The following is a 57,671-nucleotide window of genomic DNA, read 5'->3' as shown; positions in this document are numbered from 1 at the left end:
GGAACACCATGAACGAACTCGCCCCCGAGGCACGGGCGATGGCCCGCAGCCGGTCGGCCGCATCCGCGGGCAGCATCGCTTCGACGGTGCCGCCGCGGTACGTGGCCAGCGTCGGCCGCGGGCGGTCCGTCGGCAGCGGCACTTCCTGTGGCATGCCCGCGAGTTCCTCGCGCCAGTAGGCGAGTTGCCGGGCGTGCAAGCTGTCCGCGTCGTCCGGGTCGCCGAGCAGGTCACGCTGCCAGAGGGTGAAGTCCGCGTACTGGACCGGAAGGTCGTCCCAGTCGGGCGGGCTGCCCGCGTGGCGAGCGGCGTACGCGGCCGCCAAGTCGTGGGCGAAGGGCCGCAACGACCACTCGTCGACCGCGATGTGGTGGAACACCGCAAGGAGCACGTGCTCGTCCGGGGCCGTCGTGAACACCGAGACGCGCAAGGGCGGATCGGCGGCCAGGTCGAACGGTCGGCGCACGGCTTCGGCGACGAGGGCGGTGACGCGCGTCTCGGTGTCGACGCCGCTGCCGCATGCGCCGCGGGTGTTCTCGCTACCGGAGTCCTGCGCCGACACGAACTCGACGTCGAACGCCGGGTGATCCGCGGACACCAGGTGCTGAGCGAGATGGTCGCCCGGGTCCCCGCCGGCCCCGGGAGCCTCCACACAGACCGTGCGCAGCGCTTCGTGCCGCGCCGCGACGTCGCGGACCGCGGCCCGCAACGCCTCGGTGTCCAACGCGCCGCGCAGCCGCACCGCGACCGGCTCGTGGTAGGCGGTGCCCGCGTCCGCGAACTGGCCGAGCAGCCACAGGCGGCGCTGCGCGTACGAGAGCGGCACGTGCTCGGGCCGCGGACGCGGCGCCGGCACGGGACGCGCGTCCGACGCGTCGCGGTCGCCGAGCGGCCCCATGCGCTCGGCGAGCGCGGCCGGGTTCGGGGCGCCGAACACGTCCCGGATGCTCAGCTCCACGCCCAGTACCGAACGGGCCTTGGCGGTCAGCCGCGCGGCGAGCAGCGAGTGGCCGCCGAGATCGAAGAAGTCGTCGTCGGCGCCGACGTCCGCGACGCCGAGCACCTCGGCGAACAGCGCGCACACCGCCTTCTCCTCGGCGGTCTCCGGAGCCCGCCCGGCGGGGCGTACCGCCGCCTCGGGAGCGGGCAGCGCGCGCAGGTCCAGCTTGCCGTTGACGGTCAGCGGCAGCCGGTCGAGCACCACGAAGGCGCTCGGCACCATGTAGTCCGGCAGGCGCTCGCGCAGGTACTCGCGCAGGCGCGGTACAAGCGTCCCGGCTTCGCGCGTCGCGGCCGGATTGTTGGTGTACGCGGCCAGCGTGGGCCTGAGCACGCCGGGGGTGTACGGCGCGACCGCGCGGGCGGCCACCCGGTCGGGGGTGAACACCGCCTCGCAAGTGCCGTCCGGATGCGCGGACCACGTGACCGCCACGTGGTGGCCGTGCCGCGCGCCGAGCACGTACAGGTCCTCCGGCTCGACCGCCTCCGGACGCCGCCGGTCCCGGGCCTCGCGTGCCTCGGCGACGGTGCCGCCGCCCGCGAGCACCCCGGCGGCCGCGGCCTCCCCGACGAGACGGGCGTTGGGGATGCCGGTCACCCGCAGTGACACCGGCGCGCTGCCGCGTCCTCCGGCGACTTGCGGGCTTTCGGACGCGGCGCCGGTCGCCAGGCGGTCGGCGAGGTCCGCCAGTCCGGTGTCGGACCAGGGGACTTCGGTGGCCTCCGGGACGGCCGCCCCGGTGTCGTCGGCCGGGCCCGAGGCGCGGCGCAGGACCGCGTCGTACCGGTGGCGCGACAACTCGTTGTGCTCGGTGCCCCGCTTGACCAGGACGTCCACTCCCGCCAGCCCGGGCACATGTTCCGGCAGGGCCGCGAAGTAGCCGGGGTCGACCAGGAGTTCCTTCTCCCAGACCAGGGACCGTTCGATGGCGGCGCGTACTTCGGTGTCGTCCGCGGCCGCGTCGGCGCGTTCCAGCTGGATCGCGGTGTGGAAGATCCGGGCGAGGCGCAGGTCCCGCACGTCGCCGAGGAACACCGCGCCGCCGGGCGCGAGCAGTTCCACGGCCCCGCGCAGGACGTCGGTCAGGTAGTCGGCGCTCGGGAAGTACTGCGCCACCGAGTTGACCACGATGGTGTCGAAGAAGCCCTGGGGCAGACCCGACAGGTCGTGCGCGGGGCGCACCCGCAGCTCCACCCGCGCCGCGAGCACGGGGTCGCGCTCCAGATCGGCACGCAGCTTGGCGATCACCGGGGCCGCGAAGTCGGTCGCCCAGTACGCCTCGCAGTCCGCCGCCAGACGGCCCATCAGGAGGCCCGTGCCGACGCCGATCTCCAGGATGCGGCGCGGCCGGTCCACAGGGGCCAGCGCGGCGATGCGGGCCACGGTGGCGTCCCGCCATTCGCGCATGTGGTGGAGCGGGATCGGGCGGCCGTCGTAGCTGCTGTCCCAGCCGGCGAAGTCCTCGCGGAACAGCGCGGTGCCGATCTCGGCGTACTCCGCGTCGTAGATCTGCTGCCACTCGGCGAGTTGCTCGGCCTCGCCGGCCGCGCCGCGCCCGGCCTCCGGGTCGGGCACGACGTACCCGACCAGCCGCGCGGCGCCGTCCGGTCCGGGCAGCGGTACGACCGCCGCGTGGGTGATGTGGGGGTGGGTGGTGAGGGTGGTTTCGATTTCGGTGGGTTCGATGCGGTGGCCGCGGATTTTGGTTTGGTGGTCGGTGCGGCCGAGGTAGTCGAGGGTGCCGTCGGGGCGGTGTCGGGTGAGGTCGCCGGTGCGGTAGAGGCGGGTGCCGGGTGGTCCGTAGGGGTTGGGGACGAAGCGGGCGGCGGTCTGGCCCGCGTTGTCGTGGTAGGCGCGGGCGAGCCCGGCTCCCGCGATGTAGAGCTCGCCGGGCGTGCCCTGGGGCACCGGCCGCAGGTGGTGGTCGAGCAGGTAGACCTGCGTGTTGTGGATCGGGCGGCCGAGTGCGGGGGTCGGTGATTCGTCGGTGCCGGCGCCGAGGGTGTTGATGGTGTACTCGGTGGGGCCGTAGAGGTTGTAGCCCAGCACGCCCGGGGTCTCCCGCAACGCCGACCACACCGTGTCGGAGACCGCCTCACCGCCGAGCAGCACCAGGCACGGCCGGTGCTCGCCGGTCAACAGTCCTTCGTCCAAGAGGTGTTGCGCGTACGTGGGGGTGATGTTGATGACGTCGATGTGGTGGTGGTTGAGGTAGTGGGTGAGGGCGTGGGCGTCGCGGCGGAGTTGTTCGTCGCAGATGTGGACTTCGTGGCCTTCGACGAGCCAGAGGAGTTCTTCCCAGCTCATGTCGAAGGCGAAGGAGACGGTGTGGGCGATGCGTAGGCGTCGTCCGGCTTGGGCGACGACGGGGTCGAAGATGTGGCGGCGGTGGTTGTACTGCATGTTGGTCAGGCCGCGGTAGGGGGTGACCACGCCCTTGGGGCGACCGGTGGTGCCGGAGGTGTAGATGACGTACGCGGGGTGGTCCAGGCGATGCGCATCGGCCCGGGTGAAGCCCGGACGCTCCGCATCCGAGAGGTCTTCCCCTGACAGCGCGAGCAGTTCGGCGGCGGTGTCCGGCGCGTCGATCACGACCCGTGCGGCGGCGGGGTGTTCGGGGACCTGCCGCTCCACCGCCTGCGCGGTCAGTACGCAGACGGGGTCGCCGTCGTCGAGGAGCAGCGCGAGGCGCTGTGCGGGCAGGTCGAGTTCGAGGGGCAGGTACGCGGCGCCGGTCTTGAGCACCGCGAACAACGCCGCCACCATGTCCGGGGTGCGGGCGAGGCCCAGGCCGACCAGCCGCTCGGGGCCGGCGCCGTGCTTCTGCAGCAGCCGGGCGATGCGGTTGGCGCGTTCGTTGAGTTCGCGGTAGGTCCAGGTGACCGCGTCCGGGGTGTCGGGTCGGAACACCAGGGCCACCGCGTCCGGTTCGGCGGCAGCCTGCTCCTCCAGCATCTCCGCGATCGTCACGTCCGGGAGATCGTGCGCGCTGTCGTTCCAGGCCTCGAACGCCTGCCGGGACTCCGCCTCCGAGAGGAGGTCGATGCGGGCGCAGGCGGCGTCCGGGGCCTCGGCGAAACCGGCCAGCACGCGTTCGAACCGGTCGGCCAGGCGTTCGGCCTCGTCGCGGTCGAACGCCCCGGTGTGGAACATCACGCGGACGGTGGTCTCCCGGCCCGGTGTCACCACGAACGACACCGGGTAGTGGGTGGCGTCGCGTACCTCGTGGTCGAGCACGCGGAGCGCGCCGTCGGGGCCGTATCGGGTCGCCCTGTCCGGCAGCGGGAGGTTCTGCACCACGAAGAAGGTGTCGAACAGCGGTCCGGCGCCGACGCGGGCCTGGATCTCGGCGAGGCCCAGCTCCGGGTGGTCGAAAAGCTCGGACTTCTCCTCGTGGAGGCGGTGCCACAACGTCCGCGGCGCCTCGTCGGGGCGTACCCGCACCCGCACCGGGACCGTGTTGAAGAGCAGGCCGACGGTGGTCTCCACGCCCGCGACCCCGGGGTGCCGGCCGGAGACCAGGGCCCCGAAGACGCAGTCGTCGCGCCCGGTCAGGCGGGCCAGCAGCAGGCCCCACGCGGACTCGTACACCGTGCCCAGCGTCACGCCGGCGGCCCGGGCGCGGGCGGCCAGCCGGTCGGTCAGCGCGGTCGGCAGCGTGCGGACGAACTCCTCGGCGGATTCCGCGGTCGCGCCGTCCGCGTCGTGCCCCGCCGGGGCCAGGCGCGTCGGCTCGGCGACGCCTTCGAGGTAGGCCGACCACACCGCCCGCGAACGATCCGCGTCACGATCCGCCAGCCAGTCCAGATACCGTCCGAACGGAGCTGTGGGACGCGCGAGTTCGGCCTCCGCGTCGGTGTAGGCGGCGAGGAGCGAGGTCAGCACCAGGCCGCTCGACCAGCCGTCGAGCAGCAGCACCTGCGAGGTCATCACCAGCCGGTACGCCTCCGGCCCGACCCGGACCAGGCCGAACCGGATCAGGGGCGGGCGCAGCGGGTCCCACGGGCGGTCCCGCTCGGTGCCCGCGAACTCCTCGAACCCGGCGGCCGGATCAGCGGCCTCCGAGGCGTCGGTGAAGTGGAACGGCGGCTCCCAGCGGCGCGGCACGACCGCGACCGAGGCATCGCCGAAGGGCACGAACCCGGCACGCAGGTTCGGGTACTTCTCCAACACGGCACGCACCGCATCGGCCATGCGGTCCGGATCCACCGTCCCGGACAGGTCCAGAACGACCTGCTGGGTATAGATGGCACGCGAGGCCGCGTCCGTCTTCAGGAGGTACAGCAGGCCTTCCTGAAGCGCCGACAGCGGCAGGATGTCGGCGACGCCGACACCGCCCAATGCGCGGTCCAGTGCCCGGCGTTGCTCCGGGGACACCTCGACCGCGCGCCGCGTGGCCTCCGCGGGCACCGTCGCCGCGCCGGCCGGCGGCCGATTGGCGAGCGCCGTCCGTGCGAGTGCCGCCACCGTCGGATTCCGGAACACGTCGCGCACCGTGAACGGCAGGCCCGCCGCCCTGGCCCGCGACGCCAGGAGCGTGGCCCCGATGCTGTCGCCGCCGAGGGCGAAGAACCCGTCGTCGACACCGACGCCCGGCAGGCCCAGTGCCGTGGCGAACACCTCGGCGAGGACGGCCTCTTCCGGAGTGCGGGGTTCGGCGGACGGGGTCGCGGCGTCGAACGCCGGCTCGGCCAGCGCGCCGCGATCCGTCTTGCCGCTCGGCAGCAGCGGCAGCGCGTCGAGTACGACGACCGCCGTCGGGACCATGTGCTCGGGAAGCACGCTGCCGAGGTGGGCGCGCAGTTCGTCCGCACCCGGGGCGTCGCGGCCCGGTTCGGGCACGACGTACGCCACCAGGCGCGGCGCACCCGACGCGGTCCGCCGGGCCGCGACCACCGCCGCCGACAGGTCCGGACGGGCCGTCAGGCGGGCCTCGATCTCGGCGGGTTCGATCCGCACGCCGCGGATCTTCACCTGGTCGTCGGTGCGGCCGAGGAACTCCAGCGCCCCGTCGGGGCGGCGGCGCACGAGGTCGCCGGTGCGGTACATGCGGGCGCCGGGCGGCCCGTACGGTGCCGGGATGAAGCGCGTGGCGGTCAGCCCCGGCCGTCCCAGGTAGCCGTCCGCGAGTTGGTCGCCGGTGAGGTACAGCTCGCCCGGTACCCCGGTCGGAACGGGCGCCAGACGCCGGTCCAGGACCAGTGCGCCGGTGTTCCACACGGGACGCCCGATGGGCACACTGCGCCCGTCTTCGCCAGGCGAGGACCACGAGGTGGCGGTGATCGCGGCCTCGGTCGGGCCGTAGGTGTTGTGGGGGCGGAGGCCCAGCACTCGCGCGGCCCGGTCGGCGGTCGAGGGAGGCAGGCTCTCCCCGCCGCACAGCAGCAGTCGGAGTCCGTTCGGCGTGGCGTCGGACGTGCGGACGTTCCCGGGGGGCCCGGACTGGCTGTCGGTGTCAGGGGTGGCGTCCGGGGTGGCGGTCGGGGCGCTGCCCGTGGACCACGACTCCAGGAACGCGTCGAGCATCGGCGGCACGAAGTGCGCTGCGGTAACGCCTTGTTCGCGGACCAGGCGGGCGAGGTAGCCACCGTCGCGCTGGCCGCCCGGCTCGGCGAGGACGACGGCCGCCCCGGCCGTCAGGGGCCAGAAGGTTTCCCAGATCGCCACGTCGAACCCGGCCGGGGCCTTGTGCAGGAAGCGGTCGTCGGGAGAGAGCGGGAACTCGTCCTGAACCCAGGCAAGTTGGTTGCCCAGCGCGCGGTGCGGGACCACCACGCCCTTGGGACGGCCGGTCGAGCCCGAGGTGAACAGCACGTACGCCGCATCCCCAAGGACCGCCGCAGTCGGCGGCGTCTCGGTGCCGGGCGCCGCTGCGGCCAGAGCGGCCGTCACCTCCGGGGAGTCCAGCGCGACTACCGGTACACCCGTCCCGTCGAACCGTCCGGCGTTCGCGCTGCTGGTCAGCACGCACACCGCGGCGGCGTCGGAGAGCATCTCCAGCAAGCGGGCGTCGGGGTGCTCGGGATCCAGCGGCAGATAGGCCGCGCCCACGCGCAGTACCGCCAGGAGCCCTGCGACCAGGTCGGCGGACCGTGGCAGCGCGACCGCGGCAACCGCGCCCGGGCGGACTCCAAAGCCGCGCAGCACGCAGGCCAGGCGGTCGGCGCGGTCCAGGAGTTCGCGGTAGGTGACCGCGTGGCCGTCGGGTTCGACGAGCGCCACCGCATCGGGCGTGGCCCGGGCCTGCGCGGCGATGCGTTCGTCCACCCGGGTGGCGGGGACCGTCCGGGCGGTGGGAGGCGCGGTGAGGGCCGTGCGTTCCGCCGCCGTGAGCACGTTCAAGTCCGCGACACGGGTGTGGGCGGCGTCGGCGGCGTGCGTGAGCAGGCGCGTCAAGCCGTCGAGGAGCGCCGCGACGGTCGCATGGTCGAACAGGTCGGCGGCGTAGCCGGCCTGGACCCGCACGCCGTCCTCCGCGGTCTCGACGAACCGCAGGTCCAGGTCGAACATGGCGGCGCCGGTCGGCGGCAGGTAGGCCTCCGCCGCGATGCCGGGCGGCGCGAAGGCGATCTCCTCGGCGCGGTGGTGCGCGACGGAGACCTGGAACACCGGATGGCGGCCCAGCACGCGCGCCGGAGCGAGCCGGTCCACGACCCAGGCGAAAGGCACGTCGGCGTGTGCGAAGGCGGTCCGTGAACGGTCCCGGATCTGGTCGAGCAGCACACCGAAGGAAGGCTCGCCGGCCAGATCCGCGCGCAGGACCACGGTGTTGACGAACAGGCCGACCACGTCGTGCAGGTCCTCGTCGGTCCGGCCGGCCACGGGGACGCCCACGGCGATGTCGTCACCGCCGCCGACCCGGTGCAGCAGGGCCGCGACGCCGGCGTGCAGAACGGTGGCCAGGCCGGTGTCGTGGGTGCGGGCGAGCGTCCGCAAGGCCGCGGTCAGCTCCGCGGGCAGCAATGCGTCGGCCGTACCGCCGTGCAGCGAAGGCTCGGCGGGCCTGGGCCGGTCGGTCGGCAGCGCGGCTTCCTCGGGAAGCCCGGCCAACTCCCGTGTCCAGTGGTCGAGCTGACGCGATGCCAGGCCGGTAGGCGCCGAGCTGCGGGCGCCCAGGAGATCGCGCTGCCAGACGGAGTAGGCCGAGTAGGTGACGGGCGCCGCGGCGTGCGGCTGTTCCGCTGGACGCGCGGTGCCGGTGCGTGCCGCGTACGCGGCGGCGAGGTCCGCCAGAAGCGGACCGTACGACCAGCGGTCGGCCGCGGTGTGATGAAGCGTCAGCACCAGATGCGTGGCTTCACGGGTGGTGAACACCGCCGCCCGGAAGGGTAGGTCGGCGGCCAGGTCGAAGGGGCGCGCGACCGAAGCGGCGACGTCGGCTGCCACCCGCCCGGCCGGGGCGTCGCCGAGGTCGACGACGTCGCAGCGCAGCCGCACGGCGGCCTGGGCGGGCGTGAGCACGCGTTGCGCGGGCCAGTCCGCGTGGTCGGCGGCGGACAACAGCGTACGCAACGCCTCGTGACGGGCCACGACATCGCCGACGGCGGTACGCAGCGCCGCGACGTCCACCTGCCCGGTCAGCTCCAGTGCCAGTGGCAGGTGGTACGCCGCCGACGGGCCGCGCAACTGCTCCTCCAGCCAGAGCCCGGCCTGCGCGAACGACGCCGGGACGTCCTCGGGCACACGGGTGCCGCGTACGCGTGGACGTGCGGTCTCGGCCAGGGCCGCGGCGGCGGCCAGGGCCTGCGGCGTCGGAGTACGGAAAACGTCGGCGAGCGAGATCTCCACGCCCAGGGCGGCCCGCAGCCGGTTGGCCAGGCGTGCGGCCAGGAGCGAGTGGCCGCCCAGGGCGAAGAAGTCCTCGTCGGCGCCGACGTCCGGGACACCCAGCAGCTCGGCGAACAAGGCGCAGACGGCGGCTTCGCGGGCGTCCGCCGCGGCGCGCCCGGCGGGCCGGTCGTCGGCGGGCCGCGGGCGGGGGAGTGCGGCGCGGTCGACCTTGCCGCTGGGGTTGAGCGGCAGTTCGTCCAGGAGGGTGAAGGAGGCCGGGACCAATGCGGACGGCAGGACCGCGGACAGGGCCGAGCGTACGGCCGCGGTGTCCAGGCCTGCGGCGTCCGCGGCGTCGGCGGGGACCAGATACGCGGCGAGTGCCCGGGCACCGTCGCCGCCCGCCACCGGGATCACGACCGCGCGTGCCACGCCCGGGAGTTCGAGCAGCCGCGCCTCGACCTCGCCGGGCTCGACGCGCACGCCGCGGATCTTCACCTGGTGGTCCGCACGGCCCAGGAACCGCAAGTCGCCTGCCGCGTCCCGGCGCACGCGGTCGCCGGTGCGGTACATGCGGTCGCCGGGAGCGCCGAACGGGTCGGGTACGAACCGCTCGGCGGTCGCGCCGGGCCGTCCCAGGTAGCCGCGGGCCAGCCCGGTGCCGGCCAGATAGAGGTCGCCCGGAACGCCGTCGGGAACCGGTCGCAGGGTGGAATCGAGAACGTAGGCACGGGTGTTGGCGATGGGTCGCCCGATCGCCACCGGCCCGGGGGCGGTTCGGGTGTGGGCGAGGCTGTCGCCCGCCGCCTCGGCGCAGCCGTACAGGTTGACGATGCGGGCCTGCGGCCACCGTACGGCGACCGCGTCGGCCAGGGCGGCCGGGAGCGCCTCGCCGGAGGAGATCCACGTGGTCACCGAGTCCAGGGACCCGGGCGCGGCGGTGTCGAGCAGCGTCGCGAGCAGGCTCGGGACGACGGTGACGACCTGCACGCCGTGCGCGTCGACGAGGGCGCCCAGGCGGCGCGGATCGGCGGCGGTCGCGTCGTCGGCGAGGACGACGGTGTCCCCGGAGGCCAGGCCGCCGAGGAGTTCGGTGGTGCCGTCGATGAACGTCAGCGCGCTCTTGGCGACGCGGATGCGCGGGCCGTCCGCGTCCCGGCCCCACGCGAGGCGGTTGGTGAGTGCCGCCTGCGTGCCGACCACGGCCTTGGGGTGCCCGGTCGAGCCGGACGTGAAGATCACGTACGCGGCGGCGCCGGGGGCCACGGCGGTCGTCGCCGGGACCCCGGACGGAGCTTCCCCGGGTGCGGGCAGGTCGATCCGGACCTGCCGGGTGCCGGGCGGCACCGGCAGGTCGCCGGGTGTCGCCGCGTCGCACAGGACCAGTTCGGGCCGTGCGTCGGCGAGCATCAGCGCGACGCGTTCGCGCGGCTGGTTGAGGTCGAGGGGAAGGTACGCGGCCCCCGCCCGCAGGACGGCCAGCAGTGCCGCCGGAAGGTCCGCGGAGCGGGTGAGAGCCAGGGCGACCACGGGTTCCCGGGCTGGACGGGCGCCGGGCGCGGGAGCCGCAGGAGCCGCGGCGGCGGCGGGAGCGGCGGGCGCCGGGTCGGTGGTGCCGGGGGCACCGGCCCCCGGGGCGTTGTCGCCCGACCCGGCGGCGAGGGCGTCCCGCACGATCCGGTCGATCTCGGCGGCGCGGTCGCCCAACTGGGCGTACGTGAGAGTCCGTTCCGCGACAACGGCGGTGGCGTCCGGGGTGTGGGATATCTGACGGTCGATCAAGGCCGCTACGCCGCCCGGGGGAACCGGGGTGGCGGCGGGTTGCGGCGGCAGGACCGCGTCGCCCAGCAGCGTCAGAGGCGTGTCGGGGGAGTCGAGGGCGGCGGCGAGGGTGGCCTCGAAGTGCGCCAGGAGATTGTCGACGCTCTCCGCGGTCAGCAGGTCCGCGCGATAGGTGGCCTCGACGACCAGCGACCCCGGTCGCAGGAAGCACTCGAGCGCGAGGTCGAACTGCGTGGTGTCGTTGTGGATGTGCCGCCAAGAGGCGGTCAGCCCGGGCAGGTCCAGTTCGGCCAGTTCATGCGCGAGCAGGCCGAACATCACGTCGAACAGGGGGGTGCGGCCGGGACTGCGCCGGGGGCGTACCGCGTCCAGGACCTCGTCGAAGGGGACGTCCTGGTGGGCGAACGAGGCCTGGCACGTCTCGGCGGTCCGCCCGACGAGCTGACGGAAGGTCAGGGCGGCGCGGCGGCCCGGCGGTTCGGACACGTCGCAGCGCAGGACCACGGTGTTGCCGAAATTGCCGATCAGGCGGGCGGCCTCGGGGCGGCCGCGGTCCATGGTGAGGGTGCCGACCGGCAGGTCGTCCGACCCGGTGTGGCGGCGCAGCACCGCGGCGAACCCGGCGAGCGCCGTGGTGAACGCGGTCGTTCCCTCGGCGGCGGAGAACGCCGCGAGCCGGTCGGCGAGTTCCGGCGCCAGGCTGCGGACCCGGCGGCCGCCACGCTCGTCGCCCACCGCGGGGCGCGGGCCGTCCGCGGGCAGTTCTGCCGGTTCGGGCAGGGACTTGAGCCGGTCGCGCCAAAACGCCGTGCCTTCCGGGTCCGCGGCCGGACGGCCGCGCTCCCAGGCGGCGAAGTCCGCGTACTGGACCTCGGGTACGCCGGGGGCTGGGGTGCCGTCCGTCGCCGCCCGGTAGAGCACGGCGAGGTCGCGGGACAACACGCCCCAGGTGCCGCCGTCCCACGCGATGTGGTGCACGACCTGGACCAAGGCGTGCGCGTCCGGGGCGAACCGCAGCAGTTCCCAACGCACCGGATGGTCGTGCGCGAGGTCGAACGGCAGCGACGCCAGTCCCACGGCCGCGGCGTCGGCCGCGTGCCGCCGCTCGGCCGCGGGGACCGCGGTGAGGTCGCGCACCGGGATGTCCGGACGCGGAGCTTCCGCCACGATCTGGTGGGGCGTACCGTCGTCGTCGATCCGATAGACGGTGCGCAGCAGTTCGTGGCGCACGACCAGGCCGTGCAGGGCGACCCGCAGGGCCGCGACGTCCAACGGTCCGGTCAGTTCGATGACGAGGCAGCCGTTGTAGGAGGTGCTGCGCGGGTGCGCCTGGTGGTGCAGCCACAGACTGTGTTGCGCGTGGGACAGCGGCGCGGGGACGGACCGGTCGCGGACCGGGACCCCTCCGCCCGAACTGCCGGCGAGACCTGCCCCGGCGAGCAGACGCTTCATCAATTCCCGGCGGCGGTCGGCTGGATCGCCGCCCGGCGTGGAGGGTCCCTGTCGCAACGTGCCGCCTCCTGGGCGCGCCCGGCCCGCCGCGTGAATCGCGACGAGAACAGTATGGAAGCTTGCCTTAGTTAGGTTTGCCTACCCTATATTTGTGACGCCCGTCGGGGGTGTCAACCCACGCCCACGGGGCGGACGTACGCCGGGCGGAAGGGGAACAACGTGCACTGGAGCGTCGAGGACGTGCGTCGCGAGGTAGGGCAACTCCTCGAATGCGAACCGGATTCGGTACCCGTCGACGGCAACCTGATTCAGCACGGGCTCGACTCGCTCAGACTGATGAGGCTGGCGGGCGGCTGGCGACGGCGCGGCGCGGAGATCACGTTCGCCGAGCTCGCCGAGCGGCCTACCGTCGCGGCCTGGGCCGCGCTGCTGGCCGCGGGCGTCGGAGCGACGGAGCAGCCGACGGACCCGACGGACCCGACGGAGACGGCCGAACCGGCTGAATCGGCCGGACCCGACGCGTCCTCGGCGCCCTTCCCGCTCGCCGCCATGCAGCACGCCTACTGGGTGGGCCGCGGCGACGACCAGGTCCTCGGCGGCGTGGCGGCCCATCTCTACACCGAGTTCGACCGGCCTGCCGGCAGCGCGACCCCCCTGGACCCCGCGCGCCTGGAGGCCGCGGTCCGCACGCTGACCGCCCGGCATCCCGCGCTGCGCACCCGCATCACGCCCGACGGCCGCCAGCAGGTGATGCCCGAGGCCACCGGCCCCCTGCTCACCGTCGAGGACCTGCGCGACCTGCCGACGGACCGCGTCGCACGGCGCCTGGACGCCATCCGCGACGCCTGCTCGCACCAGATGCTCGACATCGAGGCGGGCCGCGTCTTCGACATACGGCTCACGCTCCTGCCCGGCGGAACCACCCGCCTGCACGTCGACGTCGACATGGTGGCCGCCGACGCCCTCAGCTTCCGCATCCTGCTGGCCGACCTCGCCCGCATCTACCGCGCGCCCGACCACGAACTCCCGCCGCTCGCCTACGACCACCGCGCCTACCTCGCCGACCGGCCGCCACTACGGGCCGCCGCGGCCGAACGCGCCCGCGCGCACTGGGAATCGCGCCTCGCGGATCTGCCGGGCGCCCCCGACCTGCCGCTGCGTGCCGAGGCCGAGCGCGGCGACCCCTCCCGCGTGACCCGGCGGCACCTGTGGCTGAGCCCCGAGGACAAGCGCCGTTGGCTGGAGCGCGCCCACGAACGCGCGGTCACCCCGGCGATGGCCCTCGCGGCGGCCTTCGCGCACGTGTTGGCCGCGTGGAGTGCCGAGCCGCATTTCCTGCTGAACCTCCCGCTGTTCGACCGCGAGGAGATCCACCCCGACGTCCCGTTCCTGGTCGGCGACTTCACCGGATCCGTGCTTCTGGACACCGACCTCGGCGCACCCGCGTCGTTCCTCGACACCGCGCGCGGCATCCAGGCCCGCCTGCACGACGACGCCGCACACGCCGACCGGTCCGGCCTCGACGTCCTGCGCGATCTCTCCCGTGCCCGCGGCGGCCAGGTGGTCGCCCCGATCGTCTACACCAGCGCGCTGAACCTCGGCGAGCTCTTCGCCGAGGACGTGCGCGACCTGTTCGGCGAACCCGAGTGGATCATCTCCCAGGGCCCCCAGGTCCTGCTGGACGCCCAGGTCACCGAAGTGCGCGGCGGCCTGCTCGTCAACTGGGACATCCGCGAGGAACTGTTCGCCCACGGCGTCGCCGACGCGATGTTCGAGGCCTACCGCGGCCTGGTCACCCGCCTCGGCACCGAGGAGGCCGACTGGGACCAGCCGGTCGGCGAACTGCTGCCGGCCGCGCAGCGCCGGGTCCGCGACCGCGCCAACGCCACGGACACGCCGCGCGGTACGCACCGGTTGCACGACCGCTTCTTCACCCTGGCGCGCACCCGTCCGGACGCCGTCGCGGTGGTCGCCGGAACGGAGTTGCGCTGGACGTACGGCGAACTCGCCGACCGGGCCCTGCGCGTCGCCGCTGCCCTCGGCGAACAGGGCGTACGCGCCGGTGACACGGTCGCGGTGACCCTCCCCAAGGGGCCGGACCAGATCCTCGCGGTGCTCGGGGTGTTGGCGGCAGGCGCCGCGTACGTCCCGGTCGGCGTCGAGCAGCCCGCGTCCCGCCGCGCCCGGATCCACGCGACCGCGGGCGCCCGCCTGGTGCTCGACGGCGACGGGGCAACAGGGGCCTCCCCGCACGCCCGTTCGCTCTCCTTGGCCGAAGCTGCCGGGCATGCTCTGGCGTTGCCGGGGCCGGTGCCCGGCGACGCACACGCGGCGGCGTACGTGCTGTTCACCTCCGGCTCGACGGGCGAGCCCAAAGGCGTCGAAGTCCCGCACAGCGCCGCCGTCAACACCATCGACGACCTCATCGGCCGCTACGCGCTCGGCCCGGCGGACCGTACGCTCGCCCTGTCGGCGCTCGACTTCGACCTCTCGGTCTTCGACATATTCGCCCCCCTCGCGGTCGGCGGCGCCGTCGTCGTGCCCGATGCCGACGACCGGCACGAACCCTCCGAATGGCTCCGGCAGTTGCGCGAGCACCGCATCAGCGTGCTCAACTGCGTCCCGGCACTGCTCGCCATGCTGCTCACCGCGGTGGAACAGGGCACGGAACCCGGCACGGGACAGGGCACGGAACCCGGCACGGACCAAGGCGCCGAGCACGGCTCCGGCCGCCTCCCCGACACCCTGCGAGTGGTGCTGCTCGGCGGCGACTGGGTCACCGCCGACCTCCCGGTCCGCCTGCACGCCCAGGTGCCCGCCTGCCGCTTCGTCGGCCTCGGCGGCACCACCGAGACCGCCATCCACTCCACCGTGTACGAGGTCCCGCCGGGCGCCGAACTGCCCTCGTGGTGGCGGGCCGTCCCGTACGGCCGCCCCCTGGCGAACGTGCGCTGCCGCGTCGTCGACGTCCTCGGCCGCGACCGGCCCGACCACGTGCCGGGCGAACTGTGGATCGGCGGCGAGGGGGTGGCCCTCGGATACCGCGGCGATCCGGTGCGCACCGCGGACCGGTTCGTCGAGTACGACGGGCAACGTTGGTACCGCACCGGCGACCTCGCGCGCTATCTCCCCGACGGCACGCTGGAGTTCCTCGGCCGCCGCGACCACCAGGTCAAGCTGCGCGGCTACCGCATCGAACTCGGCGAGATCGAGGCCGCGCTCGCGGACGTGCCGGGCGTCCGGCAGGCCGTCGCGGGGGTCGTCGGCGCACCGGGCCGCGCGTTGGCCGCGGCGGTGGTCGGGCCGGCCGAACTGACGGAGGAACAGATCCTGTCCGCCGTCCGGGATACGCTCCCGCCGCACATGATCCCCGAGCAGGTGCTCGTGCTCACCGAACTGCCGCTGACCCGCAACGGCAAGACCGACCGGGCACGCCTGGCCGCGTTGTGGGAGCAGGGACGCGGAAGCACCGCGCACGCGGCGCCGCGCGGGCCGGTCGAGGAAGCCGTCGCCGCGGTGTGGCGCGACGTCCTCACCGGTGCCGGCACCGCCCCGGCCCGTATCGGGCGCGACGACGACTTCTTCGCACTCGGCGGGGACTCCGTGTTGGCCACCGCCGCGGTGGGACGCCTTCGGGAAGCCCTCGACACCGACGGGCTGTCGGTCCGGGCCCTGCTCGGCAACCGCACCGTCGCGGCGCTCTCCGCACGGGTGGTCGCGGACGAGGACACACCCGGGCGCACCGCCGCGGTCGCCGAGCTGTACCTCCAGGTGGCCGCACTCACCGACGAAGAGGTCGACGCGATGCTCGCGTCGGACAGCCCGGCGTAGATCCCGTCCACGTCCGTCGATTTCCCGCACGTCCCACGCCAGCAAAGGACGAAACCGTGCCCACGAGCACCGGCGAAACACACGAAAAAGCCGACACCGCAGGCCAGTTCGCCGGCACGACCGGCACCGGTTCCCTGGACGGGTTCGTCCCCTGGCCGGACGATGCCGCGGCCCGGTACCGGGCCGCCGGGTACTGGCGCGGCGACACGCTCGGCGCGCTGCTGCGAACCTGGGCCGGCGCGTGGCCGGAACGTACCGCGCTCGTCGACGCGGCCGGACGCACCACGTACGCCGAACTCGACCTCCGTGCCGACCGCACGGCCGCCGGGTTCGCCGGACTCGGCGTGCGACCCGGCGACCGGGTGGTGGTGCAACTCCCCAACAGCGCGGACTTCGTGGTGGTGCTGTTCGCCCTCGCGCGCCTCGGGGCCGTACCGGCGCTGTGCCTGCCCGCACACCGAGCCCACGAGATCGGGCACCTCGCCGCGTTGTCGGAGGCGGTGGCGTACGTCATCCCCGACACCCTCGCGGGCTTCGACCACCGGGAGCTGGCCCGCGAGGTCCGCGAGCGCGTCCCGTCTCTGCGGCACGTCGTGGTGGCCGGCGAGCCGGGCCCGGACGCCGTCGCGCTCGCCGACGTCGACGCCGAGCCCGTCGCGCTGCCGCCCGGACCGCGCCCCGAGGACGTCGCCCTGCTGCTCGTGTCGGGCGGAACGACCGGGCTGCCCAAGCTCATTCCGCGAACACACGACGACTACGCCTACAACGCGCGTGCCAGCGCCGAGGTGTGCGACCTGACCGAGGACGACGTCTACATGGCGGTGCTGCCGGCCGCCCACAACTTCCCGTTGGCCTGCCCCGGCATCCTCGGGATCCTGGGCGTCGGCGGGACCGCGGTGCTGGCGCCCGGCCCCAGCCCGGACCAGGCGTTCGCGCTCGTCGAACGCGAGAGGGTCACCGTCACCGCCGTCGTGCCGCCGGTCGCCGACCTGTGGAGCCAGATGTGGGAGTGGGAGCCGGGCGACCGGTCGTCGCTGCGCCTCCTCCAGGTGGGCGGCGCCCGACTGCCCGCCGCGCTCGCCCGCGAGCTCACCCCCGCCCTGGACTGCCGCGTCCAGCAGGTGTTCGGCATGGCGGAAGGTCTGCTCAACTACACCCGAACCGGCGATTCCGACGAGATCGTCGCGGAGAGCCAGGGACGCCCGCTCAGCCCCGACGACGAGGTCCGCATCGTCGACGGCGACGGATCGCCGGTGGCCGAGGGCGAGGTGGGCGAACTGCTGACCCGGGGGCCATACACGATCCGCGGCTACTACCGGGTGCCCGACCACAACGCCAACGCCTTCACCCCCGACGGCTTCTACCGCAGCGGCGACCTGGTACGCCGCCTCCCGTCCGGCCATCTGGTCGTCGAAGGGCGCATCAAGGAGGTCGTCAACCGCGGCGGCGAGGGCGTGCCGGCCGGTGAACTCGAGGACCACCTCACCGCCCACCCCAAGATCCGCCAGGCCGCGGTGATCCCGCTGCCGGACCGGGTCCTCGGCGAGCGCGTCTGCGCGATCCTCGTGCCCGCGGACCCGGCCGACCCCCCGACCCTGCCCGAGCTCAAGACGTTCCTCGCGGAAGCGGGCCTGGCCCCCTACAAGACCCCCGACACGATCCGCATAGCCGCCGCGTTCCCGCGCACACCGGTGGGCAAGATCGACAAGCGCAGCCTCGCCGACCAGGCGAACGCGTTGCCGACCGGGTGACCCGTACGACGCCACCGCATAGCATGCCGGGCGTGGCGATCACTGCGGCCAGTCCGTGGACGGCCTCCGCCGAACCGTTCGTCGGTCGACTGGAGGCGATCGCGCGCGACTTCACGCGGCTCACCGGCACGCCCGTGGACGTGGCGACCGAACTGTTCCTCCGCGCGGAACTGGCCGGCTACCGCCCTCCGGGGCGGACCTCGGCGAACGGATCCTGCCATCTCGTCCCGGCCTCCGACGGCTGGGCGGCGGTCAACCTGGCCCGCCCGGACGACGCCGCCGCGCTCCCGGCGCTCTACGCCCTGCTCGGTGCCGACGTGCCCGACACCGAAGCGCCGGTCGCCGGGCTGCGCGAGGCCGCCCGGGAGCGCACGGCCGATCAGGTCGCATCAGCCGCGCAACTGCTCGGTACGCCCGCCGCGGGCCTCGGCTCCGTCCGCGACGGGTCCCGGGCGGTGTACGAGGTACAGCACGGCGAGCGCCGCGTACGGGGCTTCTCCGGGCTCCGCGTGGTCGACCTGTCGGCGCTGTGGGCGGGCCCGCTGTGCGCGCGTCTGCTCGGGCAGGCCGGTGCCCGGGTGACCAAGGTCGAGAGCACCACGCGGCCCGACGGCGCCCGCCGGGGATCGCCGGCGTTCTACCGCCGTCTGCACGAGGGGCACGAGAGCTTGGTCGTGGACTTCGCGTCGGGGGCGCTGCCCGCAATCGTCGCGGAGGCGGACGTGGTGATCGAGGCCTCCCGGGCCCGCGCGCTCCGGCGCCTCGGCGTGGTCGCCGAGGACTTCCTCGCGGCGCGCCCGGGTCGGCTGTGGATCGGCATCACCGGGTACGGGCGGGACGACGACCGCGTCGCGTTCGGCGACGACGCCGCCGTCGCGGGCGGCCTGGTCGGCCGGGACACGTCCGGCGACCCGGTCTTCCTCGGCGACGCCATGGCCGATCCGGTGACCGGGATCCTCGCCGCGCACGCCGCCGCCCGGGCGCTCGCCGAAGGGGGAGGACGGCTCGTGTCCGTCGCCATGGCGAACTGTGCCGCGTGGCTGGCCGACGGCCGCGCCGACGAGGTCCCCCGCTCGCCGTGCTGATCAGACGTGTCGAGCTGGCGGGCGCCGAGGTGGTGGACGTCCGGGTCACCGGCGGCCGGATCGCCGAGATCGGAGCCGCCGGCGAGCGCCTGCCCGGCCGGGCCGACCTGGACGGCCGCGGCGCCGCGCTGCTGCCCGGTCTCCACGACCACCACGTCCACCTGACCGCACTCGCGGCCCAGGCGGCCTCGGTACGTGTCGGCCCGGCCGACGTCGGCGGCCGGGCCGGTCTCGCGGCGGCGCTGCGCACCGGGCCGCCGGGGGAGTGGGTGCGCGCGGTCGGCTACCACGAGAGTGTCGCCGGGCGCCTCGACCGATGGGTGCTGGACGAGCTGGCCGGCGACCGCCCGGTGCGCGTCCAGCACCGCACGGGCGAGCTGTGGGTCTGGAACAGCGCGGCCCTGCGGGCGGCCGGGCTCGACGGCGACGGGTGCTTCTGGCGGGAGGACGGGCGGCTGCGTGCGTGGACCCCGCCTGTACCGCTGGACCTGCCGGCCCTGGGGCGGCGGGCCGCGGCGCTCGGGGTCACCGGCCTCACCAACGCCGATCCGCAGCCCGCGGAGGGGTTGCCCGCCCTGCTGTCGGTGCTGCCGCAGCGCGTGGTCGTCATGGGCGTCGGCGGCCCGGTGAAGGTGCTGCTAGACGACGCCACCCTGCCGCCGCCCGCCGAACTCGCGGCGGCCGTCCGGGCGGTGCGACCGCGCCGGGTGGCGGTCCACTGCGTCACCCGCGTGCAACTGCTGGTGACGCTGCTGGCGTTCGACGACGCCGGCGCGGTCCCCGGGGACCGCGTCGAGCACGGTTCGGTGATCCCCGCCGAGACGATTCCGTGGATCGCGCGGCTCGGACTGACGGTGGTGACGCAACCGCACTTCGTGGTGGAGCGCGGCCGGGAGTACGCGACGGATGTGGACCCGGACGACCGCGAACACCTGTACCGCTGCCGGTCCCTCGCCGAGGCGGGAGTCCCGGTGGCCGCGGGGACCGATGCGCCATTCGGAGGGTTCGACCCGTGGGCGGCCATGCGCGCCGCGGTGGACCGGGACGGCGCGGAGGCCCTCGAACCGCTCGACGCGCTAAGCCTGTTCACCGGAAGGCCGGAGGCCCCCGGGGTTCCTCGATACCTGGACATCGGCACGCCGGCCGACCTCTGCCTGCTCCGCGTACCGCTCCGCGAGGCGCTCGACACGCTGACCGGCGACGTGGTCCGGGCGACCTTCGTGGACGGCCGCATCGTGCCCGCCCATCCCTAGGGAGTGTCTTCAAATTCGCGTCGGGCCCGCGAACCGTGGCACGCACGCTCGCCGCGTTGCGGACCTTGCCGCCGGGCCCGGCGGCCCTCCCAAGCCAAACCCAGGCCGAGCTGCGGCCCGCGCCTTGCGAGCGCACGCACCACGGCCCGCGGGCTATCCGACGCGAATTTGAAGACACTCCCTAGGGCCGGAGCCCGACCCGGACTCGGCGACCGACCCGCAGGCGGGGTTGCGCGTGGTCGGCAGCAGACGGAGCGTCAGCAAGCCCAGGTAGCACGCCAAAAGGTACTGGCGGTCGTCGAACGACCGGCCGCCGAGGGGAGCAGCGTCGGAGTACGTGCAGTACATCAACCGTGAATTCGCCGACCGATCCGGAGACACGGGTGGCGCGAAACGGATCGCCGCTGATCGGCCGAACGGGCGTACGCGGTGTGTCGCGGCCGATTCTTGCGGGAACTCGCGGTCACCGCAGAAGACCGTGTCGCAGAGGAGCCAGGTGTGCCCGCATCCGCAAGCGAGCCGTTGCCCGAGTTGGACATGCCGTTCCCGGAGCACCAGAACCGCTGGACGGTGTTCCTGCGCCTCCTGCTGCTGATCCCGCAGTACATCGTGCTGGCGGTGCTGTCGATCGTGGCCGTCGTCACCGCGATCGTGGGCTGGTTCGCGGCGCTGGTGCTCGGCCGGCTGCCTTCGCCCATCCGGGGGTTCCTGACCGGGTTCCTGCGCTACGACACCCGGGTGAACGCCAGCATGATGCTGCTGACCGACCGGTACCCGCCGTTCCGGCTCGGCGAGGTGGCGGGCTACCCGGTGCGGATCGAGATCCAGCCGGTGCATCTCAACCGGCTCGCGGTCTTCTTCCGGATCCTGCTGATGATCCCCGCGATGATCATCCAGGCGATCGTCTCGGCCGGGTGGTGGTCGGTCGCGTTCATCTCGTGGCTGGTGGTCCTGATCATGGGACGCATGCCCGAGCCGCTGTTCGAGGCCACCAGCGCGATCCTGCGGTACCGGATGCGGCTGGGGGCGTACTCGCTGATGCTCGCCTCGTCGTACCCCAAGCGCCTGTTCGGCGACGCCCCCGACGCGGCGTGGTCCGCGTCCGCCGCGTCCGCCCAGCCTGTCGCGGCCGGGAAGGGGCCGGACGAGATGACCGTCGGCGCGACGCAGACGGCGGCGCGCTCGGCCACCCGGCCGCTGCGGGTCGGCACCGCGGGCAAAGTGCTGATCGGCGTGTTCATCGTCCTCGGCCTCGGCAGCGTCGCGGCCAACAGCGCCAATTGGTCGATGGATGACGACGACGATTCGGCCAGCGCCCCGGCGGTCCCGTAGGACACGGCCCGCCGCGCGGTCAGCCCGTCGGCAGTCCCGCGGCGTGCGCGGCTTCGGCGAGTACGCCGCGCAGCATGGCCGGGGTGAGCCGGCCGGTGAAGGTGTTCTGCTGGCTGACGTGGTAGCAGCCGAAGACGGGGAGCGTCCGGAGCGCGGCGGGAGCCGAGTCGGCGGGGGCGAGGTCGACGCGTACGCCGTGCCCGAACACCGGTCGCGGTCGAGGGACCGACCAGCCCGCCGCCGCCAGCGCCGGCAGCAGAGCCTGCCAGCCGAAGGCGCCCAGCACGACGACGGACCCCAAGGTCGGTCGCATGAGCCGGAGTTCGCGTTCCAGCCAGGGCCGGCAGGTGTCGCGCTCCTGCGGCGTCGGCTTGTTCGCGGGCGGCGCGCAGTGCACGGGGGCGGTGAAGCGTACGCCGAGCAGCTCCAGGCCGTCGTCGCGGGTCACCGAAGTCGCCTGCGAGGCAAGGCCGACGTCGTGCAGGGCACGCACCAGGACGTCGCCCGACCGGTCCCCGGTGAACATGCGGCCGGTGCGGTTGCCGCCGTGGGCGGCCGGAGCCAGCCCGACGACCAGCACGCGCGCGTCCGCGGGGCCGAACCCGGTGACCGGGCGGGCCCAGTAGTTCCAGTCCGCGAAGGACGCGCGTTTGACGCGGGCGGCTTCCTCGCGCCACTCCACCAGCCGCGGGCACGCCCGGCAGTGCGTCAGCGCATCGTCAAGTTCGGCGACCGTGCGTGCCTTCGGTGCCACGTCCTCGGGCAGTTCCATGCAGACTCCTCACCACAGCCGCGCCACGGCCCGCGTCATGATCGACAGCCTAGGTCGGTTGCGGTGGCCGGGGGATTCACGCGGCCGGGCGTGTCCCGCGATCGGTGTCGCGGCGGGTGCCCGGGTCAGGCGGCTGCGTCGGTGACCTCCTCGACGGCGCTGGTGCCCTGTCCGGGTCGCGACTCCCACTCCCACGTCTCGTCCAGGAGGAGCCGCCCGTCCGGGAGTTCGGTGATCCGGGTGGCGCAGTGCCCCGAGGAGGTCTTGCCGTCCCGGTTCAGCTGGACGTACCGGAAGTCCATCGTGTCGCCGTCGCGCGTGCCGATCAGGTGGCCGCGTACGATCTCGCCGCCCGCGTAGTCCGCCCACACCGCGCCGTCCGCCTCGCGGTACCGGAACCGCGTCGCGGAGTCGACCTCGCCCTGCTCGGGGCGGCCGCGGGGGGCGAAGGTCCGGCCGTCCAGCGAAGGTGCCATCGTCGACTCCTCGGGTACGTGGGAACACGGGTCCGCGCGGCGGTCCGCGCCGGGGCGTACGCGCCGATCTGCCGCCGGTCCGGCACGCTACCGGACTCCGCTGACGAGCACTCCCGGCAAGGACGCGGCGCGCGGGGGCCGGCCCTCGGCGATCGGAGCGGATTGCGGATAGTGGCCGGGAGAGCGGTCGCCGGGGTGGTGGACAGCGAGGACCCGTCGGTCGAGCGGTGCCGTACCGCGGCGCGGCAGCGGACGATCCCGGACCACGTCACGGTGGACATGCTCCGGTCGGACCCCAGGTTCGCGAAGGGCCGCGGGTGGTGCTTCGAGACCGTCGGCAAGACCGTCGTCCACTTGGAGGTCTTCAACACGGCCTACTTCGACACGCCGGGCCACCCCCCGGCGTTCGCCTTTGTCGCCACCCAGTGGAAGCCGCGGGCGGCCGCCGCGGGATGAGGCGGGACGGGACCGTGGCGGCGGGCCTTCACCGCCGTCGCGGAACGGTCCACACAGCGCCAATCTCGGCCAACTCCCGCGAGTCGGGGCGACCATGCTCATGCCTGCGGAGACCGGGGCGGAACGCCCGCGCGGATTTCGCGAACTGACGGTGTCTCGACCAGACTTCGCGCATGACGACACGCCCCCCTCTCGACGCCGGCCCCCTCGGTGGGTACGCGGGTGAGCGTCCCGCCGACGTCACCCGGCGGGCCGACCCACCCGTGTGGCACCGCCTGTTCACCGGACCCATACCCGCCCCCGCACCCACGAAGGCACAGGGCGAGTTGCACGCGCTGGACGACTGGCGCTCGGACACCGCGACGAGGCCGGACCCGAACGGCGGTTAGCAAGGTCCGCCCGGGCCGGGCCCGACGGCGGAAAGCGGCGGCGGTCGCGCACCACCCGTGCGCGACCGCCGGGCCGTTTCGCGGGCGGAGGGGGAACGCCGGGTCGGTCGTCGGGGGGCCGGAGGCCGGGTGGCGGGTGGCGGTCGGGCATCGGTCGAGGGCCGGTCAGCCCACGAACTCCCGGGCGCCGTAGTGGACCGCCGCCGCGGACCAGTCGGCGCCGAGGGTGGCGACGAAGCGCCGCACGACCTCGGTGTCGGTGCGGTCGGCGACGAGAATGAGCTTGCCGCCGCGTACGGTGACCGAGCCGCCGTACAGGACCTCGCGCGCCTCGGGATCAGCGAGCAGCCCGTCGTGCAGCCGGGTGACGTCCACGCCCGGCACCTCCACCTCGATCGCGGTCGCGCGCGGCGACGACGCGGGCAGGTAGTCGAACGTCAGGACGGATTCCTGCCGGAAGCGCTTGCGGACGGTCTCCGCGACGGTGCGCAGTTGCTCGGGGGTGACGTCCTCGACGTCGAAGGCGCGGGACCGCTCGTACGTGGCCGCTTGCAGGTCGGTGGACCAGAACACCCCGTCCAGCAGCGACGATTCCTCCGGGTCCGCCCCGTGGGCCCGGATGATGCCGCGTACTTCGCAGGCGAATCCCAGCAGGTGCGCGTCGAGCCGGGGGTCGCCCGGGTCCGTGATGACCGCCGTGTTGTCCGTCGCGAAGATCTCGGCGTCCGGCAGTTCGGCACGGGTGTGCCCGGGTGACGCGTCCGCCGCGCAGCCGTACGGCGGCGTGGCCGCGGCCGACCGCGCGGCCGGCTCCGCCGCAGCCGTGCCTACGCTGCCCGTCGCGCCGGCCGTGACCCCCAGTGTCAGCATCAGCGCGGCGGACAGCCGCTTCGTCCTGGTCAGGCGCGTCGTCGAACTCATCGGCTGGTTCCCCATCCTGCGGGTGCGGGCGGACCGACGCGCAACGCTACCGACAAGTTGGGAGGTGGCCCGGACAGCGACCCGGTATGACTAACGGGGAGCCGGCTATGTGTCGCGTGCGGGTCGACACCGACGGGCAGTCTGACGCGCTGTCAGTACGGCCGTTCGCCGAGGATGGCCGCGCGTTCCATCACGCGTACGTTCGGGTGGTAGTCGTTCGTGGCGTAGTGCACGGTGGCGCGGTTGTCCCAGATCGCCACCGAGTCGGGCTGCCAGCGGAAGCGGACCTGGTACTCGGGGTACGTGGCCTGCTTGCACAGCAGAGCGAGCAGTTCCTCGCTCTCGTCGTCGGCCAGTCCGACGATGTGGTCGGTGAAGACCTCGTTGACGAACAGGGTCTTGCGGCCGGTGACCGGGTGGGTTCGCACCACCGGGTGCTCGGCGGGCGGGTATTGGGCGCGCATCGCGGCAAAGCGGTCGGGGTCCATCGCCCGGCCGAAGGAGAAAGCGAAGTCGTGCACGGCGGTCAGGCCCTCGATGCGCTCCTGCACGTCGGCCGGGAGGTTGTCGTACGCGGCGGCCATGTCCGCCCACAACGTGTCGCCTCCGAAGTCGGGTACCTCGATCGCGCGCAACACGGAGCCCAGCGCGGGTTCCTGACGCCAGGTCACGTCGGTGTGCCAGACGTTCTCCACGCCGACCATCGCGGCGTCCTTGGCGAATCGCACCACCTCGGGCACGTCGCCCTGCGCGAGGAACGGATGCACCTCCAACTCGCCCCACAGGCGCGCGAAGGCACGGTGCCGGGCCGAGTCGATCGGCTGGTCGCGGAAGAACAGCACCTTCCACTCCAGCAGTGCCCGGTCCAGCTCGGTGAACAGTTCCGGGCCGACCGGCTCGCGCAGGTCGACGCCGTGGACCTCGGCCCCGATCAGCGGTCCGCACGGCCGCAGGTCGAACAGCTCGTACGGCGCCGACTGCGCGCCGATCGGCAGTCGGCGCAACACCCGTGCGCCCATGGACGTGCCGCGTTCGGCGACGCGATTGCGAATGGTCGTCATGAGAGTGCCCTCTAGGAGTGAGTGGAGCCGCCGAGAGCGCACGTTAAGACAGATGACTTAAACATGGAAGGGGCACGCATTCCTTCGGTCGGATCTGATTCGACCGGAGTCGGTCGGGCGCCGCCTCGCGGCGACCCCCGGCTACTCGGGCGACCGGGCTGCGCTGCGACCACCGCGTCGTCCCTGCGTCGGAGCCGTCCAGGCGATGGGATGAGACTTGCATATATATGTAAAGATTCTTTAGTCTTGTAAGCATGGCACTGACGGACAGAGAACGGGAGATCGTCGACCTGCTGCGCGGCGACCCCCGGCTCTCGCCTGGCGAGATCGCCGGGCGGCTGGGCACCACGCGTGCGGCGGTGAACGTCCACTTGTCGAATCTGACGCGCAAGGGCGTCGTGCTGGGGCGCGGCTACATCCTCAGCGAGGAGTCGTCCGTCGTTGTCGTCGGAGGCGCCAACCTCGACATCAAGGCGCGGAGCGCCGCCACCGCGATCCTCGGCACCAGCAATCCGGGCTCGGGCTCGATGGCGGCCGGCGGCGTGGGCCGCAACATCGCGGAGAACCTGGCCCGGCTGGGCACCCCCACGTACCTGATCGCCGCGGTGGGCGTCGACGCGACGGGGGAGCGGCTGCTCGCAGACACCGCGGCGGCGGGCGTACGGCTCGACCACATGCATCGCAGCAGGCATCCGACCGGTACGTACACGGCGGTGCTGGACGCGGGCGGCGAACTGGTGCTGGCCGTGGCCGACATGACCGCCACCGAGCACCTGCTGCCCGAACACCTAGGCCCACTGCGCGAGTTGCTGGCCCACGCGGGATTGCTCGTGCTGGACGGCAACCTGAAGGCGGCCACCGCTTCGCATGCCCTGGACCTCGGCCAGGCGGCCGGAGTCCCGACGCTCATGGAACCGGTGAGCGTGCCCAAGGCGGCGACGCTCGCACCGCTGATCGCGGCGGACCGCCCGTTGTACGCCGTCACCCCCAATCGGGAGGAACTCACCGCGCTCACCGGCCTCCCCACCGGATCCGACGGTGAACTGCTGGCTGCGACAGGGAACTTGCACGAGCGCGGCGTCAGCCACGTCTGGGTCCGGCTCGGTGCCCGGGGGAGTCTGCTGAGCAGCCTCGACGAGGGACATGTGTTCGTTCCGGCGCTGCCCGCCGGGGTGAAGGACGTCACCGGAGCCGGTGACGCCATGCTCGCCGCCTTCGCCCACGCGCTGTTGGCCGGACACCCGGTCCGCTCCGCCGTCGAACACGGTACCGCGGCCGCGGCCCTGACCATCGAGAGCGCGCACACTGTGCGTCCCGACCTCTCACCGCGTCTGCTGGCACAGGCCCTCACCGAGCGCGGCGGCAGCGGCCGTCCGGGTGACCCGCGGGCCAGTGCCGTACCCACGGGCACGCCGCGTTCCAGCACGCCGCGTTCCAGTACGCCGAATTAGAGCAAGCCGGCTCAGAGCACGCCGACACCGACTTCGAGCACGACCACGAGCACCAGGAGCACGCAGTGACCAGCACCCCTCACCCCGACCTCGTGCTGACCGATGAGGTCCGCGACGCCCTGGCGGACGGGCGTCCCGTCGTCGCGCTGGAGAGCACGATCATCAGCCACGGCATGCCGTACCCGCAGAACGTCGCCATGGCCACCGAGGTCGAGGACATCATCCGCGGCCACGGCGCCGTGCCCGCCACCATCGCGGTGCTGGGCGGCCGCCCCTGCGTCGGTCTCACCCCGGCCGACCTGGAACTGCTCGCCACCAGCCCGGACGTGGCCAAGGCCAGCGTGCGCGACCTGCCGTACGTCATCGCCCGCGGCGGACACGGCGCCACCACCGTCGCCGCCACCATGCGCCTGGCCGCCCTCGCCGGGATCCGGGTCTTCGTCACGGGCGGACTCGGCGGCGTGCACCGCGGTGCGCCGGAGAGCTTCGACATCAGCGCCGACCTGGCCGAACTGACCCGCAGCGATGTCGCCGTGGTCAGTGCGGGCGTCAAGAGCATCTTGGACATCGGACTGACGCTGGAGCACCTGGAGACCGGCGGCGTGCCGGTGATCGCCTTCGGCACCGACGAGTTCCCCGCGTTCTTCTCCCGCGTCAGCGGCTTCAAGGCCCCGATGCGCGCCGACTCTGCCGAGGAGATCGCGGCGATGATGCGGATCAAGTGGGACCTGGGCATCGTCGGCGGCCTGAACATCGCCAACCCCGTTCCGGAGGGCGACGAGATCCCGGCGGAGCGGATCTCCGCGATCATCGAGCAGGCGCTGACCGACATGGCCGCGCTCGGCGTCACGGGCAAGGACGCCACTCCGTATCTGCTCGGCCGGATCGTCGAGATCAGCGGCGGCGACAGCCTCAAGACCAACATCGCCCTGGTCAAGAACAACGCGCACCTCGGCGCGAAGATCGCCGCCGAGTACGCCGCGCACCCGGCGCGCTGACCGCCGCCACGAGGGTGGCGCCAGCCAGGATCGCTTTTGTCGCGAACGGGGTATCCGGTCGGGACTGTCGGGGTGGTCGAGGATACGGCCGCCCGCATGCGAGGAGGACGAACAGATGCCCACGTCGATCCGCAGTGTTGTGGTCCCGGTGTCGGACCTGGAGGCCGCCAAGGCGATCTACACCGCACTGCTCGGGACGCCGCACACCGACGAGCCCTACTACGTCGGGTACAACGTCGACGGCTTCGAGGTCGCGCTGAACCCCCAGGGCCCCGCGGCGGACGGCCCGGTCGTCTACACCGACGTCGACGATCTCGACGGGGTACGCGCCACCCTGCTCGGCGCGGGCGCCACCGAGCGGACCGCCCCGATGGAGGTCGCCCCCGGGGCGCGCGTCTGCGTCCTCGAGGACACCGACGGCAACGCGGTCGGCCTGCGGGGCGAGTAGCCGTTCGTCGGAGCCGGCGACCGGCGTCGGGCGACCGGCGTTGGGCGCAAGGGGTCGGCAGAGCCGCGTCGGCCGAGCCCCGTTGAGCGTGCGGAGCCGGACGTCGGGCGCCGCACGGTTGAACGGCTTCCGGGCCGGGGCCGCGTGGCGCCGCACCACGCTGCCCCGGCCCGGCCGAAGGCCGCCGTACCGATCGACCGCTGTCGCCCCCCGGGCCCGGTCTCGGTCCTCGGCCTCGGGGCCCCGGTCCTCGGCCTCAGTCCGCGGCCTCACTCCTCCAGTGTCAGCAGCGGTGCCACCTCGGCGTCGTCCCTTCGCGCGGCCGCCGGCGCGGGAAAGGCGTACTCGGCCACCGCGCCGTCCGGGCCGTGCGTGGTCATCCACGGGTTCCGGCTCACGTTGACGCGCAGGTCGAAGACGTCGGGGCGCGAGTACTGCCCGACGATGTCGATGAACGACTTCGCGGCGAGGATGTCGTTGAGATCGAGGTCGGCGTACACGATCCCCTCGGAATGCGGGTCGAGTTCCTTGGCGATGCTCATGCCGGTGGGGTGGAAGATCCGCGCGAATCCGCCGCCGGTGCCCAGCAGTTTGCGCTGGCCGGCGTCGTCGCCCACCAACATGTCGACGGCGTTCTGCGAGACCACCTGGGTGGCGCACAGGACAAACGACCCGGTCTCGATGGCGTGCATGCGCGTCGCCGCTTCGTTCGGTTCGATGCGGCCCAGGTAGAACCCGTTGGGGTTGGTGGACGCGAAGCTGGGCCAGCAGGCGACGTGGACCTGCTCGTGCATGGCCGCCAGCGTGAAGCGCTCCAGCGGCTGGAAGTGCTCCCAGCAGTTCAGGGCCCCGATCCGGCCGATCCGGGAGCCCCACACCTGGAGGTCGCCGCCGTTGCCGTCCCCGAAGATGCCGCGCTCCACGTGCGTCGGCTTCAGCTTGCGCCGGTTGCCCACGAGGTTGCCGCGGTCGTCGATGAACATCTGCGACATGTACGCGCTGGACCCGGCGATCTCGACGTAGCCCATCACGACGTGGATCGCATGCTCCCTGGCCGCCGCCATGACGCGACGCATGCGGGTGTCGCCCAGCTGCATGCCGTTGGTGAGGTAGGCCTTCGCCAGCCCGGCCGCGGTCGTCTGGTCCTTGATCCACAACTGCCACGGATAGCCGGGGACGAAGATCTCCGGAAAGGCGATCAGGTCCGCGCCGTTCTCCGCCGCCTCGGCCATCAGGTCGATGCTCTTGCCGATGGTCGCGTCCGCGTCGAACCACACGGGCTCGGCCTGCACCGCCGCCGCTCTGATCTGGATGTCGTAGTCGATCATCACGTTGCTCCTTCCCATCGGCACCCGCGCCGGGAAGGCGGCCGCGAGTGTGTTCGAGAGCGTACGAGGCGAACACCGGTGGCGGTCCAGGCTTTTCGGAGCCGTTCTTCGGGGCGGTCGCTATCGGGAGGGTCGGGCGACCGACTCCTGGTAGCGCTGCATGCCGGCGATCCACCGCTCGTAGTCCGCGCCCTTGCGCCGGAAGAACTCCAGGACCTGCGGGTGCGGCAGGACGAGGAACCGCTCGTCGGCCACGGCCTCGACGACCTGGTCGGCGACGTCCAGCGGCTCCAGCAGCGCGCCGGCGTCCAACACGGCCTGCGCGGCGGCTCGTTCGGCAGCGTCCTCGGAGCGGGTGCCGGCCATGAGCAGCTCGGTCCTGACGCCTTGCGGGCACAGGCAGCTCACCCGGACGCCGCGTGCGCCGTACGTCACCGCAAGCCACTCGGCGAACGCGACGGCGCCGTGCTTGCTCACCGCATAGCTCGCCGACCCGATCTGCGTCACCAGCCCGGCCGCCGACGCGGTGCTGAAGAAGTACCCCTCGCCGCGCTCCAGCCAGTCCGGCACGAGCAGCTTGGCGGCCCGCACATGCGCCATCACGTTGACGTCGAGGGACCGGCTCCAGTCGTCCTCGCTCGCGTCGAGCCCGGCGCCGCCGGTCACCCCGGCGTTCGCGAAGTACAGGTCCACTGCGCCGAACTCGCGCTCGGCTGTCTCGATCAGGCGGGTGATGCCGTCGGTCGACGCGGCGTCGCCCGCGACCGCCTCGACGCACCCGGGATGGTCGGCGGCGAGTTGTCTGCCGGTCTCGCCGAGCCGTTCGGCGTCGATGTCGGTGACGACGACGCCGCGGGCGCCATGTTCGAGGAGGCGCTGCGCGATGGCGGCGCCGATTCCGCCGGCCGCGCCGGTGACGACTGCGACCTTTCCAGTGATCTGCACGCGGAATTCCCTTCGCTTGTCTAGTGCGGTGACCACGAACCTTCACCGGTGCTCGCCGCCCGGACACCGCGCCTCGCGGCGTTGCATGATCTCGCGAGTACGGCCGAGTACGAGCTTCGGCCCTGCGCCTTGCCCGGGAGGGCCGCCAGGCCGGCGGCACGGCACCGAACGACGAGAACCGGCAAACGTTTGCGGCCACCGCACTAGAAGTTGTCCGCCGCTTCGCGGATGGCCTCGCGGATGCGGTGGTAGGTGCCGCATCGGCAGATGTTGCGGATCTCGTCGAGGTCGACGTCGCCGATCTCGCGTCCGGCCGCGCGGGCCTGCTTGACCTTGGCGACCGCGGCCATGATCTGGCCGGGTTGGCAGTAGCCGCATTGCGCCACGTCGCGCGCGAGCCAGGCTTCCTGCATGGGGTGCAGCTCCCGGCCGACGGTGGCCGGCAGCCCCTCGATCGTGGTGACCTCGTCGTCCGGGCCGACGTCCGTGACGCGGACCGAACAGGGGTTGAACGCCTTGCCGTTCAGGTGGCTGGTGCACGCCTGGCAGACGCCGATGCCGCAGCCGTACTTCGGCCCGGTGACGCCGAGGACGTCGCGCAGGACCCACAGCAGCCGCACGTCGTCCTCGATGTCGACGGTGACCTGCTCGCCGTTGAGCTTGAAGGAGTGCTCGGGCACGGAAGGCTCCTAGTAGGCGCGGTCGCGGCCGTCGGTCGGGGGCTGCGGGACAGGCGGGACGGTGGGCTTCGGCTCGAACGCGAGCGGCCCGTTGTGGTTGATCGGGAAGGTGGTCGGCATCGTCCCGGTGGCCCTGCGGTACGCGCACGCCACCGCGGCCATCGCGCCCGCGACCGCCAACTCCCCGGCGCCGCCCGGCTCGCCGGTGGTCGGCGGCATGACGACGATCTCCAGTTCGAGCGGGGTGTTCCACTGGCGCGTGTAGAAGTAGTTGTCCCAGCTCGCCTCCAGGAAGTGCCCGTCCTTCAGGTGCAGGCTGGAGGTCAGGGCCAGTGCGATGCCGTCCATGATGCCGCCCATCATCTGGGCTTCCAGGCCGCGCGGATTCACCGCGAGCCCGACGTCGACCACGCACGCGACCTTGGTGACGCGCGGGCCGGTGACGGCGTCCGGGACGTGCCGGCCGGTGGTCTGCGGGCGGCAGTCGATCTCCGCCAGCACGGCCACCACCGAGTGGTACTCGGGGTGCAGCGCGATCCCTTGAGCCATGCCCGAGGGCAACGCCCTTCCCCACGACCCGACTTCGGCGACCTTGTCCAGCACCGCCCGCGCCCGGGCGTTCTTCAGGAAGTCGCGACGGAACCGGTACGCGTCCCTCCCCATGTCGGAGGCGAGCTGGTCGACGACGAGTTCCTGGGCGCAACGCACGTTGGGGGAGTAGATGTTGCGCATGCTGCCGGTGTTGAAGCCACGGTCGACCTCGTTCAGCAGTTGCGTGACCACGCCGAAGTTGTACGGGGTCTCCTGCGTCAGCGTGAAGATGGCCTGCGAGAACGCCAGGTCGCCGACCGGCAGTCCGGCGACCGTGGAGGTGAGCAACTCGCCGAGGCCGTGCCCGAAGTCGGTGACCGCCGAGGTGTGCCGCTGCTCGTAGCTGAGCACCTGTCCGAGCGAGTGCGTCGCGCGGACCCGGGAGATCGACATCGGGTGCGTGCGGCCCTGCCGTACGTCGTCGGCCCGGTGCCACATCAGCTTGACCGGCTTGCCCATCGCCCGGGAGATCTCCGCGGCCTCCAGGGCGGCGTCGAAGAACAGTTTCCGCCCGAACGATCCGCCGCCTTCGACCACGTGCACCTTGACCGTGTGCAGCGGCAGGCCGAGCTTGGCAGCGATCGTCTCCTGCGCGGTGACGGGGGACTTGAGGGACCCCCAGATCTCGGCGCGGTCCGCGCGTACGTCGGCGATGGCGCAGTTGGTCTCCAGCGCGCTGTTGCCGGCGAACGCGAACGTGAAGCGGATGTCCACGGCCTTGGTGAGCAGCGGCAACGGCGGTATGACGAGGGGCAGTTCCGCCTGCCGGAGTTTGGCGTGCACCGATGCGTCGGAAGCGCCTTCGGCGGTGCCCGGCCCCCAGGCCACGCGCAGGGCGCGGACGGCGTCGATGCACTGGCCGAACGTTCGGCCGCGCACCGCGACGCCGGTGGAGACGGGCACGACGTCGGTGATGCCCGGCATCGCCCGTACCTCGGGGAGGTTGGCGACCGAGCGTACGGTGCCGTTCACGGTCGGCGGGCGGCAGACCATCGTCGGGAGCGCCCCGGGCACTTGGAGGTCCATGGCGAACTTCTTGCGCCCTGTGACGGCGTCGCGCGCGTCGATGCGGTTGCGCGGAGTCCCGATGACGGTGAATTCGTCCGCCGGCTTGAGTTCGACGGAGACCTGGACGGTCGCCAGGCCCGCGGCTTTGACCGCGAGTTCGCCGTACGTCGCGCTGCGGCCGCCGGAGGAGGTGACCACGCCGAGCCGGGTCGTCAGGGCCGAGACCGCCTCGCCGAACTCGGTCGCCGCCGCCTCCAGCAGCCGCCCCCGGGCGATCGCGGCCGCCACGCGGATGGGGGTGTACGTCGAGAAGGTGGTGTTCGAGCCCCCGGTGAGCTGGTTGAACAGCAGTTCGGGTCGGGCGTCGGCCAGCGTGACGCGGACCTTGTCCAGCGGCAGGTCAAGCTCTTCGGCGATCAGCATCGCGCTGGACGTGGTGACGCCCTGCCCGACCTCGGCACGGGGCAGCGCGAACGACGCGGTGCCGTCCTCCTCGATCCGGATGCCGATCAGGTTCGCGGTGGGCAGCGCGGCGAGGGTCAGCAGTTCGTTGAGGTCGGCCAACTCGGACAGACCGGGGAGCGACGGTATCGCGGCGTCGGCCTCGGGCGGTGCGAGCACCTGCTCGGCGAGGGGCGCGGCGACCGTGAGCGTCGACGCGCCCAGGACGTACCCGAGGAATCGCCGGCGCGGGAGCCCGGAAGACGGTCCTGCGCTGTCGGACATAGCCTCGGACGTGCGGTGCGCCGCGGTGTGCGGTGCGTTCTCGGGCGGGCTCTGGGGCGCGGGCGGAAGATCGGCCATCAGTGCTCCTCTGCGGTGAGTTCGCGCTCCGGGATCTTCTTCTTCCTGGTCTGGCCGGCGCCGGTCCGGCGCGGATCGGGGGCCGTTCCGGGGGTGGGGCCGTGGTCGGTTGGGCTCGGCTTGGGGGCGTCCCGGACCGCCTCCGTGTCCGATGTCGCTACCGCGTGACGGCGGCGCGTTGCTCGAGGACGGTCAGGGTGCGTTCGCACCAGCCGATGTTCCCGCGTTCGAAGGACAGGCCCCGCATCAGCGTCAGGTAGGGGCCGATCCGGTCCGCCGCGGCGAGGTATTCGTCTTCCGACCGGCCGTCGAGCATGCGGGTGCGCATGGTCTCGTAGCGCGAGATCTTCGCCTCCGCCCGCTTCAGGCGTTCGCGTACGGCCTCCGCCACCGACGCGATGTCGCCGGCGTCGACGGCCTGCACCTTGACCAGGAGCTCGTCGCGGTAGGCGCCGGGGCGCGTCGGCTCCGCGGTGAACGCGCGGAGTGCGGCCCGACCGGTCTCGGTGAGGGAGAACAGCCGCTTGTTCGGGCGGCGTTCCTGCTCCACGACGCGGGCGGCGATCAGGCCGTCGGCCTCCATGCGGTCCAGCTCCCGGTACAGCTGCTGGGGCGTCGCCATCCAGAAGTTCGCCACCGAGGCGTCGAAGCTCTTGGCCAGGTCGTAGCCGGAGGCCTCGCCCCTGAGGAGGGTGGCCATGATCGCGTTGCGCAGCGCCATGCGTGGAGCATAGCCGGGGGTGATTAATCGCAGCCGTGACTAGTCAAAAGCATGACTGGGCACTAGCGTCCCCTCTACCTAGTCAACAAATTGAGTATGGAGTAGGCCCGGCATGCACCCCTTCCGCAAGGCCGTCGAAGCCGACGACCACCGCGCCATCGAGGAACTGCTCGCCGAGAACGTCGTGTTCAGCAGCCCTGTCGCGTTCCGGCCGTACGTGGGGAAGGCCATCACCGCGGCCATCCTGCGCGGCGTCGGCCGGGTCTTCGAGGACTTCCACTACGTCCGCGAGATGTCCACCGCGGACGGCCGCGACCACGCGCTGGAGTTCAAGGCCAAAGTCGACGGCATGGACGTGCACGGCTGTGACTTCCTGCATGTCGACGAGCGCGGCCTGATCGACGACTTCGTCGTCATGGTGCGCCCGTTGTCCGCCGCGCAGGCGCTGTCGGCGGCCATGGGCACCCAGTTCGAGCGGATCCGGCGCGAGGCCGCGGACTCGGCGCCCTGACATCCGTCCTGACCCCCGCCCCTACCGCGGGGCGGTCTCGGTGTCCGGCGGGCGTCGTAGGCTGCGTACGTGGTGGGAAAGCGTGGTTCCGCAAGTGTGGGGGCGGATGCGGCATGCGCCGGCGGCGTTTCGCTGGTGGCGCGGCCGTCCGCGGCCGCGCTCAGGCCGCTGATCCGGTCGTTCGGCTACGCCGAGGCGCGTTTCGCGCACGCGGCCGAGATCGTCCTGCCGAACGGCGGCCCGCAACTGCTGGTGAACCTGGACCTGGACGAGCTGCGCTCGACCGTTCCGGCGGATCCGGGCGGCGACCGGCGTACCCGGGGCGCCGCGGTGCAGGGGCCGTCGACCGGGCCCGTCGTCGTCGATCCGGCCCAGCAGCGTGCCGTCGTGTGGGTGGCGTTCCGTACCGCCGGGGCGCATCCGCTGCTCGGCGTCCCGCTGTCGGCCGTACGCGACCAGCTCGTCGGGCTCGACGACCTGTGGGGCGGCGACGGCACGGTGCTGCGCGAGCGGCTCCTTGCCGCGCATGCGGCCGGCGGTGCGCAGGCGTGCCTGCGGGAACTCGAAGCGGCGCTGCTGGCGCGCGCGGCCGCGCAGGACGGGCCCGACCCGGCGGTGCTGGCGGCCGCCGCGCGGCTCGACCGCGGAGCGTCCGTGCGGACCGCGGCCGACCAGCTGGGCTGGACGCCGCGGCGGCTGACCGCGAGGTTCGACGTGGAGATGGGGCTGTCGCCTAAGCGGTACGCGCGCGTACGCCGGTTCCAGCGCCTGCTGGCGCGCGTGAACGCCTCAGCCGACCCGCCGGACTGGGCCCTGCTCGCGGCCGACGGCGGCTACCACGACCAGGCGCATCTGATCCACGAGTTCCGCGCCCTCGCCGGGATGACCCCGACCGCGTACGCGCCGCGCTCCGCCGCCGAGCCCAACCACGTTCCGCTCGACGGGTGACGGGACGCCCGGCTGCCGATTTCTACAATCCCCCGCGCCGGATCCTGCCGATCATGAAGACATGACAAACACCGATGACAAACAGGCAGTGACCGGGCTCTACCCCCGTCTCGTCGTCTCCGACGGACCCCGTGCCGTGGACTTCTACCGCTCGGTTTTCGGCGCCGAGGAGGTGGAGCGCTACACCGACCCGGACGGCCGGATCGTGCACGCGATGCTGCGCATCGGCGGCGTGCCGGTCGCGCTCAAGGACGAGGCCGACGGCGACCCCGCGCCGACGACGCTCGGCGGATCCCCGGTGATCATCGCCGTCGACGTCGCCGACCCGGATGCCGTCGCCGACGCCATGGTGCGCGGCGGCGCGACGGTGGTGCACCCGGTCGCCGACCATCCCTACGGGCAGCGCGGCGGCCGGCTGGCCGACCCGTTCGGCCACATGTGGATGGTCTTCCGGACCATCGAGGACCTGACACCGGAGGAGATCCAGGAGCGCACCACGCGCATGCACACCTGAGCGGCGTCCGGCGGGCCGACGAATGCCGGGCCGACGACGTCGGATGGGTGACGCCCGGCGGGCCGGCGGCGTCGGGCAGCGTCAGTCGAGGCAGAACTCGTTGCCCTCGGGGTCGGCCATCACGATGAACCCGGTGCTCATCGGCGGCTCGGGCTCGAAGCGCCGGACGCGCTCGGCACCCAGCTCGACGAGCCGGACGCACTCGGCCTCCAGCGCCGCCATCCGGTCCTCGCCCTCGAGGCCGGGGGCGGCGCGGACGTCGAGGTGGACCCGGTTCTTGGCGGTCTTGCCTTCCGGCACCTGCTGGAAGAACACCCGCGGCCGCCGGCCGTCCGGGTCCTCGAGCGCGGACCGCGTGTTGCGCCGGTCCTCCGGTACGCCCAAGCCCGCCAGGAAGTCGTCCCACGCGGCCAGCGGGTCGGCGCCTTCGGGCAGGTCGACCCCGGGCGGGCCGGGATGGACGTAGCCGAGGACGTCGCGCCAGAAGGACGACAGCGCCCGCGGGTCGTGGGCGTCGAACGTCACCTGGAAGTCGCGGCTCATGGGGTTGCTCCAATCGTCGGGGTGGCCGTAGCGGTGTACCCGCCGACGCGCCGAGTGTGCATGTGGAGGTCGCGCAGCAGGCAGACCTCCGCCGTGTGGTGGATCAGTTCGCGGTGGATGTGCAGCACCAGGTCGGCCATCGGGGCTTCGGGGAACGGCTCGCCGTCGCCCATCGGGCGGCGCAGTCCCTCGTCGCCCAGGCGGCGTACCCCGTCCAGCCACACCGCGACCTGGGTGTCGAGCTGGTCGAGCGCGGCGGCGGCCGTGCCGGCGTACTCCCACGTCTCGTACGACGCCGCGGGCGCGCCGAAGTGTGCCGCGTTCCGGGCCGCGAGCACACCGACGATCACATGCCCCAGCCGCCACGCGATGGTGGTGAACGGCGTGGGGTCCGACGGCGAGGGGTCGTAGTCGACCGTGAAGGCTCCGGCGCCGAGCTGTAAGGGGGCCGAGGACGTGCCGCGCGGGCGCACGCCCCAGGCGTCGGGGACCGGCGACCACGCGTACTCCTCGTCCGTGAGGCCGTCGAGTCGCGCTCGAACCTGGTGGTTCCAATGGAACTCCCACTGCGCGCGGAACGCCGCGTTCCAGTCGAATCCGTCTGCGTCCATGGAGCCACCATGACACCGATAGCGGACAGGACACGTCCGCTATCTCTGGCAAGGTGGACACCATGAGTGCGCCGGAAGCGGAAGGGCTCGACACCACGGAGCGGGTGCTCACCCTCCTCGGCCTGCTCCAGCAGCGCCAGGTCTGGACCGGGGCCGAACTCGCCCGGCAGCTCGGGGTCACGCCGCGGACGGTACGCCGCGACGTCGAGCGGCTGCGCACCCTCGGCTACCTGGTCCAGGCCGACCAGGGCGTCGGCGGCGGATACCGGTTGGGCCCCGGACAGGACCTGCCGCCGCTGCTCCTCGACGACGAGGAGGTCATCGCCGTGGTGGCCGCGCTGCTCGCGGGCGCCGGCGGTGCGGGCGGAGTCGGCGGCGCGGTCGCCGGGGATGCCGCACTGCGGGCGCTGAGCAAGCTCGACCGACTGCTGCCGGTCCGGTTGCGGGACCAGGTGCGGGCGCTGTCCGGATCGGTGGAGTCGTTCGGCGGCGCATCCGCGGTGGTCGACCCGGGGGTCCTCATGCTGCTCGCGCGCGCCTGCCGGGACGAGGTCGAGGCGGCGTTCGCCTACCCCTCCGGCGGCGCGGTGCCCGGAAGCGGCAGGCGGCGGCGGGTCGAGCCCTATCGGCTGGTCGCGTCCGACCGGCGCTGGTACCTCCTGGCCTACGACCTCGACCGCGACGACTGGCGCAGCTTCCGCGTCGACCGGATGACCGACGTGTCGGCACGGACCTTCCGCTTCCGGCCGCGCCCGGCGCCGGACGCCGCGACGTACGTGCAGGAGGGCGTGGCGAGCCGGGTCTACCCGCACCGGGCGCGTTTCCTCGTGCACGCGCCCGCGGACACGGTGCGCGCACAGGTCCCGGCGTCCGCCGCGGTGGTCCGCGCGCACGGCCGCGGCAGCTGCGAACTGCTCAGCGGAGCCGACCGGTTGGACGCCGTGCTCATGCACGTGTTGTTGCTGGGACACGACTTCGAGGTCCTGGACCCTCCCGACCTCAAGGAGCAGTGCCGGACGCTGGCCGAACGACTGCGCGCGGCCGGTGCGCCCGACCGGTGACACCGCCTCGACCGGGCAGCGCGGCGTACGCGGTCACCTCGGGGAAATGCCTATGCGCGACTGATTCCCCGGCCGCCGTAGGTTTTCGGGTGTCGGCAGGAAAACGGGCGCTCCGGCGGCACCGGGCGCCCCTCGGACAAGGAGACGCACACCATGACCGCGTACGCCATCGCCCACGTGCACAGCACCGAGTTCTGCCCGGACATCGTCGAGTACCTGGAGCGGATCGACGAGACCCTTGAGGCGTTCGGCGGCCGGTTCATCGTGCACGCGTCGCCGAACAAGCGCGGGGTGGAAGGTGATTGGCCGGGAGACGCCATCGTGATCGAGTTCCCGTCGATGGCGGAGGCGAACGCGTGGTGGGAATCCCCGGGGTACCGGGAGATCCTTCCGCTGCGCACCGCGCACATGGTCGCCGACATCATCCTCATCGAGGGGGTGCCGGCCGGCTACCGGGCAAAGGACGCGGTCAAGAAGCTTGCGTAGTGCGGTGGTGGCCGTGGTGGCCAAAGTGGCCGTGGTGGCTGTGGAACGGTTGAACCGTTGCGGGCCGGCCCCGGAAAACGAGCGAGCGGCTGACGTACGAGCGGGGGAATCCTGGGCCGAGCCGGTGGCATTCCCGTGGGACTGGGAAGCAGCACCGTATGACTGTCGCATCCGTGAACCCCGCCACCGGCGAGACGCTGAAGACCTTCGAGCCCCTGGGCGCGGACGAAGTGGACGGGCGCATCGCCGTCGCGCACCGCACCTTCCTGGAGTACCGACGCACGTCCTTCGCCGACCGGGCGCGCCGGATGAACGCCGCGGCAGACGTCCTGGACGCCCGGCAGGACGAGATCGCCCGCGTGATGACCGCCGAGATGGGCAAGCCGATCGCGGCCGCCCGGGCCGAGGCCGCCAAATGCGCGACGACGATGCGGTTCTACGCCGAGCACGCGGAAGGCTTCCTCGCCGACGACCCGCTCGCCGACCCGTCCCGGGTCAAGGCCTCGGCGGCCATGGTCCGGTGGCAGCCGCTGGGCGTCGTGCTCGCGGTGATGCCCTGGAACTTCCCGCTGTGGCAGGTCGTCCGCTTCGCCGCTCCGGCGCTCATGGCCGGGAACACCGGTCTGCTCAAGCACGCCTCCAACGTGCCGCAGACCGCGTTGTTCCTGGAGGAGCTGTTCCTCGAGGGCGGGTTTCCGCGCGGCTGCTTCCAGACGCTGCTGATCGGCTCGGGCCAGGTCGAGCGCGTCCTGCGGGACGATCGGGTCGCGGCGGCGACGCTGACCGGCAGCGAGGCCGCCGGACGCTCGGTGGCCGCGATCGCGGGCGACGAGATCAAGAAGACCGTGCTGGAGCTGGGCGGCAGCGACGCCTTCGTGGTGATGCCGTCCGCCGACCTGGCGGCCGCGGTGTCCACGGCGGTCACCGCCCGGGTACAGAACAACGGCCAGTCCTGCATCGCCGCGAAGCGGTTCATCGTGCACGAGGCGGTGTTCGACGCGTTCGCCGACGCCTTCACCGCACGCATGCGCGACCTGCGGGTGGGGGACCCGGCGGACGAGGCGACCGACGTGGGTCCGCTGGCCACCGAGCAGGGGCGTACGGACGTCGCCGAACTGGTCGCGGACGCCGTCGCGCAAGGCGCCACCGTGCTGTGCGGCGGCGAGGTCCCCGACGGCCCCGGCTGGTTCTACCCGCCGACGGTGCTCACCGAGGTCACCCCGGAAATGCGAATGTACGCCGAGGAGGTCTTCGGGCCGGTCGCGCAGTTGCACCGGGTGGCGTCCGCGGACGCGGCGGTCCGGGTCGCCAACGCGACCTCGTTCGGCCTCGGCTCCGCCGCGTGGACCACCGACGCCGCCGAGCGCGAGTTGTTCGTCGGGGAACTGGAGGCCGGCGCGGTGTTCGTCAACGGCATGGTGGCGTCCTCTCCGGACCTGCCGTTCGGCGGGATCAAGCGCTCCGGCTACGGCCGCGAGCTCGCGGCCCTGGGGATCCGGGAGTTCTGCAACGCCAAGACGGTGTGGGTGGCCTGAACGGAACCGGCACAGGGCGGCGGCCGCGCGCGCCCGGGCCCAGGCCCGGCCGCGGCCGTCGCCTCGCGTACGGTCCTCCGCGCGTACCGCGCGCAGGTCGGGCGGCCGACGTGCACGCCGACCGCGGACCGGCCGAGATACGCGTACTCCAGGGCGCGTACACACGAGGTCAGTGCTGTCATGTCCGCTCGTCTCCTTGCAGCCATCGGGCCACGGTCGCGGTGATCGGGGCGCGGGTGGCGATCTCCTGGAAGCCGAATTCGGGGTTCGCGTTGGCGTCCAGGAACCACAGCGTGCCGTCGGCGGCCTCGGCGAGGTCGAAGGCGACCAGGTTGAGGGCCGCCCGGCGGCGGTACGTGCGGAGCCGGGCCGCCGTGTGCTCGTCCAGGTCCTCGGCGCTGTAACGGCATTCGCGCGGCCGCGTACGCCAGTCGAGCTCCGCATCGGTGATCCGGCAGGCGAACACCTCGTCGCCCACCAAGGTCACCCGCCAGTCCGCGGCCTTCGGGGTGACCTCGCGCTGCAGCAGGCACAAGGCGCCGCCGATGCCGGTGAGGTCGTCACCGGGCGAGATGCGGAAGACGGGGGCGAACTCGGTGAAGCGCTGCGTGGTCGGCTTCACGACGGTGGGCCCGCCCGCGATGAACGCGGATGCCTCCTTCTCGTCCGTCGTCACCAGGGTCTGGGGGACCGCCAGACCGACCTGGTGGGCCAGTTCCAGCTGCACCGGCTTGGGGCGGACGCGCGCCACCGCGGCCGGGGTGTTCATCCAGCGCCCGGCCTCGGTGGCGTTGCGCAGCATGCCTTCCAGCAGGCTGGTCGTCTCGTCGGCCGCCCACGCCTCGTCGCCGGTCAGGTCGCGCGCCGGGGTCGGCTTGCGCCACCAGACGGACGCGCCGGGCGGCACGACGCGGTTGTCCACCAGGCACGGGCCGTCCGGAGCCGGCGCGTTCAGGAGCGTGCCGGGACGCAGGCGTCCCGGGTCGAGGCGGACGAAGCTGTCCCGCGGGAGTCCGCGTACGACCATGTCGGCCGTGTAGTCGTCGTCGCTGGTGACGACGACGAAGCGGACCTCCCGCGCGCCGACCGGCATTTCAGTCGTCGTCCTTCTTGGCCCCGATGGGCGGTGGATGATTGGTGATGGTGAACCCGAACATGACGGTTCCGACCGTCTCCACCAGGACGGATCCGTCGCCGTCGAGGATGTTGAGGCCGGCGCCGTGGTCGTAGTGGTGGGCGGGGAGCGCGGCCGGCGCGGGGTCGAATGACGGGCCTCTTTCGCGAAGTGCCAGATAGCTCATGGAGTTCTCCGTCTCGGTACGGGAATCGGGCCATCGGCTGCCCAGGACACCGCCCCCCCTCGGGGAAACGGGGCGGTGTCCGGTCGTGTCGAGTGTTGTCGGGGTCTCTCCGGGGTCGGGATCGCATTCGCGGACCGGCGGCGGCCTACGCGGCAGATGCCGCGGACCTGGGTGGCTCATATCCAAGACGCGCGAGCACGGCCCGGGGGCTACTCGCGGATGTCCCGGCGTCGCGGTCGGCCGGACGCGGGTCGGAGTCGCCCTCCTGGCCGCGACCGCGTTCGCGCCGGTCGTCCGCTCGTACGCCTGCCGGGCAGGCGCCCCCGAACGCAGATGCCGGTGCCGGACATCGATCACTCCTTGTTCGGCAACAGACGTCCCTGTCAATGGTGTTCGTATGGACACCGGTTCCATACTGCCTGCCTGGAACCGTCGCCCAAACAGTTGCGGACGGCTACAGAAGCAGTGCCCGGAATTGTCCTGGGCAAGCCGTCACGGGAAACGCCGGTTGACGCGGCGTCAGGGGAACGCTCAGGAAAGGCCGTTCTGCGGGACGACCCCGGATGACCCGGGCGACCCGGGCGACTCGGGCGGCCCGGATGACCCGGATGACCCGGATGACCCAGGCGGCCCAGATGACCCGGGCGCCCGCGGTCGACTGCGGGAGTTGCGTACGCGCACATGATGCGCCGCCCACACGCGGCGATTCTTGCGCAACCGGTCCCGCTGGGTGCGCAAGCCGTTGCCGCCGACCGGACCGCATGGGTGCACTGGGGCTGTTCCCGCCGCATCGGCTCGCCGACGCGCGGAGCGCGGAACACCGCGTCGGCCCACCGAGAATCGGGGATCCCATGCTTGCTGCCCACCGCACCCTGCTCCCGCGCCCGGCACGTGTCGCCCTGGCCGGGGACCCCGGTCTCGGGGGCGGCAACCTGTGGCGGACCGCGTTGGAGCACAGCCGGGCCCCCGACGTACCGGTGCTGGTGTCGGACCCGCCGCTCGAATTCGGCGACGGTACGCGGCGCACGGCTTTCAGCATCGCCGAACTCGACGCCCTCGCCGACGCCTGGGCCAGTCGCTATGTCGACCGGGGCGTCCGGCCGCGCGACCGGGTCGTGGTTTTCGTCGAAGACTCCTTCGAGGACCAGCTGCACCTGGCCGCGCTCGCCCGGATCGGTGCGATCGCCGTCGTCGTGAACGGCCGGATGCCGGCGGACACGGCGCTCGGTCTGATGGCCCGCGCCGCGCCCGTCGGCCTCTACACGGATCCCGCCCACCTCCAACTCCTCGACGGCCGTCATCGGGAGCTGCCCGGTTTGCGCTGGACGATCACCGCGGAGGCGGCGGCGGAACCGGGCGACCTGGTCCTGCCGGACAAGGCCAGGTACCGGCACGACGACGCCGACCCGGTCTTCCTGTGCCACTCGTCCGGGACCACCGGCAACCCGAAGCTGGTCACGTGGACCCACCGGCAGAGCGTCGCGGGCGCACGCTTCCGGCTCGCGACCCAGCCGGAGCCCGAGGACTCCCTGCTGCTGTGCGCGGCGCCGCTGTCGCACGGAGCCGCCATCGCGGTGACGTCCTTCGCGCTGCTGGCCGGCATGCCGATCGTCGCCCTCGCCGACCGCAGTGCCGCCGGGCTGGCCCGGGGAGCGGCCACGCACCGGCCGACGACGGTCTTCGCGTTCAACCACTCGCTGGCGGAACTCGCCGTCTCGGAGGCCGACCCCGACGACTTCGCCTCGGTCCGGGACTGGGTGAACGTCGGCGACTCCGCCCACGAGGCGCACGTACGCTCCCTCGTCCGCCTCGGCCACCGCACTGTGGACGGCGCCGTCCGGCCGGGTTCGGTCTTCCACGACATCCTGGGCTCGTCCGAACTCGGCTGGGCCGCGCTGCGCCGCACCACGACACCAGACACCCCCTCCTCGCCGCGCCACCTCGGCCGGCCGGTGTTCGCGATGAAGGCGGCGGTCCTGCGTGAGGACGGCAGCCACGCCGACGTGGGCGAGGTCGGCATGCTGGGCGTACGCGGCGAATCGGTGACCACCGGCTACTGGAACGACTCCGACACCTCCCACCGCAGCCGCCTCGCCGGCTACTTCCTGTCCGGCGACCTGGTACGCCGCACCGCCATGAACGACTACTTCCACGTCGACCGCATCGTCGACGCGATCCACACCGCGACCAAGCCGGGCCACTCGGTGCTCATGGAGGAGGTGATCCTCCTCGCCCTGCCGGAGACCGCCGACTGCGCGGTGGTGGCGGGCGGTGCCGGCGGCGCGGGAGAGGGAGACGACGGAGACGGAGAGGGCCGCGCGGCCGTGCCCGTGGCGGTCGTCACGTTGCGGGCGAACAGCCCGGGCCGGGCGACCGGCCCGGACCGCACGCAGGCCCGGGACCGCGCGAACGCCGCGGAACTCCTGGCACGGGCCAACACCGCGCTCGCCGCGGTCGGCCAACCCGACCTGGCCGCGCTGGAGATCGCCGTCCACGAGACGGATCTGCCGGTCGGCGCGACCGGCAAGGTCCTCAAGCGCCAGTTGCGTGAGAAGTACCGTGATCTGCCCGGCTATTTGGCCAAGGCACCCAACGCCGTGATCGCGGCGGTCCCCGCGGAGGTCCGGGAACCGGCGGGCACGGAGCCCGCCGCGTACGCCGGTTCGGACGACGAGGCGGCGGCGGTCGAGGGCCTGCGCGTGATCGCGGCGGCGGTGCTGGAGATGGAGCCCGACCGGATCACCACCGACGCCCCGTTCTACGCGCAGCTGGAGATGGACTCGCTGCAGAAGACGGAATTCGTCGCACGCGTCGAACGCGCCTTCCAGGCACGCTTCGACGCCGAGGAGGCGGCGGCGATGGACTCCCTGGGCGACGTGCTCTCGGCCTTGCGCCGTGCGGGCACGCCTGTTCGCGCCCAAGACGTGACGTCGGACGCCCGTGCAGGGGCAGGACCCGGTGCGAGTGCGAGTGCGAGTGCGAGTGCGAGTGCGAGTGCGAGTGCGAGTGCCAGCTCCAGTGCCGTTTCCAGGGACGGAGGTTCGCGATGAATCCCGTCGATCTCCTCCTGCTCCGGCACGTGGCGGCGGGCCAGGGCGGCCGTACGTGCGTCACGGACCGCGACGGCGCCATGACCTACGCCGAACTGACCTCGGCCGCAAAGGCCTACGCGGGGACGCTCGCCGCGGCCGGAGTGCGCCGCGGCTCCCGCGGCCTGCTGGTCTCCGACGACACCGCGGACGCCGTGGTCGCGGTGCTCGGCCTGTGGTGGCACGGCTGCGTCCCCGTCGTCCTCAGCCCGATGCTGCGCGACCCCGAGCTCGCCTTCATCGCCGGGGACTGCGCCGCCGAGTTCGCGGACCTGCGCCTCCCGCCGGAGCGCCGCCCGGAGTTGAGCGCGGCCTTCGCCCGCCCGCCGGTGCTGCGGCACGAACTCCCGGATGCGGAAAGCCCGGACCTGGACCCCGGCGCGCCCGCGGAGTTCGACGGCGCGGCCGAGGTGCTGGTGCAGTACACGTCGGGAAGTACCGGCCGACCGCGCGGCGTCCGGCATTCCCTCGACGGACTGCGGGCGGTCCTCGCCGGATTCGGCAGCGTCCTGGCCCTCTCCCCGGCGGACACCGTGCTGTCGACCGCCAAACTGTCCTTCGGCTACGGTTTCGGCAACTCCCTGCTCTTCCCCCTCGCGGCCGGCGCCGCCTCGGTCCTGCTCACCGGCCCCGTCGACGCGTTCTCCGTGACCGCGGCGATCCGACGGCACCGGCCGACCGTGCTGTGCGCGGTGCCGAGGGTGTACGAGTCCTTGGTCGCCGCCGCCGAACGGGGCGGGCGGCCGGACACCGCCTCCATACGCCTCGCCGTCGCGGCCGGCGAGCACCTGCCCGCGGACCTGTCCCGCCGCGCCACGGCGGCCTTCGGGTTCCCGTTGGTAAACGGGCTGGGCGCCACCGAACTCCTGCACATCGTCCTCGCCACCGCGCCGGACGCGCCGCTGCACGGCTCCACGGGCGAACCGGTGCCCGGCGTGACGGCGACCGTGCGCGACGACGACGGAACGCCCCTGCCGCCGGGGGTGCAAGGGCGTCTGCACATCGCCTCCGCGTGCGCCGCCCTCGGCTACATCGACCGGCCCGACGCCGAGGCACGGACGTTCGCCGACGGCGGCGTCTATCCCGGCGACGTGGTCCACCGCACGCCCGAAGGCGATTTCAGGCACGTGTGCCGCAGCGACGACCTGCTGAACATCGGCGGCCACAAAGTGGCCCCGGCGGAGATCGAGGGCCTGCTGAAGGGCGTCGCCGGGATCGCCGACTGCGCGGTGGTCGCGGACCGGGACGAGGCCGGTCTGCAACAGGCCGTCGCGTACGTCGTCCCGGGGCCGGACGCCGTCGACGCCGACGTACGCCGGGCCGCACTCGGCGTGATCCGCGACAAGCTGCCGCCCCATCGGCGCCCCTCGCGCGTCGAACTCATCGCGGCGTTGCCGACCACGTCCACCGGCAAGCTCGCCCGCTTCCGCCTGCGCACCCTCCAGCAGGCGCGATGACGACGGACATCATCGGCATGGGCGCGATCGCCTGCCTCGGGGACGAACCCTGTTCCATCCACCGGGCGTTGTGCCGCGCGGAGACCGGCGTCGGACCGCTCCGGGCCTTCGACAGCAGCCGCTACCGGGTGAAGAACGCCTACGAAATCGACGACCGCACCGGGCGCGACGGCGATCGGCCCGACAGCGATCGGCCTGGCCGCGAAGAGCCCATCCGCGACGAGCCCGGCCGGGCCACGCGCTGGCTGCGGGCCGTCGTCGCCGACGCGCTCGCCGACGCGGGCCTGACGGACCCCGCGAGCCCGGACGCCTCCGCAGCCGCGGTCGCCGACATCCCGGTGATCGTCGGAACGACCCTGCGCGAGCTCCGCTCCGCCGAGCTCTGGTGGCGGGACGGCACCGAACTGGAGCCCGCGGACCTGCACTTCGCCGACGCCATGCGGGACGCCTTCGGGACGACGCGTACCCACACCGTGGCCAGTGCGTGCGCGGCCTCCTTGTACGCACTTGCCATGGCGACCGACCTGATCGACCTCGGCCTGGCCGACACCGTGGTGGTGGCCGGCACCGACTCGATCGCGGAAAGCTCGTTCGGCGCACTCGACCGCGTGCAGAATCCGCCGCCGCAGTCGATCCGGCCGTTCGACCGGGCCCGGCGCGGCATGGTGATGGGAGAGGGCGCCGCGGCGGTCGTGCTGAGCCGCGGCGGCAGCCACCGGCAGCCGGTGCGGGCCCGCGTACGCGGCGTCGCCGTGAACTGCGACGGCGCGCACCCGGCCGTTCCGGACCCGGAAGGCGTCGCGGCAGTGGTCCGAGACGCGCACCGGCGCGCTGCCATCGCTCCCGACGAGATCGACCTCGTCGTGGTGCACGGCAGCGGCACGCACCACAACGATCTCGTCGAATCCGAGGTTCTGGGCGAGGTGTTCGGCACGTCGATACCGGGGCCGTTGGTCACCTCGATCAAGTCAGGGGTCGGGCACACCTGCGGAACCTCCGGGCTGATGAGCCTCGTCGTCGCGGTACTTGCCCTTCAAACGGGTGAACTCCCACCCATCGGAGGGCTGTCCGACCCGATGCCCGAGGCCGGCAACCTGCGCTTGGTCGCCGACGGGCCCGCCCTCGGCAGCTTCTCCACCGCGCAGATCCACGCGATCGGACTCGGCGGCATCAACGCGGTGGCCGTGGTCGGGAGGGCGTCATGACTCTGTTGCCGACGGAACTACCGCCGCTCCCGGCGCCTTTGCCCGTCACGAGTCCGGTCCCGCTGTTCGCGTCGCGTCCGGTGATCACCGCCTGCGGCCTCGCCGTCTCCGGGGTCGCAGACGAACGCGACCTGCTGGGCGGATCGTTGGGGATCACGGGGGAGGATCCGAGTGCATCGGGACCGGGACTTCGGCACAAGGACCGTGCCTCCCGCATGGCGCTTCGCGCGGTACGACGGGCCCTCGACGCGGCGGCGATCGACGCTCCCGCGGCGACCGCGGTCGTCGTCAGCAGCAACTTCGGCAACCTCGACACCGTCTGCGACTTCACCGACACCATCGCGGCGGAGTCCGTGACAGGTCTCAGCCCCTTGCGCGTTCCGCACATGTCGAGCCACGTCACCGCCGCCTGGGTGGCGATCGAGCACGGCCTGCGCGGGCCCAACCTCACCTTGTGCAGCGGCACGCCCGGCGGATTGGACGCGGTGTTCTGGGCCGCGGCACTGCTTGCCGCCGGCCGCGCCGAGGTCGCGGTCGTCGTCGGCGTCGAGCCGGACACCGCACCGGTCGCCCGGCTGCACCGCGAACGCGGCGGCACCGCATGGCTGGACGGAGCGGCCTGCCTCGTGGTCGAGAACGCCGCCCACGCGGCCTCGCGCGGGGCGCGGGTCCGGGCTGCGGTCTCCGGCTACGGCAAGGCGACCGACCGTGCCGAAGCGGTCCGGCAGGCGTTGAAGGCGTACGACCGCCCGATCGGGCTACGGGTCGCGGCGGGCCGGGACAGGCCTGGGCCCGGGGCTGGGGCCGGGGTCGGGCCTTCGCCTCAGGACGGGCCCGTCCTGGACCTGACCGGCCGCCTGGGCCGGTGCTCCGGAGCCCTCGGCGTCCTGCAATGCGCGGCCGCTTTGGCGTGGTTCGACCGCCCCGCCTGGGAAGTGGAACGCAGCCGGGGCCCGGTCGCGGACTCGGTCCTGGCGATCGCGGGCGCCGGACGGGACGTCTCGGCGAAGGCCGGCCCCGGGGGCGGGGTCAGGCCTGGCACTGGGACCGCGATCAGGGCCGGCACCGGGGCCCGTACCGGGGGTGCCGGCGAAGCGGACGGCGAAGGCGATCCGAGCGGCGTGTCGGCGTTGTTGCTCACGCGGCCCGCACCCGACGGCTCAGGACGGGTGCCGTCATGACCGCCGCGAACGCCGATGACCGCAGGGTGGTGGTCACGGGCCTGGGGGCCGTCTCGTGTCTGGGGGCGGGAGTCCCGGCGTACTGGAGCGGCCTCGTCGCGGGCGGTACTTCGACCCGCGAGGTCGAACTGCCGCACATGAACATGAGGGCGACCCGGATGTACCTGGTGCCGGATGCCGTCGTCCCCGACCGTCCGCGCAGCCAGGGCGGCGTGCCGCTCGGCCGGGTTCCGCGGATGGCCGTCGCCGCCGCGTTCGAAGCCCTCGCCGATGCCGGGATCGGCGCACCCGAGCGCGCCGGGATGCCCGTCGTCATGGGCGCCGAGATGGGCAACGCCAGCGTGCAGGAGGAACAGCGCGACGTGTCCGGCGCCGGCCGGCCCCCGTGGACGCCGCTCGCGGTCGCCGCCGCGGCGGTGGGTGGGGCCATCGGCTCCCGGCGAAGCAACATCAGTGTCGGAAACGCGTGTTCGTCGGGCGGCTATGCGCTGGGTGTCGCACTCGACATCATCCGGTCCGGTGAGGCACCCGCGGTCCTGGTCGGCGGTGCGGACGGGATCACCCGCGTCGGGATGGGCGGACTCGACCGGCTCGGCGCCGTCGACCCGCGCGACTGCCGCCCGTTCGCGCTCGACCGTTCGGGCACGGTTTTCGCCGACGGCGCCGCCATGCTGGTGCTGGAGTCGGCCGCGCACGCCGAGCGGCGCGGGGCGGTCGTCCACGCGGAGCTCGCCGGCGTGGCGTGGAGCTGCGACGCGTACCACCTGACCTCGCCGGATCCGGAGGCGGCGCAGCTGGTCCGCGCCATGGGCGAAGCCCTGGCGGACGCCGGACTGCGCCCGGACCGGATCGGCTGCGTCCTGCCGCACGCCACCGGAACCCCGGTCAACGACGCGGTGGAAACCCTGGCCCTGCGCCGGGTTTTCGGCGAACTCCGACATAAGATCCCGCACTTCGCACTCAAGTCGCTGGTCGGACACAACTCTTCGGCGGCTGCGGTCTTCGCGTGTCTGACCGCCGTGCTGATGATCGCCCGGGGGCAGATCCCCGCGAACGCTCCCGTCCGTCAGGACCCCGCGTGCGACGTATGGCTGCCGCAGGAGGGCACGCTGCGCCTGGAGCATCCGGCGGTGCTGGTGAACACCTGCGCGTTCGGCGGCAACAACTCCTCGTTCGTGCTGACCGGAGGGCGGGGGTGGACGGCATGAGCCCCGGGGCGGCCCGCATCCGTGTCACCGGTCTGGGCCTGACGGCCCCGGGCGTCGATCGTCCGGACCGGGCCCTGGAGATTCAACCCGACGCACCCGCAGGCTGGTTCCACACCGCGACCGCTCTGCCGGGCCGCGGCTACCGCCGACTCCCGCCCGGTGCCCTCTACTTGCTGGCGGCCGCACGTGCCGCATGGACGGACCGCGGTCCGTGGATCGCGGCGGTGCCGGCGGCGAGCCGGGGAGCGGTGGTGGGGACCAACAACGTCGGGGCTTCCCTCATCGAGGAGTTCGACCGCACGATCATCGACCTCGGCGCTGCGGCACTGTCTCCCGCGCGAGCGCCGTACATGGCCATGAGCATGTTCGCGGCCCGCCTGGCGCCGGAGCACGAGCTGCGCGCCTTCGACCTCACCACCAACTCACCGGCCGTGGCGGGGCTGGACGCGCTCCAGGCGGCCGCACGTGCCCTTGCCGCCGGACGCGCTTCGGTCGTACTGGCCGGGGCCGTCGAGGAACCGCCCGCGCCGATCCAGCGGTTGGACCACCCGCGGGGAAGCCGGGACGACGGCGCGGACCCGGGAGCCGCGTTCGACGCGGGAGCGGCCGTGCTGGTCTGCGAACCCGCGGAGGAGTCCGCGGGCGGCGGATTCGGGTACGGGCACTGCTCGGTGCGCAGCGCGTTCCTCCCGGAACAGGACTCGGACACGGTGTCCGCGGTGCTTGACGCACTTTGGGACGAACTCGCCGACGAGGGGCCGCCACCCGCCCGCATCGACACCGTGCTCGACGACTCCGCTACCGGCCGAGCGGTGGCCGCGTGGCTCGGCAGACGCGTAACGCGCGGCAGCATCACGGCCGTTCCCACGGCACCCGGGGGCGGATGCCTGACCCCGGTCCGCCGCGTCCTCGGCCGACTCGCCGCCCCCGGCCAGAACCGGGCGCGAACCGCGGTCCTCGCCGCCTCCGCGCACGGCCACATCTCGATCGCGGACGTCACCCCGACGCGCCAGGCACTCACCCGCCGGCACACCCACTGACCGCAAGCAGCGACCGCGGTCAGCAACTGCACGCAACGACTGCACGCACTGCCCGCAAGTACTGCCCACATGCACCGACCGCGAGCACTTGACCGCGAGCACCTGACCGCGGACAACCGACCGCGAGCTCTGGCCGCAACTGGCGGAACCAGGCTCGGCGCCCGAAAGGAACCTGTCATGGCCAAGAACGCCCCCACCCGCGAAGAACTCCGCGCGTTCTTCGTCGAGGAGCTCGAACTCCCCGACGAAACGATCGCCTACGAGACGGAGTTCGCGGCCGACCTGGGCATCGACTCGCTCACCACCATGGAGCTGATGGTGCAGTTGGAGAAGCGCTACGGCGTGCGCCTGGAGGAGTCCGAGTTCGCGGCACTGACCTCCGTCAAGGCCGTCCACGAACTCCTCACCGCCCGGCTCGACGCGGCGGCCTGAACATGGCCGACGACCCGCGGCCGGTCGCCGTCGTGACCGGCGGATCGCGCGGCATCGGCCGCGCCGTGGTGCGCCGTCTGGCCGCGGACGGCTTCGACGTCGCGTTCTGCTACCGGTCGCGGCCGGACGCCGCGGCGGAGGTCGTGGACGAGGCCACCGCGGTCGGCGGCAAGGCCGCGCGCGTACTCGCGTACAAGGCCGATGTCGCCGATCCGGGGGAGGCCCGCGCGCTCGTCGAGGCGGCCGAGGCGGAACTCGGACCGCTCGCTGTTCTCGTCACGTGTGCCGGAATCACCCGCGACGGCCCGCTGGTGCGGATGTCCGACGCCGACTGGAACGAGGTGGTGCGCACCAACCTCGACGGGACGTACCACGCTTGCCGCGCGGCCACCCTCGCGCTCATCCGGCACGGCAGCGGCCGCATCGTCACCATGTCCTCGGTCGCCGGTAGGACGGGTAGCGCCGGACAGAGCAACTACGCCGCGTCGAAGGCCGGGATCATCGGCTTCACCGCCTCGTTGGCCCGCGAGCTCGGCCGCTACGGGGTGCGCTCCAACGTGGTGGCGCCCGGCCTGATCGAGACCGAGGTGACCGCGCAACTCAAGGCCGCGGCACGGAAGTCCATCGAGGACCGGATTCCGCTGCGCCGACCGGGCGTACCCGAGGAGGTCGCCGACGTCGTCGCCTTCCTCGTGTCGGACCGGGCCCGGTACGTCAACGGCCAGGTCATCGGAGTGGACGGAGGTCTCGCCCTGTGACCGCCCGCACGGCACCCGTACCGGGTCGAACGTCCGTGCGTCGCCGGACGTGTCTCGGCAAACCCACTGTCGGGAACAGGAGTTCGCCGTGTATGACGTGATCGTCGTGGGCGCGCGCTGCGCGGGGGCGCCCACGGCCATGCTGTTCGCCCGTGCGGGCTACCGCGTCCTCATGCTGGAGCGGGCCCGGTTTCCACGGGACACCTTGTCCACTCTCTACATCCACCAGCCGGGCGTCGCGCTGCTCGACGCCTGGGGCGTACTGGACCGCGTCAAGGCGACCGGCTGCCCGCCGATCACCTCCGCGATGCACCAGTTGGCCGACGTACGGCTGGAAGGCACCCCGACGCCGGTCCGGGGGATCGCCGCGGCGTACGCCCCCAGGAGGTACCTCCTCGACAACGTGCTCGCCGAGGCCGCGGTCGCGGCGGGCGTGGAGTTCCGCGAACAGTGCCAGGTGACCGGACTGGCCTTCGCCGGAGACCGGGTGGCGGGCGTCAGCTGGCGGGCGGGGACGGCGACCGGCACCGACACCGCCGCCCTGGTGGTCGGCGCGGACGGGATGCGGTCGGTCGTCGCGGAAGGGGTCGCGGCTCCGGTGACGCTCGAACACCCTTCGCTGAGCTGCGTCTACTACGGCTACTGGGACGGCGTGCAGGCGGACCGGTTTGAGGCGTACGCGATCCGGGGACGGTGGGTCGGGTGTGTGCCGACCAATGACGGACGCACGCTCATCGGCGTGTACTTCCCGCAACGGGAGTATCCGGCGATCCGGACGCGCGCCGAAGCGGCGTACCTGGAAGGACTTCAGGCCGCCGCGCCCGAACTCCACGAGCGCGCCCGCGCCGGAACGCGTACGGAACGCCTCTTCGGCTGCGGCGCGCAGCCCAACTTCTTCCGGCGCGCGGCCGGTCCGGGGTGGGCGCTGGTCGGTGACGCCGGCCACCACAAGGACTCCGTCACCGCGGACGGCATCACCGCCGCGTTCCGGCAGGCCGCGCTGCTCACCGCGAGCATCGGCGGCGACCTGCACGACGGGTCTTTGCTGTGCGCGGGGTTGGCGCGCTTCGCCCGGCAGCGCGACCGGGTGCTGGCCGAGCGCTACACGGACGCGCTCGCGCTCGCCCGGCTGCGGCCCGACCGGGGGCAGAGCCGTCTGGCCGCGATCGCGGCCGATCCGACCCAGGTTCAACGGTTCTTCGACAGGGCGGCCGGTCCCGACCCGGGCCAGGCGGACGCGCTCCAGGAAGGGTGGGTGCACTCATGACGGACTACGGAATCGCCTTTCCGGGGCAGGGGGCCAAGGAGGATGCGCTGACCGGCGCGCTGCACGCGTACCGCACACATCCCCTGGTGGCACGGCTGCTGGAGACGTTTGGCGCGGTCGACCCATATGCGCTGGATCTCGCCGACACCGCGGTCAACCAGCCGGCCACCTTCGCGGCGGGGATCGCCGCCGTCGAGGCGGTGTTCGGGCCGGAAGCCCGGCCGGCGGTGACGGTCGGGCACAGCCTCGGCGAACTGGCGGCGGCAGCCTGCGCCGGATTTCTCGACCGTGACGCGGGTTTCGAACTTGCCCTGGAACGCGGTGCGTTGTGCCGCGAGCAGAGCCTGCGCAGGCCCGGCGCCATGGTCGCGGTGATCGGCGCCGAGCCTGCCGACGCGGAGTGGCTGCGTCGCCAAGCGCTGGCCGAGCGCGGCGGCATCCTGGAGGTGGCGGGGCTCAACAGCGCGCGTCAAATGGTCCTGTCCGGGGATTCCGAGGCCGTGGCGCACGCGGTCGCGCTCGCCGCCGAGCAATGCCTGAGGGCGGAACTCCTGCCCATCGCCGGGGGATTCCACAGCCCTTTGATGATGGACGCCGTGCCACGGTGGCGCGAACGCCTGGCCGCGGCCGACTTCAGGACGGGATTCGCGCCGATCGTCTCCGCCATCGACGCGCGGGCCCACAGCGATCCCGACGAGGTTCGTGAGCGCCTTGCCCAGGGGTTGGTCCTGCCGGTGCGCTGGCGCGACGCCGTGCAGGCGGTCCGTGGGCTGGGCGTCCCCGCACTTGTCGACGCGGGCCCGGGGGACACCCTGCTCAAGCTCGGACGCCGGGACCGCTCCATGGCGTTCGTCGGGATCGAGGAAGTGGCCGGGCGGCTTGACGGGGGAGCGGGGGCGGGAGCCGAAGTCGGGGCTGCTCTCGGGGCTGGCCTCGAGGCCGGGACGTGAACCGCCTGCGCGCCCCGGGTGCGGATTTGAGGACGGGGCCGGGCGCCGGCCTGGGCGCGGGGTCGGCCCCGGGGTTGGGTTCGGGGCTGGGGGCAGGGCCGGGTACCGACGTGGGCAACGGGCTGAGCACCGACATCGTGCTGGCTCCCGACATCAGGCCGGTCGTCCGCAACCGTCCTCGCACCGCGCCCGACCGCCGCGTGCTGCTCACCGGCGCCACCGGGTTCCTCGGCGCCTTCCTGCTGCGCGAACTCCTGGACCGGACCCCCGACGACGTGTGGTGCCTGGTCCGCGCCGACACGCCGCAGCAGGCCCGGCAGCGCATCCAGGACACCATGCGGCGGTACCTGCTGTGGGACAGCCGTACCGCGGCCCGCATCGTCCCGGTCCCCGGCGACCTGACCCGTCCCCGGCTGGGCCTGCCGCCCCGGCAATGGGCGCGGCTGGCCGAACGGGTCGACGTCATCCAGCACAGCGGGGCCCGGGTCAGCCACATCGCACCGTACGGGCTCCTGCGGGACGCCAACGTACGCGGCACCGCCGAAGTTCTGCGGCTGGCCTGCGCGGACCACACCAAGCCCGTGCACTTCGTCTCCACCGCGGCGGTGGGCGCCGACCCAGCCGGGGGTCCGCCGCCGCCCGGGACCGCGGGGGCCGGCTACGTGACGAGCAAATGGGCCGCGGAACGGCTGGTGTCCGAGGCGGGCGAGCGCGGGGTGCCGGTGCGGATCTACCGTCCCGGGCGCATCAGCGGCCATTCGGTCACCGGCGCGTGCCAGGTCGACGACGCGGTGTGGAACCTGATCCGTGCGGTCGTGCTGCTCGGTGCGGCCCCGAACACCGCCGACGCCGAGGTGTCCTTTGCCCCGGTGGACTACGTGGCGCGGGCGATCGTCCGCATGTCCGCGCCGGATGCGCAGGGTGCGCGGGTTCCGCCGGTCACGCCGGTCACGCCGGTCACGCCGGTCACGGCGGTTACGACGGCCACGCCGGTGGCGCCCGATACGCCGGGCGCGCCCGCTGTTCCCGGCAACGGCCTTGCCGCGCGCGTGCGTTACCTGCTCAACCCGTCCCGGATGCCGCTGCACGTACTGCTCGCGCACGTCGCGGAGCGCTTCCCCGTCGAGACCGTCCCGTCCGATGTCTGGCTCGCCCGCCTGTGGGACGCGCGGCACCGGCAGGACGGCGCACTGGCCCGGGCGGCGCTGCTGCTGCCGTCCTACCGCGCGCTGCTGACGGGTGCGGGACGGCCGCCGACGGGCGACCTCACGGCGGGCACCGCGGGGCCGGACGACGCCGGGGCGCCGTGCCCGCCGATCGACGGCAGGCTGATCGCGGTCTACCTCGACTACTTCGAGTCCGTCGGATTTCTGCCGTCCGGCGCTCCGCAATTCCTGGCATAAGGGACACCGATAACACGGACATAAGGAATTCCGATGACTGCGCAGAGAACCCTCACGGGGACTTCACGTGATTCTTCCTAGTCTTCATGGGAATCGATCCACGGGGAGGCCGATCATGGCTCAGTCGTCCACATTACCGACCGCTCCTGTTGTTCTTGTCGTCAGCGACGCCGCGGAGCATTCGGACTGCGGTGCCGCGTCCTTCGCGGCCTTCCGGGACATGATCGGTGCGGCCGCGGGCCGGCCTCCGGAATGGTTCCAGGTGCGGCCGGCGGGCCGTGGCGTACGCGAGCAACTCCGGGCCGCGGCCGGGCAGGCGCACGCCCTGGTGCTGCTCACCGAGGTGCGCAACAACTCCTGCTCCGGGGAGATCACGCTCGCCATCGACGAACTCGCCGGCGGGCCGGTGCGCCGAAAGCCGGTGGGCCTCGTCGCGGTGGGGGCGGGCCACGGCAGTCACGCGGTGGACCATCTCCGGGTCGTGCTGGCGGCGTTGGACGCGGTCGTCATACCGACCGCCTTGGTCCTGCCCGGCCCCGCGCGCACCGGGTGGCCGCGCCTGCGTCCGGCGGCCTTCGCGGACGCGGCCAGAGCGGTCCCCGGCGAGGAACCGGCACCGAACCGCTCGCTCACGGGCTTCGTCGACGAGTTGTTCTGGTTCACCGGCCGACTGCGCGCGGACCCGCCGAACGGAAACTCCCGGCCCGGGGGCGCCGGCCCCGACGCGGTGGCCGAGCAGGTCGACGCCGCAGTGGCGTTCATCCGGGAGAACTTCGCCGACAACGAGCTGACGCTCGGCCTGGCGGCGCGTGCCGCGCACATGAGCAAGTACCACTTCTCGCGCACGTTCAAGAAGCGCACCGGGCAGCGGTTCATCGACTTCGTCACCGAGTTGCGCATGGAACGCGCCCGCACACTGCTCCTGGAAAGCGGACTTTCGGTGGCCGATATCTGCCTGGGCGTCGGGTACCGGGACCTCAGTCATTTCCAGCGCACTTTCAAGGCGGCACACGCGATATCACCCACGGCATTCCGCGCCGCCGCGGCCGAAAAGAGCGCGCTGGGTCGGGGCCGGGATCGCGGCACGACGGAATTCCGCGCGGACGCGGCGGCGCTGTGCGGGCCGGGGGAGAGGAGCCGGCTGTGACGGGTCCCGTGCCCCACTACCTGTGCGGGGAGTGGCGCATACCCGCCGACGCGGGGAGCGTGCGCCGACACGCCGTGCACGGCCACGAGGTCTACCGGGTCACCACGACCGCGGTCGACGCGGCCCCCGCGTTCGCGTACGCTCGCGCAGTCGGCACCCCAGCGTTGCGGCGCCTGGACTCCGCGCAACGCGCCCGGCTGACGACCCGTCTGGCTCGGCATCTCGCGCTGCACCGCGAGGAGTTCGTACGCCTGCTTGCCCATCTGGGTGCATCGCGGGCCGACGCCGCGCATGACGTCGCCGGCGGTCTCGACGCCATGCGCCACTGCGCCGCGACGGTCACCCGGCACCTCGCCGGGGAAGGGGACGCGGGCTGGGACGGGGCCACGGCGGACGGCCGCCTCTTCGTGCACGGGGGTTCCGGCGCGCCGAGCGGCGTGAACGGCGTGCCGCTGCGGGCAGTTGCCGCGGCACCACCCGGCGTCGCGGTCCACATCAGCGGATTCGCCCTGCCCGTCACGACCCTGCTGGATGCCTTCGCACGCGCCTTCGTCGCCGGTGTACCGGTCATCGTGCGGCCCTCCCGCCGGACCGCCCAGATCGCGGTCCACCTGGTCCGGCGGATCGCCGAGTGCCCTGGCGTACCCGACGGGGCGCTGCAAATCCTGTCCGGGCCAACCGACTTGATCCGTCATCTCGGCGCCCATGACCTGTTCGGC

Annotated in this window: 43 protein-coding genes (2 of these 43 cut by a window edge); 29 read left to right on the top strand and 14 right to left on the bottom strand. The window is 73.0% G+C overall.

The genetic code is table 11. The features are described 5' to 3' along the window. On the bottom strand, positions 1 to 12,004 hold part of the coding region annotated (locus ACWD12_RS34270) for an amino acid adenylation domain-containing protein (RefSeq protein WP_450102852.1) (this coding region is incomplete at its 3' end). The annotated region extends 1,195 nt beyond the left edge of the window; 12,004 of 13,199 annotated nt are visible. A 219-nt stretch (positions 12,005 to 12,223) separates the two neighbouring features. Between ACWD12_RS34270 and ACWD12_RS34265 the strand changes: the two genes are divergently transcribed. The 5 genes from ACWD12_RS34265 to ACWD12_RS34245 all read left to right on the top strand — a co-directional run bounded on the left by ACWD12_RS34265 (position 12,224) and on the right by ACWD12_RS34245 (position 21,256). Beyond that, positions 12,224 to 15,835: an amino acid adenylation domain-containing protein gene (locus ACWD12_RS34265; protein WP_450102851.1), complete on the top strand. Its 3,612-nt coding sequence runs from the start codon at positions 12,224 to 12,226 to the stop codon at positions 15,833 to 15,835. A 134-nt stretch (positions 15,836 to 15,969) separates the two neighbouring features. After that, positions 15,970 to 17,586, top strand: coding sequence for a (2,3-dihydroxybenzoyl)adenylate synthase (locus ACWD12_RS34260; protein WP_450102855.1), 1,617 nt, complete (start codon positions 15,970 to 15,972; stop codon positions 17,584 to 17,586). Between the two features lie 32 nt (positions 17,587 to 17,618). Next, positions 17,619 to 18,671, top strand: a complete 1,053-nt coding sequence (locus tag ACWD12_RS34255) for a CoA transferase (RefSeq protein ID WP_450102850.1) — start codon at positions 17,619 to 17,621, stop codon at positions 18,669 to 18,671. Then, positions 18,665 to 19,924, top strand: a complete 1,260-nt coding sequence (locus tag ACWD12_RS34250) for an amidohydrolase family protein (protein WP_450102849.1) — start codon at positions 18,665 to 18,667, stop codon at positions 19,922 to 19,924. Before ACWD12_RS34255 ends, ACWD12_RS34250 begins: the two co-directional genes overlap by 7 nt. Positions 19,925 to 20,461: 537 nt before the next feature. Continuing rightward, positions 20,462 to 21,256 (top strand): DUF4389 domain-containing protein, encoded by a 795-nt coding sequence (locus tag ACWD12_RS34245; protein WP_358363009.1) that lies wholly within the window; start codon positions 20,462 to 20,464, stop codon positions 21,254 to 21,256. Positions 21,257 to 21,275: 19 nt separating this feature from the next. On the opposite strand, the gene ACWD12_RS34240 is transcribed toward ACWD12_RS34245, so the two are convergent. Then, positions 21,276 to 22,028 (bottom strand): uracil-DNA glycosylase, encoded by a 753-nt coding sequence (locus tag ACWD12_RS34240; RefSeq protein WP_450102848.1) that lies wholly within the window; start codon positions 22,026 to 22,028, stop codon positions 21,276 to 21,278. A 125-nt stretch (positions 22,029 to 22,153) separates the two neighbouring features. Further along, on the bottom strand, positions 22,154 to 22,504 hold the full coding sequence (locus ACWD12_RS34235; protein ID WP_450102847.1) for a hypothetical protein: 351 nt from the start codon (positions 22,502 to 22,504) through the stop codon (positions 22,154 to 22,156). Between the two features lie 171 nt (positions 22,505 to 22,675). Here ACWD12_RS34235 and ACWD12_RS34230 point away from each other — a divergent pair, with 171 nt between their 5' ends. Next, positions 22,676 to 22,960 carry a hypothetical protein gene (locus tag ACWD12_RS34230; RefSeq protein ID WP_450102846.1) on the top strand — a complete coding sequence of 95 codons (285 nt, stop codon included), beginning with the start codon at positions 22,676 to 22,678 and terminating at the stop codon, positions 22,958 to 22,960. A 173-nt stretch (positions 22,961 to 23,133) separates the two neighbouring features. Further along, a complete protein-coding gene (locus tag ACWD12_RS34225) occupies positions 23,134 to 23,349 on the top strand; it encodes a hypothetical protein (RefSeq protein WP_358363007.1) in 216 nt (71 codons plus the stop codon). A 165-nt stretch (positions 23,350 to 23,514) separates the two neighbouring features. On the opposite strand, the gene ACWD12_RS34220 is transcribed toward ACWD12_RS34225, so the two are convergent. Both ACWD12_RS34220 and ACWD12_RS34215 read right to left on the bottom strand, forming a co-directional pair. Then, positions 23,515 to 24,270, bottom strand: a complete 756-nt coding sequence (locus ACWD12_RS34220; RefSeq protein ID WP_450102845.1) for a hypothetical protein — start codon at positions 24,268 to 24,270, stop codon at positions 23,515 to 23,517. A 152-nt stretch (positions 24,271 to 24,422) separates the two neighbouring features. Next, positions 24,423 to 25,331, bottom strand: coding sequence for a TauD/TfdA dioxygenase family protein (locus ACWD12_RS34215; protein ID WP_450102844.1), 909 nt, complete (start codon positions 25,329 to 25,331; stop codon positions 24,423 to 24,425). Positions 25,332 to 25,585: 254 nt separating this feature from the next. Between ACWD12_RS34215 and ACWD12_RS34210 the strand changes: the two genes are divergently transcribed. From ACWD12_RS34210 to ACWD12_RS34200, 3 genes are all read left to right on the top strand, one after another. Then, positions 25,586 to 26,782: a carbohydrate kinase gene (locus ACWD12_RS34210; protein ID WP_450102843.1), complete on the top strand. Its 1,197-nt coding sequence runs from the start codon at positions 25,586 to 25,588 to the stop codon at positions 26,780 to 26,782. Positions 26,783 to 26,847: 65 nt separating this feature from the next. Beyond that, a complete protein-coding gene (locus ACWD12_RS34205; RefSeq protein WP_450102842.1) occupies positions 26,848 to 27,780 on the top strand; it encodes a pseudouridine-5'-phosphate glycosidase in 933 nt (310 codons plus the stop codon). A gap of 115 nt (positions 27,781 to 27,895) precedes the next feature. Beyond that, entirely contained in the window at positions 27,896 to 28,228 is a 333-nt protein-coding gene (locus ACWD12_RS34200) for a VOC family protein (protein ID WP_358358520.1), read from the top strand. 269 nt (positions 28,229 to 28,497) lie between these two features. Here the strand turns inward: ACWD12_RS34200 and ACWD12_RS34195 are convergent, their stop codons facing one another. The 5 genes from ACWD12_RS34195 to ACWD12_RS34175 all read right to left on the bottom strand — a co-directional run bounded on the left by ACWD12_RS34195 (position 28,498) and on the right by ACWD12_RS34175 (position 34,305). After that, complete coding sequence (locus tag ACWD12_RS34195) at positions 28,498 to 29,556, bottom strand: carbon-nitrogen hydrolase family protein (RefSeq protein WP_450102841.1); 1,059 nt, start codon at positions 29,554 to 29,556, stop codon at positions 28,498 to 28,500. A gap of 120 nt (positions 29,557 to 29,676) precedes the next feature. Then, a complete protein-coding gene (locus ACWD12_RS34190; RefSeq protein ID WP_450102840.1) occupies positions 29,677 to 30,501 on the bottom strand; it encodes an SDR family oxidoreductase in 825 nt (274 codons plus the stop codon). 203 nt (positions 30,502 to 30,704) lie between these two features. Beyond that, positions 30,705 to 31,181: a (2Fe-2S)-binding protein gene (locus ACWD12_RS34185; protein ID WP_450102839.1), complete on the bottom strand. Its 477-nt coding sequence runs from the start codon at positions 31,179 to 31,181 to the stop codon at positions 30,705 to 30,707. Positions 31,182 to 31,190: 9 nt separating this feature from the next. Continuing rightward, the gene (locus tag ACWD12_RS34180) at positions 31,191 to 33,506 is read right to left on the bottom strand and encodes a molybdopterin cofactor-binding domain-containing protein (RefSeq protein ID WP_450102854.1); all 2,316 of its coding nucleotides are present in this window, start codon (positions 33,504 to 33,506) and stop codon (positions 31,191 to 31,193) included. A 235-nt stretch (positions 33,507 to 33,741) separates the two neighbouring features. Further along, the gene (locus ACWD12_RS34175) at positions 33,742 to 34,305 is read right to left on the bottom strand and encodes a PadR family transcriptional regulator (protein ID WP_358358504.1); all 564 of its coding nucleotides are present in this window, start codon (positions 34,303 to 34,305) and stop codon (positions 33,742 to 33,744) included. Positions 34,306 to 34,417: 112 nt separating this feature from the next. Between ACWD12_RS34175 and ACWD12_RS34170 the strand changes: the two genes are divergently transcribed. From ACWD12_RS34170 to ACWD12_RS34160, 3 genes are all read left to right on the top strand, one after another. Further along, positions 34,418 to 34,816 carry a nuclear transport factor 2 family protein gene (locus ACWD12_RS34170; protein ID WP_450102838.1) on the top strand — a complete coding sequence of 133 codons (399 nt, stop codon included), beginning with the start codon at positions 34,418 to 34,420 and terminating at the stop codon, positions 34,814 to 34,816. 69 nt (positions 34,817 to 34,885) lie between these two features. After that, positions 34,886 to 35,764 (top strand): helix-turn-helix domain-containing protein, encoded by an 879-nt coding sequence (locus tag ACWD12_RS34165; protein ID WP_450102837.1) that lies wholly within the window; start codon positions 34,886 to 34,888, stop codon positions 35,762 to 35,764. A 61-nt stretch (positions 35,765 to 35,825) separates the two neighbouring features. After that, positions 35,826 to 36,278: a VOC family protein gene (locus ACWD12_RS34160; protein WP_450102836.1), complete on the top strand. Its 453-nt coding sequence runs from the start codon at positions 35,826 to 35,828 to the stop codon at positions 36,276 to 36,278. A gap of 81 nt (positions 36,279 to 36,359) precedes the next feature. On the opposite strand, the gene ACWD12_RS34155 is transcribed toward ACWD12_RS34160, so the two are convergent. Together ACWD12_RS34155 and ACWD12_RS34150 are read right to left on the bottom strand one after the other, a co-directional pair. Continuing rightward, positions 36,360 to 36,821 carry a VOC family protein gene (locus ACWD12_RS34155; protein ID WP_450102835.1) on the bottom strand — a complete coding sequence of 154 codons (462 nt, stop codon included), beginning with the start codon at positions 36,819 to 36,821 and terminating at the stop codon, positions 36,360 to 36,362. After that, complete coding sequence (locus ACWD12_RS34150; protein ID WP_450102834.1) at positions 36,818 to 37,432, bottom strand: DinB family protein; 615 nt, start codon at positions 37,430 to 37,432, stop codon at positions 36,818 to 36,820. Before ACWD12_RS34150 ends, ACWD12_RS34155 begins: the two co-directional genes overlap by 4 nt. A 62-nt stretch (positions 37,433 to 37,494) precedes the next feature. On the opposite strand from ACWD12_RS34150, the gene ACWD12_RS34145 reads away from it, so the two are divergent. From ACWD12_RS34145 to ACWD12_RS34135, 3 genes are all read left to right on the top strand, one after another. Then, the gene (locus tag ACWD12_RS34145) at positions 37,495 to 38,493 is read left to right on the top strand and encodes a helix-turn-helix transcriptional regulator (protein WP_450102833.1); all 999 of its coding nucleotides are present in this window, start codon (positions 37,495 to 37,497) and stop codon (positions 38,491 to 38,493) included. Positions 38,494 to 38,646: 153 nt separating this feature from the next. Further along, entirely contained in the window at positions 38,647 to 38,979 is a 333-nt protein-coding gene (locus ACWD12_RS34140) for a DUF1330 domain-containing protein (RefSeq protein ID WP_450102832.1), read from the top strand. A gap of 158 nt (positions 38,980 to 39,137) precedes the next feature. Next, positions 39,138 to 40,514 carry an NADP-dependent succinic semialdehyde dehydrogenase gene (locus ACWD12_RS34135; RefSeq protein ID WP_450102831.1) on the top strand — a complete coding sequence of 459 codons (1,377 nt, stop codon included), beginning with the start codon at positions 39,138 to 39,140 and terminating at the stop codon, positions 40,512 to 40,514. Positions 40,515 to 40,692: 178 nt separating this feature from the next. Here the strand turns inward: ACWD12_RS34135 and ACWD12_RS34130 are convergent, their stop codons facing one another. Both ACWD12_RS34130 and ACWD12_RS34125 read right to left on the bottom strand, forming a co-directional pair. Beyond that, on the bottom strand, positions 40,693 to 41,607 hold the full coding sequence (locus ACWD12_RS34130) for a hypothetical protein (protein ID WP_358358480.1): 915 nt from the start codon (positions 41,605 to 41,607) through the stop codon (positions 40,693 to 40,695). Position 41,608: 1 nt separating this feature from the next. Then, positions 41,609 to 41,815, bottom strand: a complete 207-nt coding sequence (locus ACWD12_RS34125) for a hypothetical protein (RefSeq protein WP_358358477.1) — start codon at positions 41,813 to 41,815, stop codon at positions 41,609 to 41,611. A gap of 851 nt (positions 41,816 to 42,666) precedes the next feature. Here ACWD12_RS34125 and ACWD12_RS34120 point away from each other — a divergent pair. From ACWD12_RS34120 to ACWD12_RS34060, 13 genes are all read left to right on the top strand, one after another. Next, entirely contained in the window at positions 42,667 to 44,865 is a 2,199-nt protein-coding gene (locus tag ACWD12_RS34120; protein WP_450102830.1) for an AMP-binding protein, read from the top strand. Beyond that, on the top strand, positions 44,862 to 46,361 hold the full coding sequence (locus ACWD12_RS34115) for an AMP-binding protein (RefSeq protein ID WP_450102829.1): 1,500 nt from the start codon (positions 44,862 to 44,864) through the stop codon (positions 46,359 to 46,361). The genes ACWD12_RS34120 and ACWD12_RS34115 overlap by 4 nt, the downstream gene beginning before the upstream one ends. After that, entirely contained in the window at positions 46,358 to 47,566 is a 1,209-nt protein-coding gene (locus tag ACWD12_RS34110) for a beta-ketoacyl synthase N-terminal-like domain-containing protein (RefSeq protein ID WP_450102828.1), read from the top strand. Before ACWD12_RS34115 ends, ACWD12_RS34110 begins: the two co-directional genes overlap by 4 nt. Next, positions 47,563 to 48,747 (top strand): beta-ketoacyl synthase N-terminal-like domain-containing protein, encoded by a 1,185-nt coding sequence (locus tag ACWD12_RS34105; protein WP_450102827.1) that lies wholly within the window; start codon positions 47,563 to 47,565, stop codon positions 48,745 to 48,747. Before ACWD12_RS34110 ends, ACWD12_RS34105 begins: the two co-directional genes overlap by 4 nt. After that, the gene (locus tag ACWD12_RS34100) at positions 48,744 to 49,955 is read left to right on the top strand and encodes a beta-ketoacyl-[acyl-carrier-protein] synthase family protein (RefSeq protein WP_450102826.1); all 1,212 of its coding nucleotides are present in this window, start codon (positions 48,744 to 48,746) and stop codon (positions 49,953 to 49,955) included. Before ACWD12_RS34105 ends, ACWD12_RS34100 begins: the two co-directional genes overlap by 4 nt. Continuing rightward, on the top strand, positions 49,952 to 50,995 hold the full coding sequence (locus ACWD12_RS34095) for a beta-ketoacyl synthase N-terminal-like domain-containing protein (protein ID WP_450102825.1): 1,044 nt from the start codon (positions 49,952 to 49,954) through the stop codon (positions 50,993 to 50,995). Before ACWD12_RS34100 ends, ACWD12_RS34095 begins: the two co-directional genes overlap by 4 nt. A 177-nt stretch (positions 50,996 to 51,172) precedes the next feature. Beyond that, on the top strand, positions 51,173 to 51,427 hold the full coding sequence (locus ACWD12_RS34090) for an acyl carrier protein (protein ID WP_358358460.1): 255 nt from the start codon (positions 51,173 to 51,175) through the stop codon (positions 51,425 to 51,427). A gap of 2 nt (positions 51,428 to 51,429) precedes the next feature. Beyond that, positions 51,430 to 52,185 (top strand): 3-oxoacyl-ACP reductase FabG, encoded by a 756-nt coding sequence (gene fabG, locus ACWD12_RS34085; protein WP_450102824.1) that lies wholly within the window; start codon positions 51,430 to 51,432, stop codon positions 52,183 to 52,185. Positions 52,186 to 52,273: 88 nt separating this feature from the next. Next, positions 52,274 to 53,452: an FAD-dependent oxidoreductase gene (locus ACWD12_RS34080; RefSeq protein ID WP_450102823.1), complete on the top strand. Its 1,179-nt coding sequence runs from the start codon at positions 52,274 to 52,276 to the stop codon at positions 53,450 to 53,452. After that, on the top strand, positions 53,449 to 54,402 hold the full coding sequence (locus tag ACWD12_RS34075; protein ID WP_450102822.1) for an ACP S-malonyltransferase: 954 nt from the start codon (positions 53,449 to 53,451) through the stop codon (positions 54,400 to 54,402). The genes ACWD12_RS34080 and ACWD12_RS34075 overlap by 4 nt, the downstream gene beginning before the upstream one ends. A 110-nt stretch (positions 54,403 to 54,512) precedes the next feature. Continuing rightward, positions 54,513 to 55,805 carry a thioester reductase domain-containing protein gene (locus tag ACWD12_RS34070; protein WP_450102821.1) on the top strand — a complete coding sequence of 431 codons (1,293 nt, stop codon included), beginning with the start codon at positions 54,513 to 54,515 and terminating at the stop codon, positions 55,803 to 55,805. Positions 55,806 to 55,920: 115 nt separating this feature from the next. Then, the gene (locus ACWD12_RS34065; protein WP_450102820.1) at positions 55,921 to 56,952 is read left to right on the top strand and encodes a helix-turn-helix domain-containing protein; all 1,032 of its coding nucleotides are present in this window, start codon (positions 55,921 to 55,923) and stop codon (positions 56,950 to 56,952) included. Further along, positions 56,949 to 57,671, top strand: the 5' portion of a protein-coding gene (locus ACWD12_RS34060) for an aldehyde dehydrogenase family protein (RefSeq protein WP_450102819.1). The gene runs 1,338 nt beyond the window's last position; only the first 723 of its 2,061 coding nucleotides appear in the window; the start codon lies at positions 56,949 to 56,951; its stop codon lies off the right edge, out of view. Before ACWD12_RS34065 ends, ACWD12_RS34060 begins: the two co-directional genes overlap by 4 nt.

The sequence above is a fragment of the Streptodolium elevatio genome, assembly GCF_053592165.1.
Note: the sequence above shows the minus strand (reverse complement) of the source record. Positions and strands in the feature narration are given on the sequence as shown.

Bases quoted from the DNA above. Each gene is read 5' to 3' on its own strand.
- ACWD12_RS34200 (WP_358358520.1), top strand. From the start codon at position 27,896: ATGCCCACGTCGATCCGCAGTGTTGTGGTCCCGGTGTCGGACCTGGAG.
- ACWD12_RS34075 (WP_450102822.1), top strand. From the start codon at position 53,449: ATGACGGACTACGGAATCGCCTTTCCGGGGCAGGGGGCCAAGGAGGAT.
- ACWD12_RS34095 (WP_450102825.1), top strand. From the start codon at position 49,952: ATGAGCCCCGGGGCGGCCCGCATCCGTGTCACCGGTCTGGGCCTGACG.
- ACWD12_RS34215 (WP_450102844.1), bottom strand. From the start codon at position 25,331: ATGACGACCATTCGCAATCGCGTCGCCGAACGCGGCACGTCCATGGGC.
- ACWD12_RS34155 (WP_450102835.1), bottom strand. From the start codon at position 36,821: ATGAGCCGCGACTTCCAGGTGACGTTCGACGCCCACGACCCGCGGGCG.
- ACWD12_RS34225 (WP_358363007.1), top strand. From the start codon at position 23,134: ATGACGACACGCCCCCCTCTCGACGCCGGCCCCCTCGGTGGGTACGCG.
- ACWD12_RS34125 (WP_358358477.1), bottom strand. From the start codon at position 41,815: ATGAGCTATCTGGCACTTCGCGAAAGAGGCCCGTCATTCGACCCCGCG.
- ACWD12_RS34140 (WP_450102832.1), top strand. From the start codon at position 38,647: ATGACCGCGTACGCCATCGCCCACGTGCACAGCACCGAGTTCTGCCCG.
- ACWD12_RS34175 (WP_358358504.1), bottom strand. From the start codon at position 34,305: ATGGCGCTGCGCAACGCGATCATGGCCACCCTCCTCAGGGGCGAGGCC.
- ACWD12_RS34235 (WP_450102847.1), bottom strand. From the start codon at position 22,504: ATGGCACCTTCGCTGGACGGCCGGACCTTCGCCCCCCGCGGCCGCCCC.
- ACWD12_RS34110 (WP_450102828.1), top strand. From the start codon at position 46,358: ATGACGACGGACATCATCGGCATGGGCGCGATCGCCTGCCTCGGGGAC.
- ACWD12_RS34150 (WP_450102834.1), bottom strand. From the start codon at position 37,432: ATGGACGCAGACGGATTCGACTGGAACGCGGCGTTCCGCGCGCAGTGG.
- ACWD12_RS34195 (WP_450102841.1), bottom strand. From the start codon at position 29,556: ATGATCGACTACGACATCCAGATCAGAGCGGCGGCGGTGCAGGCCGAG.
- fabG (WP_450102824.1), top strand. From the start codon at position 51,430: ATGGCCGACGACCCGCGGCCGGTCGCCGTCGTGACCGGCGGATCGCGC.
- ACWD12_RS34120 (WP_450102830.1), top strand. From the start codon at position 42,667: ATGCTTGCTGCCCACCGCACCCTGCTCCCGCGCCCGGCACGTGTCGCC.
- ACWD12_RS34105 (WP_450102827.1), top strand. From the start codon at position 47,563: ATGACTCTGTTGCCGACGGAACTACCGCCGCTCCCGGCGCCTTTGCCC.
- ACWD12_RS34240 (WP_450102848.1), bottom strand. From the start codon at position 22,028: ATGGAACTGCCCGAGGACGTGGCACCGAAGGCACGCACGGTCGCCGAA.
- ACWD12_RS34145 (WP_450102833.1), top strand. From the start codon at position 37,495: ATGAGTGCGCCGGAAGCGGAAGGGCTCGACACCACGGAGCGGGTGCTC.
- ACWD12_RS34220 (WP_450102845.1), bottom strand. From the start codon at position 24,270: ATGAGTTCGACGACGCGCCTGACCAGGACGAAGCGGCTGTCCGCCGCG.
- ACWD12_RS34130 (WP_358358480.1), bottom strand. From the start codon at position 41,607: ATGCCGGTCGGCGCGCGGGAGGTCCGCTTCGTCGTCGTCACCAGCGAC.
- ACWD12_RS34065 (WP_450102820.1), top strand. From the start codon at position 55,921: ATGGCTCAGTCGTCCACATTACCGACCGCTCCTGTTGTTCTTGTCGTC.
- ACWD12_RS34210 (WP_450102843.1), top strand. From the start codon at position 25,586: ATGGCACTGACGGACAGAGAACGGGAGATCGTCGACCTGCTGCGCGGC.
- ACWD12_RS34160 (WP_450102836.1), top strand. From the start codon at position 35,826: ATGACAAACACCGATGACAAACAGGCAGTGACCGGGCTCTACCCCCGT.
- ACWD12_RS34090 (WP_358358460.1), top strand. From the start codon at position 51,173: ATGGCCAAGAACGCCCCCACCCGCGAAGAACTCCGCGCGTTCTTCGTC.
- ACWD12_RS34170 (WP_450102838.1), top strand. From the start codon at position 34,418: ATGCACCCCTTCCGCAAGGCCGTCGAAGCCGACGACCACCGCGCCATC.
- ACWD12_RS34180 (WP_450102854.1), bottom strand. From the start codon at position 33,506: ATGTCCGACAGCGCAGGACCGTCTTCCGGGCTCCCGCGCCGGCGATTC.
- ACWD12_RS34135 (WP_450102831.1), top strand. From the start codon at position 39,138: ATGACTGTCGCATCCGTGAACCCCGCCACCGGCGAGACGCTGAAGACC.
- ACWD12_RS34115 (WP_450102829.1), top strand. From the start codon at position 44,862: ATGAATCCCGTCGATCTCCTCCTGCTCCGGCACGTGGCGGCGGGCCAG.
- ACWD12_RS34245 (WP_358363009.1), top strand. From the start codon at position 20,462: ATGCCGTTCCCGGAGCACCAGAACCGCTGGACGGTGTTCCTGCGCCTC.
- ACWD12_RS34100 (WP_450102826.1), top strand. From the start codon at position 48,744: ATGACCGCCGCGAACGCCGATGACCGCAGGGTGGTGGTCACGGGCCTG.